At 59.5% G+C, this 57,671-nt stretch carries 50 protein-coding genes, 2 rRNA genes and 3 pseudogenes (1 of these 55 running past the window's edge); 40 read left to right on the forward strand and 15 right to left on the reverse strand.

The window, feature by feature from the left end; genetic code table 11:
• The first annotated feature begins 139 nt into the window (after window positions 1-139).
• Both rrf (BW43_RS22870) and rrf (BW43_RS22865) read left to right on the forward strand, forming a co-directional pair.
• A 5S ribosomal RNA gene (gene rrf, locus BW43_RS22870) occupies window positions 140-255 on the forward strand.
• 108 nt (window positions 256-363) lie between these two features.
• A 5S ribosomal RNA gene (gene rrf, locus BW43_RS22865) occupies window positions 364-479 on the forward strand.
• Window positions 480-562: 83 nt separating this feature from the next.
• Here the strand turns inward: rrf (BW43_RS22865) and BW43_RS29430 are convergent.
• The 5 genes and pseudogenes from BW43_RS29430 to BW43_RS0127215 form a co-directional block, all read right to left on the reverse strand.
• Window positions 563-1,038, reverse strand: a pseudogene (locus BW43_RS29430) (hypothetical protein); the annotation flags it as partial.
• Between the two features lie 54 nt (window positions 1,039-1,092).
• Window positions 1,093-1,276: pseudogene (locus BW43_RS29490) on the reverse strand (TonB-dependent receptor plug domain-containing protein); the annotation flags it as partial.
• Window positions 1,277-1,286: 10 nt separating this feature from the next.
• Window positions 1,287-1,535: a hypothetical protein gene (locus BW43_RS29435; RefSeq protein WP_155989938.1), complete on the reverse strand. Its 249-nt coding sequence runs from the start codon at window positions 1,533-1,535 to the stop codon at window positions 1,287-1,289.
• A 93-nt stretch (window positions 1,536-1,628) separates the two neighbouring features.
• Window positions 1,629-2,603 (reverse strand): FecR domain-containing protein, encoded by a 975-nt coding sequence (locus BW43_RS22855; RefSeq protein ID WP_032884794.1) that lies wholly within the window; start codon window positions 2,601-2,603, stop codon window positions 1,629-1,631.
• A pseudogene (locus BW43_RS0127215) lies at window positions 2,596-3,011 on the reverse strand (sigma-70 family RNA polymerase sigma factor). The gene BW43_RS22855 and the pseudogene BW43_RS0127215 overlap by 8 nt, the downstream one beginning before the upstream one ends.
• Before the next feature lie 375 nt (window positions 3,012-3,386).
• Here BW43_RS0127215 and BW43_RS22850 point away from each other — a divergent pair.
• Window positions 3,387-5,267, forward strand: coding sequence for a methyl-accepting chemotaxis protein (locus tag BW43_RS22850; RefSeq protein ID WP_032884796.1), 1,881 nt, complete (start codon window positions 3,387-3,389; stop codon window positions 5,265-5,267).
• Window positions 5,268-5,301: 34 nt separating this feature from the next.
• Here the strand turns inward: BW43_RS22850 and BW43_RS22845 are convergent, their stop codons facing one another.
• The 5 genes from BW43_RS22845 to BW43_RS22825 form a co-directional block, all read right to left on the reverse strand.
• Entirely contained in the window at window positions 5,302-5,766 is a 465-nt protein-coding gene (locus tag BW43_RS22845; protein WP_032884798.1) for an SRPBCC family protein, read from the reverse strand.
• Between the two features lie 19 nt (window positions 5,767-5,785).
• On the reverse strand, window positions 5,786-9,163 hold the full coding sequence (locus BW43_RS22840) for an amino acid adenylation domain-containing protein (protein WP_032884802.1): 3,378 nt from the start codon (window positions 9,161-9,163) through the stop codon (window positions 5,786-5,788).
• Entirely contained in the window at window positions 9,160-10,098 is a 939-nt protein-coding gene (locus tag BW43_RS22835) for a diiron oxygenase (protein WP_032884804.1), read from the reverse strand. The genes BW43_RS22840 and BW43_RS22835 overlap by 4 nt, the downstream gene beginning before the upstream one ends.
• A complete protein-coding gene (locus BW43_RS22830; RefSeq protein WP_032884805.1) occupies window positions 10,095-10,853 on the reverse strand; it encodes a DUF3050 domain-containing protein in 759 nt (252 codons plus the stop codon). Before BW43_RS22830 ends, BW43_RS22835 begins: the two co-directional genes overlap by 4 nt.
• 340 nt (window positions 10,854-11,193) lie before the next feature.
• Window positions 11,194-11,901 carry a GntR family transcriptional regulator gene (locus BW43_RS22825; protein WP_032884807.1) on the reverse strand — a complete coding sequence of 236 codons (708 nt, stop codon included), beginning with the start codon at window positions 11,899-11,901 and terminating at the stop codon, window positions 11,194-11,196.
• A 266-nt stretch (window positions 11,902-12,167) separates the two neighbouring features.
• Here BW43_RS22825 and BW43_RS22820 point away from each other — a divergent pair, with 266 nt between their 5' ends.
• From BW43_RS22820 to BW43_RS22775, 10 genes are all read left to right on the forward strand, one after another.
• A complete protein-coding gene (locus tag BW43_RS22820; protein ID WP_032884809.1) occupies window positions 12,168-13,061 on the forward strand; it encodes a TauD/TfdA family dioxygenase in 894 nt (297 codons plus the stop codon).
• Between the two features lie 14 nt (window positions 13,062-13,075).
• On the forward strand, window positions 13,076-14,101 hold the full coding sequence (locus tag BW43_RS22815; protein ID WP_032884811.1) for an ABC transporter substrate-binding protein: 1,026 nt from the start codon (window positions 13,076-13,078) through the stop codon (window positions 14,099-14,101).
• A gap of 1 nt (window position 14,102) precedes the next feature.
• Complete coding sequence (locus tag BW43_RS22810; RefSeq protein ID WP_032884813.1) at window positions 14,103-14,954, forward strand: ABC transporter ATP-binding protein; 852 nt, start codon at window positions 14,103-14,105, stop codon at window positions 14,952-14,954.
• Window positions 14,955-14,965: 11 nt separating this feature from the next.
• Window positions 14,966-15,814, forward strand: a complete 849-nt coding sequence (locus BW43_RS22805) for an ABC transporter permease (protein WP_032884815.1) — start codon at window positions 14,966-14,968, stop codon at window positions 15,812-15,814.
• 99 nt (window positions 15,815-15,913) lie between these two features.
• Window positions 15,914-16,540: an energy transducer TonB gene (locus BW43_RS22800; RefSeq protein ID WP_032884817.1), complete on the forward strand. Its 627-nt coding sequence runs from the start codon at window positions 15,914-15,916 to the stop codon at window positions 16,538-16,540.
• A gap of 52 nt (window positions 16,541-16,592) precedes the next feature.
• Complete coding sequence (locus tag BW43_RS22795) at window positions 16,593-17,513, forward strand: LysR family transcriptional regulator (RefSeq protein WP_032884818.1); 921 nt, start codon at window positions 16,593-16,595, stop codon at window positions 17,511-17,513.
• Window positions 17,514-17,745: 232 nt separating this feature from the next.
• Window positions 17,746-19,281: an MFS transporter gene (locus BW43_RS22790; protein WP_032884820.1), complete on the forward strand. Its 1,536-nt coding sequence runs from the start codon at window positions 17,746-17,748 to the stop codon at window positions 19,279-19,281.
• 15 nt (window positions 19,282-19,296) lie between these two features.
• On the forward strand, window positions 19,297-20,355 hold the full coding sequence (locus BW43_RS22785) for an HlyD family secretion protein (protein WP_032884821.1): 1,059 nt from the start codon (window positions 19,297-19,299) through the stop codon (window positions 20,353-20,355).
• Window positions 20,352-21,797 carry an efflux transporter outer membrane subunit gene (locus BW43_RS22780; RefSeq protein ID WP_032884822.1) on the forward strand — a complete coding sequence of 482 codons (1,446 nt, stop codon included), beginning with the start codon at window positions 20,352-20,354 and terminating at the stop codon, window positions 21,795-21,797. The genes BW43_RS22785 and BW43_RS22780 overlap by 4 nt, the downstream gene beginning before the upstream one ends.
• A 103-nt stretch (window positions 21,798-21,900) precedes the next feature.
• Entirely contained in the window at window positions 21,901-22,467 is a 567-nt protein-coding gene (locus BW43_RS22775; RefSeq protein WP_032884823.1) for a hypothetical protein, read from the forward strand.
• 86 nt (window positions 22,468-22,553) lie between these two features.
• Here the strand turns inward: BW43_RS22775 and BW43_RS22770 are convergent, their stop codons facing one another.
• Both BW43_RS22770 and BW43_RS22765 read right to left on the reverse strand, forming a co-directional pair.
• Window positions 22,554-23,258, reverse strand: coding sequence for a DUF3142 domain-containing protein (locus BW43_RS22770; RefSeq protein WP_032884824.1), 705 nt, complete (start codon window positions 23,256-23,258; stop codon window positions 22,554-22,556).
• A complete protein-coding gene (locus BW43_RS22765; protein WP_032884826.1) occupies window positions 23,255-25,414 on the reverse strand; it encodes a hypothetical protein in 2,160 nt (719 codons plus the stop codon). The genes BW43_RS22770 and BW43_RS22765 overlap by 4 nt, the downstream gene beginning before the upstream one ends.
• A 180-nt stretch (window positions 25,415-25,594) precedes the next feature.
• Between BW43_RS22765 and BW43_RS22760 the strand changes: the two genes are divergently transcribed.
• The 20 genes from BW43_RS22760 to BW43_RS22670 all read left to right on the forward strand — a co-directional run bounded on the left by BW43_RS22760 (window position 25,595) and on the right by BW43_RS22670 (window position 48,590).
• Window positions 25,595-27,181, forward strand: a complete 1,587-nt coding sequence (locus BW43_RS22760) for a glycosyltransferase family 39 protein (RefSeq protein ID WP_032884992.1) — start codon at window positions 25,595-25,597, stop codon at window positions 27,179-27,181.
• Between the two features lie 33 nt (window positions 27,182-27,214).
• On the forward strand, window positions 27,215-27,457 hold the full coding sequence (locus BW43_RS22755; protein WP_032884828.1) for a DUF2789 domain-containing protein: 243 nt from the start codon (window positions 27,215-27,217) through the stop codon (window positions 27,455-27,457).
• A 93-nt stretch (window positions 27,458-27,550) separates the two neighbouring features.
• Window positions 27,551-28,204 carry a hypothetical protein gene (locus tag BW43_RS27915; protein WP_050442798.1) on the forward strand — a complete coding sequence of 218 codons (654 nt, stop codon included), beginning with the start codon at window positions 27,551-27,553 and terminating at the stop codon, window positions 28,202-28,204.
• The gene (locus BW43_RS22750; RefSeq protein WP_032884829.1) at window positions 28,201-28,617 is read left to right on the forward strand and encodes a hypothetical protein; all 417 of its coding nucleotides are present in this window, start codon (window positions 28,201-28,203) and stop codon (window positions 28,615-28,617) included. Before BW43_RS27915 ends, BW43_RS22750 begins: the two co-directional genes overlap by 4 nt.
• A gap of 191 nt (window positions 28,618-28,808) precedes the next feature.
• Window positions 28,809-29,219, forward strand: coding sequence for a MarR family winged helix-turn-helix transcriptional regulator (locus BW43_RS22745; protein WP_032884831.1), 411 nt, complete (start codon window positions 28,809-28,811; stop codon window positions 29,217-29,219).
• On the forward strand, window positions 29,216-31,294 hold the full coding sequence (locus tag BW43_RS22740; RefSeq protein WP_032884832.1) for an FUSC family protein: 2,079 nt from the start codon (window positions 29,216-29,218) through the stop codon (window positions 31,292-31,294). Before BW43_RS22745 ends, BW43_RS22740 begins: the two co-directional genes overlap by 4 nt.
• The gene (locus tag BW43_RS22735; protein WP_003187469.1) at window positions 31,291-31,500 is read left to right on the forward strand and encodes a DUF1656 domain-containing protein; all 210 of its coding nucleotides are present in this window, start codon (window positions 31,291-31,293) and stop codon (window positions 31,498-31,500) included. Before BW43_RS22740 ends, BW43_RS22735 begins: the two co-directional genes overlap by 4 nt.
• The gene (locus BW43_RS22730; RefSeq protein ID WP_032884833.1) at window positions 31,497-32,387 is read left to right on the forward strand and encodes an HlyD family secretion protein; all 891 of its coding nucleotides are present in this window, start codon (window positions 31,497-31,499) and stop codon (window positions 32,385-32,387) included. The genes BW43_RS22735 and BW43_RS22730 overlap by 4 nt, the downstream gene beginning before the upstream one ends.
• Window positions 32,384-33,826 carry an efflux transporter outer membrane subunit gene (locus tag BW43_RS22725; RefSeq protein WP_032884834.1) on the forward strand — a complete coding sequence of 481 codons (1,443 nt, stop codon included), beginning with the start codon at window positions 32,384-32,386 and terminating at the stop codon, window positions 33,824-33,826. Before BW43_RS22730 ends, BW43_RS22725 begins: the two co-directional genes overlap by 4 nt.
• Before the next feature lie 81 nt (window positions 33,827-33,907).
• A complete protein-coding gene (locus BW43_RS22720) occupies window positions 33,908-34,540 on the forward strand; it encodes a hypothetical protein (protein ID WP_032884836.1) in 633 nt (210 codons plus the stop codon).
• Window positions 34,541-34,687: 147 nt separating this feature from the next.
• On the forward strand, window positions 34,688-36,184 hold the full coding sequence (locus BW43_RS22715; protein WP_032884838.1) for a YdgA family protein: 1,497 nt from the start codon (window positions 34,688-34,690) through the stop codon (window positions 36,182-36,184).
• Between the two features lie 318 nt (window positions 36,185-36,502).
• A complete protein-coding gene (pgaA, locus tag BW43_RS22710; protein WP_032884840.1) occupies window positions 36,503-38,983 on the forward strand; it encodes a poly-beta-1,6 N-acetyl-D-glucosamine export porin PgaA in 2,481 nt (826 codons plus the stop codon).
• Window positions 38,984-38,995: 12 nt separating this feature from the next.
• A complete protein-coding gene (pgaB, locus tag BW43_RS22705) occupies window positions 38,996-40,993 on the forward strand; it encodes a poly-beta-1,6-N-acetyl-D-glucosamine N-deacetylase PgaB (protein WP_032884841.1) in 1,998 nt (665 codons plus the stop codon).
• A 2-nt stretch (window positions 40,994-40,995) separates the two neighbouring features.
• Window positions 40,996-42,336: a poly-beta-1,6-N-acetyl-D-glucosamine synthase gene (gene pgaC / locus BW43_RS22700; protein WP_032884842.1), complete on the forward strand. Its 1,341-nt coding sequence runs from the start codon at window positions 40,996-40,998 to the stop codon at window positions 42,334-42,336.
• 2 nt (window positions 42,337-42,338) lie between these two features.
• Window positions 42,339-42,821, forward strand: coding sequence for a poly-beta-1,6-N-acetyl-D-glucosamine biosynthesis protein PgaD (pgaD, locus tag BW43_RS22695; RefSeq protein WP_032884843.1), 483 nt, complete (start codon window positions 42,339-42,341; stop codon window positions 42,819-42,821).
• A 698-nt stretch (window positions 42,822-43,519) separates the two neighbouring features.
• On the forward strand, window positions 43,520-43,999 hold the full coding sequence (locus tag BW43_RS22690; RefSeq protein ID WP_032884845.1) for a hypothetical protein: 480 nt from the start codon (window positions 43,520-43,522) through the stop codon (window positions 43,997-43,999).
• 54 nt (window positions 44,000-44,053) lie between these two features.
• Window positions 44,054-44,272, forward strand: a complete 219-nt coding sequence (locus BW43_RS22685) for a hypothetical protein (protein WP_032884847.1) — start codon at window positions 44,054-44,056, stop codon at window positions 44,270-44,272.
• A 174-nt stretch (window positions 44,273-44,446) separates the two neighbouring features.
• A complete protein-coding gene (locus tag BW43_RS22680) occupies window positions 44,447-44,872 on the forward strand; it encodes a hypothetical protein (protein WP_050442799.1) in 426 nt (141 codons plus the stop codon).
• A 25-nt stretch (window positions 44,873-44,897) separates the two neighbouring features.
• Window positions 44,898-45,479, forward strand: a complete 582-nt coding sequence (locus BW43_RS22675) for a hypothetical protein (RefSeq protein ID WP_050442800.1) — start codon at window positions 44,898-44,900, stop codon at window positions 45,477-45,479.
• A 525-nt stretch (window positions 45,480-46,004) separates the two neighbouring features.
• The gene (locus BW43_RS22670; RefSeq protein ID WP_032884849.1) at window positions 46,005-48,590 is read left to right on the forward strand and encodes an autotransporter outer membrane beta-barrel domain-containing protein; all 2,586 of its coding nucleotides are present in this window, start codon (window positions 46,005-46,007) and stop codon (window positions 48,588-48,590) included.
• A 1,132-nt stretch (window positions 48,591-49,722) separates the two neighbouring features.
• Here the strand turns inward: BW43_RS22670 and BW43_RS22665 are convergent.
• Together BW43_RS22665 and BW43_RS22660 are read right to left on the reverse strand one after the other, a co-directional pair.
• Window positions 49,723-50,310: a lipoprotein gene (locus BW43_RS22665; RefSeq protein ID WP_032884850.1), complete on the reverse strand. Its 588-nt coding sequence runs from the start codon at window positions 50,308-50,310 to the stop codon at window positions 49,723-49,725.
• 16 nt (window positions 50,311-50,326) lie between these two features.
• Complete coding sequence (locus BW43_RS22660) at window positions 50,327-50,938, reverse strand: hypothetical protein (RefSeq protein WP_032884852.1); 612 nt, start codon at window positions 50,936-50,938, stop codon at window positions 50,327-50,329.
• A gap of 173 nt (window positions 50,939-51,111) precedes the next feature.
• Here BW43_RS22660 and BW43_RS22655 point away from each other — a divergent pair, with 173 nt between their 5' ends.
• From BW43_RS22655 to BW43_RS22625, 7 genes are all read left to right on the forward strand, one after another.
• Complete coding sequence (locus BW43_RS22655; RefSeq protein WP_032884853.1) at window positions 51,112-51,693, forward strand: hypothetical protein; 582 nt, start codon at window positions 51,112-51,114, stop codon at window positions 51,691-51,693.
• Window positions 51,694-51,731: 38 nt separating this feature from the next.
• Window positions 51,732-52,412, forward strand: coding sequence for a CsgG/HfaB family protein (locus tag BW43_RS22650; protein ID WP_032884854.1), 681 nt, complete (start codon window positions 51,732-51,734; stop codon window positions 52,410-52,412).
• 29 nt (window positions 52,413-52,441) lie between these two features.
• Window positions 52,442-52,804, forward strand: a complete 363-nt coding sequence (locus tag BW43_RS22645; protein WP_032884856.1) for a DUF4810 domain-containing protein — start codon at window positions 52,442-52,444, stop codon at window positions 52,802-52,804.
• Window positions 52,801-53,451 carry a DUF799 domain-containing protein gene (locus BW43_RS22640; protein WP_032884857.1) on the forward strand — a complete coding sequence of 217 codons (651 nt, stop codon included), beginning with the start codon at window positions 52,801-52,803 and terminating at the stop codon, window positions 53,449-53,451. The genes BW43_RS22645 and BW43_RS22640 overlap by 4 nt, the downstream gene beginning before the upstream one ends.
• A 215-nt stretch (window positions 53,452-53,666) precedes the next feature.
• The gene (locus tag BW43_RS22635) at window positions 53,667-55,289 is read left to right on the forward strand and encodes a VWA domain-containing protein (protein WP_032884858.1); all 1,623 of its coding nucleotides are present in this window, start codon (window positions 53,667-53,669) and stop codon (window positions 55,287-55,289) included.
• Window positions 55,290-55,442: 153 nt separating this feature from the next.
• Window positions 55,443-56,015 (forward strand): RNA polymerase sigma factor, encoded by a 573-nt coding sequence (locus tag BW43_RS22630; protein ID WP_032884859.1) that lies wholly within the window; start codon window positions 55,443-55,445, stop codon window positions 56,013-56,015.
• The gene (locus tag BW43_RS22625; RefSeq protein ID WP_032884860.1) at window positions 56,012-56,611 is read left to right on the forward strand and encodes a hypothetical protein; all 600 of its coding nucleotides are present in this window, start codon (window positions 56,012-56,014) and stop codon (window positions 56,609-56,611) included. Before BW43_RS22630 ends, BW43_RS22625 begins: the two co-directional genes overlap by 4 nt.
• A gap of 475 nt (window positions 56,612-57,086) precedes the next feature.
• Here BW43_RS22625 and BW43_RS22620 read toward each other — a convergent pair whose 3' ends face one another.
• Window positions 57,087-57,671, reverse strand: partial view of a hypothetical protein gene (locus tag BW43_RS22620; RefSeq protein WP_050442801.1) — the 3' portion only. 3 nt of this gene lie beyond the right edge of the window; 585 of the gene's 588 nt are visible here — the last part of the coding sequence; its start codon lies off the right edge, out of view; its stop codon occupies window positions 57,087-57,089.

Below are 57,671 nucleotides of genomic sequence, written 5' to 3' on the forward strand. Positions count from 1 at the left end.
TTCCCCATGTGAGAGTAGGTCATCGTCAAGATTAAATTCCGAAACCCCATTTGCGAAAGCAGATTGGGTTTTGTTTTATGTAGAAACTCATGAATCTCATCGGCGCGATGCGAATGCAACGATCCGATACACAGAATTTCTTGACGACCATAGAGCATTGGAACCACCTGATCCCATCCCGAACTCAGTAGTGAAACGATGCATCGCCGATGGTAGTGTGGGGTTTCCCCATGTGAGAGTAGGTCATCGTCAAGATTAAATTCCGAAACCCCATTTGCGAAAGCAGATGGGGTTTTGTTTTATGTAGAAACTCATGAATCTCATCGGCGCGATGCGAATGCAACGATCCGATACACAGAATTTCTTGACGACCATAGAGCATTGGAACCACCTGATCCCATCCCGAACTCAGTAGTGAAACGATGCATCGCCGATGGTAGTGTGGGGTTTCCCCATGTGAGAGTAGGTCATCGTCAAGATTAAATTCCAAAACCCCTGTCTGTTATACAGACAGGGGTTTTGTCGTTTAGAGGCGCTGGTGGGTGGGGGCCGCACTAGTGGCTCAGAACTGGTAACTTACCGCCGCGCTTACGCTGCGCTCTTCACCCAGATAGCAGAAGTTCAGACTGGCATAGGACGCTACATAAGTTTCATTGGTCAGATTCTTAGCATTCAGCCTCACATCCACGCCCTTCAAGTCGACGTTACCTTAAAGGTATAGCTGCTCAGGAACTTAGCTCCATATGTGCTTCCAATTCCAGCCCCAGCGAACGTACAGCGCCGACAGCACGATAAAAGCTTTCCTGCGTTAGCTTGGTTGCCAGATTTTCCTGATCAATTCGATCAGGTCTTGCAGATAAAACCCGGTCTGCTCCACCCGGCGCAAGTAGCTGGTAGGGCTGTAATAGCGGATAGCAGAGTTACCATAGGCTGGGTTAAACGCATTGATTGGCTCAAGCGACCCACTTGTCCAATCCACCACTGTTTACGCCCTTGATAGCCCGCACCTATCAGCATGGTTTGCTTGGTCGCCCTAGTGGAGATAGGCCTGTAACGTCAGTGAAGTGTCATCGGTAAAGTCGATGCTCAGACGGGACATCTGCGCCCATAGAGTAGTGAGGAAGGACCCTTGAGAATGTCCACGCGCTCCAGGAAGTACGGATGCAACTTGCATCGTGCTATAGGTGCCTCTGTCCCTCATGGACTTCAAGCCATCAAGGTAAATGTTATCCACCGAGCGATCATTTAAGCAGCGCATCGCACTGTAACCCCACCGAGTGCCGGTCCTAAGTTTGCGCTGGCATGCTGGACATAGTGACGCCTATCGGTCGTGAGAACTGATTGAGTACCTGGCTCAGTGGGCCTGCGGCTATCTTGTAGGGTTGATTGACCTGCTCGGCGCGGGCTTCTGCCGCTGAGACACTGATGAGTACCGTACCGCTACCCAGCGCCGTCAACAGCAATGCTGCGCGTATGGCTTGACCCAATAGCGTGTAGGAAGAGTCGAACGTGTTGCGGGGAAAACACGCTGGCATGTTCAGCATCCGTAGATGCCTGGTGAGGGCAGATTGACTGGCTCACTGTCTAAGCTGGACTCACGGAAAAAAGCCGCCAAAAAAAGTGAAAAATTACACCCTTCGCTCCAGGCTCACCCACCAACGCGTGCGATAGCGCACGTGTACCGGCAGTATGCGTGGCAGTATCGCTAGCAACTTATCGGTGTCCTCCAGTCGGAATGCACCCGACAGCCGTAGATCTGCAATATCCATTGAGCAGCCCAGATAACCAGGGCGATAACGCCCAACTTCTGCAAGGAAGTCGATCAACCGCATATTTCGGGTCAGGAGCAGCCCATCTGACCAAGCAGCAACGTCCATATCTGGCGGCGGAGCAAGCATGGCTTCGGTCTGACGCACGATGTAACTCTCACCTGCGGGAACGCGCGTCGAAAGTCCATCCGGCCTGTGCGGTGAGTGAATCGCTACAGTACCGCTGACCACATTCAAGCGCGTGCAGTCACTGTACTGACGAACTGTAAAACGCCCTTCGATGCCTTCCAGCAAGCCGTGTTGAGCTTGAACCAACAATGGGACAGAGGAAGCAGCACTGCAGGTCACCAGTATTTCCCCACGCACCAATGTGATCAGACGCTGCTGCGCATTGAAGTCCAGGTCTACCGCGCTGTCTGTGTTGAGTTGCAGGCGAGTGCCATCGGGCAATTGCATGCTGCGGCGCTCGCCGGGGGCTGTTGCTAGGTCAGAAGTCCAGCGCTGCAAACCGGTCAGGTCCCGGCTTAGCCATACTGTTGAGCCCACCAGCAGTGCGCCGGCCAATAACTTCAGTGCCTGCCGCCGTCCCAGACCTTGTGTACTGTTTTCCAGTGTTTTATGTACCCCGGGGATCACGGTCAGATGGCTATTGAGCTCCTGTTGTAGCGCCAGTACCCGTTGCCAGGCCAGTTCGTGATCATGATGATCTTCGCGCCATTGCTCACATTGCAGGCGCAGCCGTGTATTGGCGGGGTTGTGACGTAAGCGCAGCATCCAACTGATGGCCTGCTTGACCACCCTCGAGTCTGGCCCGGAGCGTGTGGTGTTATTCATTGGCGCCGTAACGCAGGACGGAGCAGTAGTAAAGCGCCTCGGCGACATAACGCTCAACTGACCTCAGTGATATACCCATCTGTTTTGTGATCAGCTTGTACGTTAGCCAATCACACTGAACCATCAGAAATACCTTACGCACCTCGGGTTTTAACCCTTCCAAAAGCCGGGCGATGTCCTCCAGTAACTCCAATACCAACGCCCGCGCCTCAGCGCTTCGGACAGATGGGCGATTGACTCGATATAGGCTCGTTCGAGCTCCTCGCGGCGCCAGTGATCAACGACCACCCCTCGTGCACTTGTGCGCAACAATGCCCGTAGCGCCTTGAGTTCAAAACGTTCGATTCCCAACAGCAGTCGCATGAAGGCGTTTTGAGGCAGTTCTGCTGCATCTGCGACATTGGCCATACGGCCGCGCAGCCACGTGTTAAGCCAGTTGTGGTGGGTGCAGTAAAGCGTCTGCACAACGCTATCTTCACGCGAGGTGTATTCAGAAAGAGGCCTGTAGACGAGCTCGTCCAGACGTCACAGATGTCAATGTGTCTCAGTGCTTGGCAGGCGGAAAAATTTTTTACTTCGCTCCTTGTACGACAACCTTTTGTCGGTTTCCTACCTAAAAAGAAGATCTTTCCCACAAATCACTAAGTTTTACTTCGGTGTGGCCGAAAGCCTGATAAGCCATGTGTGCACCGAAATAGAGCGGCCCGAGACGCTGCCTAGACCGTACATGGAATGCTCCATTCGGCCCGCTCACCCCCCCTTTGGCAAAAAGAAGTCGATGAAATGAATCTCAAGTTCAGTCATAAAATTTTGTTGGCCGCGTCAGGCGTCGTGGTTCTAGCCTTCGCGTTATTTACTCTTTACAACGACTACCTGCAGCGCAGCACCATCAAGCAGAACCTGGAGTCGTCTATCCAGCAGTCGGGTGAGCTCACCGCCAGCAGTGTGCAGAACTGGCTCAGCGGTCGGATATTGGTGCTCGAAAGTCTGACGCAAAACGTTGCCCACCAAGGCAGTGCGGCTGACCTCCCGGGGTTGGTCGATCAACCGGCGTTCACCTCGAACTTCCAGTTCACCTACGTTGGTCAAACCAACGGCGTGTTCACCCAGCGTCCCGACGCAAAGATGCCTGACGGCTACGACCCTCGCCAGCGTCCCTGGTACAAGCAAGCGGTGGCTGCCGATAAGCCCATGCTGACGCCGCCCTATATGGCCGCAGTGGGTGGGCAGATCGTAACGATCGCCATGCCGGTGAAAAAGAACGGCGAGTTGCTCGGTGTGGTCGGCGGTGACCTGAGCCTGCAAACCCTGGTGAAGATCATCAACTCGGTGGACTTCGGCGGTATCGGCCATGCGTTCCTGGTCAGCGGCGACGGCCAAGTCATCGTCAGCCCTGACGAAGACCAAGTGATGAAAAACCTCAAGGACATCTATCCAGGTACCAGCGTCCGGATTGAGAAAGTTAACCAGGAGGTCGTCCTCAAAGGTCAGGACCGCATCCTGTCGTTCACGCCTATCAGCGGTTTGCCCGGTGCTGATTGGTATATCGGTCTGTCGATCGATAAAGACAAAGCCTATGCACCGCTGGGCAAATTCCGCACGTCCGCGTTGATCGCCATGCTGATCGCTGTCGTCGCGATTGCCGTGCTCTTGAGCCTGCTTATTCAAGTATTGCTGCGCCCTCTGACCACCATGGGCATTGCTATGCAGGACATCGCCCAGGGTGAGGGTGACCTGACCCGCCGTTTGACGGTTACTAGCAAAGACGAGTTCGGTGAAGTGGGCAGTGCGTTCAACCGGTTCGTAGAACGTATCCACGCCTCGATCTCCGAAGTGTCTTCAGCAACGCGCCAGGTGCATGACCTGTCCCAGCGTGTGATGGCGTCATCCAACGCTTCGATCATAGGCTCTGACGAGCAGAGCGCACGTACCAACAGCGTCGCCGCAGCAATCAACGAGCTGGGCGCCGCTACTCAGGAAATCGCCCGTAACGCCGCTGACGCCTCACAGCACGCCAGTGGTGCCAGCGAGCAGGCCGACGATGGGCGCAAAGTGGTTGAGCAAACCATCCTGGCAATGTCGGAACTGTCGCAAAAGATCAGCCTGTCCTGCACCCAGATCGAAACGCTGAACGCCAGCACCGACAACATCGGCCACATCCTTGATGTGATCAAAGGCATCTCCCAGCAAACCAACTTGCTGGCATTGAACGCGGCAATCGAAGCAGCACGTGCTGGTGAAGCCGGACGCGGGTTCGCCGTGGTCGCCGATGAGGTGCGTAACCTGGCTCACCGTACCCAGGAGTCGGCTGAAGAGATTCATAAGATGATCACTTCGCTGCAAGTGGGCTCGCGTGAGGCGGTGACCACCATGAATGCCAGCCAGACCTCCAGCGAAGAAAGCGTTCAGGTGGCCAACCAGGCCGGTGAGCGCCTGGTCAGCGTAACGCAGCGAATCGTCGAGATCGACGGCATGAACCAGTCCGTGGCCGCCGCTACTGAGGAACAGACTGCCGTGGTGGAAACCCTCAACGTCGACATCAACCAGATCAACCTGCTGAACCAGCAAGGTGTGACCAACCTCAACGAAACCCTGAAAGACTGCGATGCGCTGTCTCAACAGGCCAATCGATTGAAGCAGTTGGTCGATAGCTTCAAAATTTGATCTGCTGAGTGTGTAGGGGCGAGCGATCTCGCTCCTATCGCTTACCCAGCAAGCGGCGAACATTCTCCAGGGCGCCATCGGCGAACCCCTGCACAAACTGCTCAAATCCCACCTGTGCTGCGTCTAAGGGCTCGGCAATGATGGTCCAGGTTACCCTGGAGCAGTGCTCTCCAAGAGCGTCTACTTTGATTGCCGCCCACAGCCTGGCCACGCCCAGGGTGTTGTAGATCGTGGTCCAGGTCATGTGCATCGCGTGCTCATCCCAGCTATTTAGCTGTTCCACAACTCGGTTGCCATCGCGGAAAAATTTCGTGCGTAAGGCGCCCACACCGGTGCCGGTCATTTCGATATGCGTCAGGGCCGGTATGAAGGTATCGAAGCCTGCAAACCGTCCCACCGTGTTCCATAGGCGGGTGGCATGGCAGTCGATCACCACAGAGGCCACGATCGGCCGGCCGTTTGGGTTATGAATTAACGTATCGGGTTGCAGCGGTTTCATGAAGTTGTCCTGAAGCGGTTCAGAGAAAGCCGATGGTCTTAAGGTAATTGCAGCCTCTACTCAGCAGCACCGCGTTCTTTTCGGGGTACTGCTCGCCCATCTGCTGGACGCCGTGTTGTGCGTTGTCATGACGGATCATCAACGTGTCGCCAATGTCTTCATCCAGTCGATCCAGGTAAAACCCGATTACGCCAAACAACGCATTGTCCTGGCCCGCTGTTCGCAGCGCCTGCTGCCAACGCGCAGTACTCACCCGTTCGAACCGATGGCCCGCCCGGCTGAACGCATCCAGGTAGTGATCCCAGCTCAATGGCTGTGGGTTGTGCAGGTTGAATACGCTTCTGTCCGCTTCAAAGCGCGTGCAGTGGTAAGCAATGAATCGAGCCAGGAAGTCCACGGGCATTAGGTCGAAATTCAGATCTAGCCGAGGCAACATTCCCAACTGCAGAGACCCCTTAAGCATCAGCATCAGGCGATTCTTCTGCGGCTGGCAGACACCGTTGCGACTGTTGAAGCTGATATTTCCAGGGCGATGGATATTTACCCAGGCACCTTGCGCGACCGCACGCCCCAACACTCGCTCGGCTGCCCACTTGGATAGGTTGTAGCCATTGCGGATATACAGCGGCAGGGTGGTCGCAGCCGGTGCTTCTAGCACATACCCTTGCGGGTCGATGCTGCTGGACGCCGACAACGTTGAGACAAAGTTGAAGACCTTCTTGCAGCGGGTCTCGCACAGGCGCAGGCATTCGAATATGGGTTCAACGTTGTCTCTGGCCAGTGACGCGTAGTCCATCACGTGGTTGACCTGCGCCGCGTTATGCACCAGCACGCCAAAGTCTGCGGCGAGCGTGTCATACACCTCGCAGGTCAAACCCAATCGCGGCAGGCTGATGTCGGCGGCGACTACCCGTACCCGGCTCAAGTCCAGGTGTTCCAGGTGGTATTCGCGCAGCGACTGGGTAAAGCGTGCCATTGCAGGCTTCCCCGGCATCTCACGTACCAGGCATGCCACCTCGGTTACACCAGAGGCCAGCAATGCTTCGACAATATGGACGCCGACGAAACTGTTGGCCCCCGTCACAATCACCTTGTGCGGATCACCAGCGCAATTCCTATGCAAGGGAGTGATCACCCAATCCCGTTGGGCATCCAAGACTGCCTGGCCAGAGGATGCGTCGGGTGGTTCTCCGTCCTCCATCAGCGTTGCGAGCGTACGAATCGTCGGAACTTCAATGAAGTGGCTCAACGCGAAACTACGCCCAAATTGCTCGCGAACACGCAGCAAGAGAGTCGACAGCAAAATTGAATGGCCGCCCAACGCGAAGAAGCTTTCGTCGATGGACAACTGATGGCTGGGCACACCCAGCAGCTCGCTCCACACCTCGCTCAATCGTGCTTGAAGCGGTGTGTGTGCAGCCCGGTGCGCAGCGCTGAAAATCGGTTGGAAGGGGAGCGCCAGCAGCGTCTTCCGGTCGACCTTGCCGTTGTTGGTGTACGGCATGCCTGGCAGCTCCACCCAGAAACCGGGTTGCATATAGTCCGGTAACCGTTGGCGCGCATGCTGCTGTAGGGCCACCGGCGTGGCGCCGGGTGCGGGCTGGGCGACAAAGACGCAGATCCTGCTTTCATGGTCGATCACTACCGCCAGTTCGCGATACAGCCGGCTATTGCGTAGGCATTGTTCAATCTCTCGGGGTTCGACCCGGAAACCGCGGATCTTCACCTGATCGTCGCGACGCCCACCCAGCACAATCCCTTGGGCCGTCCACTGTGCCAAGTCGCCGCTGCGGTAGGCCCGCAGCGGTTGGCCGCTCGGCATCAGCAGTTCGACGAATGGGCTGTCAGCCTGATGCGGCGCATTCACATAGCCCAGACTTAATCCGGGGCCGACGATGTACAACTCGCCCATCACCTGTTCATCCACAGGTTGCAGATCGTCATCGAGTATCAGCACCTGGCTATTGGCGATGGGGTGGCCAACGTTGCGATTATTGTCATCGGGTGCGAGCGTCCGGTGCGTAATCAGCACTGTGGTTTCGGTGGGGCCATAGAGGTTGTGAAGCTGACACTGCGCTGCCAGTCGCTCGATGACATGGGGTTCGCAGGCATCGCCACCGGTGAGCAGGTGCGTCACACCCAAGGGTTGATCCAGCGGCAGGATATTGAGCAGCGCGGGCGGTAGGAAGGCATGGGTAACGCACTGTCGACGGAGCAGTTCCACCAGTTGCTCAGGGTCGCGTCGTTGTTCTTCACTGGGCACGATCAACTGCGCACCTGCAATCAGCGCAGGGAAAATGTCGATCAATGACGAGTCGAAACCCAGGGGCGAAAACTGTAGAACGCGGCTCCATTCATCTGGCTTCATGCAGGACCCAAGCCAAGCAGTGAAGTGCGCCAGGTTACCTTGACTGAGGAGCACCCCCTTGGGCTGCCCCGTGCTGCCAGAGGTATAGAGCACCATGCACGGCATATCCGAGCAGGGGCGATTGTGCTTTAACGGATGAGCAAATTTGAGGGTGTGTGGCTTAACGGTGCTGACATCGAGTGAAGTGAAATGCGCCCGTAACGGGTGCTGGCCGGTATCCAGCAACACTTGAGCCCCGGCGCTTTCGAGCATGGTCTGATGCCGTTTGAGAGGCTGCTCAGATTCCAGTGGCAGGTACACCGCGCCACAGCCGAGCAGCGCAAGAATGCTGGCATACAGTTCGATGGACTTTTCCATGCACACGCCAACTATCCACGGTGTTTCAACAGCGTCCAGCAAGGGCTGTAATCGTTGCTGGATTGCTATGGCTTGAAGGTGCAACTCGCGGTAGGTCACCGTGTGCCCGGCGATATTCAGAGCCGTCCGGTCAGCGAAGGCATAAAGGCTGGACTGGAGCTGTTCGATCACAGGCACCTGGGCTTTCTGGATCAGGTTGGGGTCTGCCGTACGATTGAATCGGTGCATAAAGGCCAGCGTCTCCAGCCCCCGCAAGCTCTGCTCGGGCCAGTCAGTGGCAATCGCGCTCGTAGAGAGAGCCCCGGGATCACGTGAAAAACCACTGACGAGCAGCGCGACCCAGTCCACCACTGTGTCTGTGACCTGCCGACGCAGTCGCTGGCCGTTACCACTGGGTTCTTCGGCGATGTCCAGCACGGCAGACAAACGTCGCTCACGGTCATAGGCGCGCAATTGCAACAGGGGCAACCCGCAATCGGTTACCGGACCGACCCCAAGGCGCAGACTTATACAGGAGGCTTTGCCCACGTCATCCGGCAACGGCAGGCTACCGTCTTCAATCCACAAGTCGATGTTCTTATCGCCCGACACATGCCCGTATTGCTCCAATACGGGCCTGATGGCGCCAAGTGCCTTGCTTGTTCCGAGCCAGCCGATTGTCAGGCACCTCATGGCGACACCGGCAGGTAGTCGTTCAGCGCCTGCGCCACACTTGGCGTTTGCAGCAAGCCGCTGTGTTGCAGGAAACCCATGATATTGCCCATCAATGGGTGCTGGCGGGTGATGGGAAACGCCAGCGCTGCGACTTCATCGCGCAGCTTCCCGCGTACGCGGTCGCTGATGTCGAGGTGCTCGATCAGTTGCAGGTCGAAGTTTTTCTGCAGGTCGTTGGTCAGGTAATGCGCCAGGAATGTGGGCAGTACCTGAGCGATGCTGTCACGGTCGTCCGGGCTCGCGGTTTGCCAGTAAATACGCACCAGCCGGGTCCAGAACTGCGCGTGGCGGCCTTCGTCAAACAGGTGGTCGGCCATCAAGCCACGAACGGAAGCTTTGACACTGCTGTCCTTAGAGAACGCTGCGACATCGTGGGTTACGGTGTTTTCGGCGATAGCCACGCCAATCAGTTCCACAGCATCGCTCAAATGAGCGGGGGCCTGCGCCTGTGCCGCCGGCAGCGCACGGCTCAGTTCGATATGCTCCGGCAGGTCGAGCGGTTGTATGCCGGTCATTTCCACTGTCTGTTGCAGGAAATCCAGCGCTACCAGGGCGTGGTAGTCCTCATCCACCACCACCGTCATCGCATCAACGCGACAGGCTAGGGGGAAGGGTAGCGAGAAGCGATTCTTGGCAATATTGCGCGCAGTTTTTTCGACGATTTCGGTTTCAAAAATGACCACGTCGTTGATGAATTTGTAGAAGCTTTGCACCAGCACGAAGTCGCGCCATTGTGCGCAGTGTTCAACAAAGGTCTTGCTGAGTACCAAGGGTTGGCGGCACATCGGATAGATCAGATTGTCATCGTTTTCCAGCAAGCGGCGAGGGCGTGTACGGATGGTCGCGCGGCGTTCCCAGTCGTCGGCGATGGGGGTGTAGCCCGCGGTATTCATGGGCGCACCTCTTGCAGCGCGGCCCGCACCTCGTCCCAGAACGTGATACGGCTTTCTACGGCGGCGAGGGCTGCTTCGTCGGCTTGTTGCGGGTAACTCGGAGCCACTGCCAGCAAGCGTTCGAGCAACTGCTCAGCTGCCGGCCCATGATGCTCAGCGTCTAACTCAATGTGGCGCTCGAAGTAGCCGCGCAAGGTGGGTGCTTGGCGATGGATAAACGTATCAGTCTGAAGGATGCGTTCGAACATGCGTGGGACGACACACTCACGGCCATGAAGGAATACGGCGGCTACACAATGGGTGGGTGCGTTCAGTGCCATGTGCAATGTGTCGCTGACGAAGCGTGCAGCACCAGCAGGAGCGTTCGACATGCTCAGGGCAGTATTTGCATCAACGCCTTGGTGTTGCAGTGCAATGAAACGGTTTATCGACGAGGTGCTGGCGCCGACTTCGACCATGGCTTCCAAGTACAACTCGAAGTGGCTGCAATAGCCTTGCCTGGGGTGTGAGTCTGACTCTTCGCCCAGCACTATCTCATTGATCAGGCGTGCAGCGTTCGGGTCGGCCGGTGGCAGCCAAGGCAGGCGAGTGCATGTCAGGTCCTGTTGCAGGCGTTTGGTGAGTGTCATGAAGTCCCAAACTGCAAACACATGGTGCTCCATGAATAGTTGTAATTTTTGCAGTGAGGTTATTTCCAGAAATAACGGATGGTTGCACAACTTCAGTTTTCTTTTTTCAAGTAATGGTGGGTACATGGTTGATGCCTATGAGTTGTTGCGTCTGCTGTTTAAGCAGTATTGGGTTGTTGTGAGTGGCAAGGAGATAAAGAGATATAAGCCAGACTTGGCGCGCACAAACGCTCGCGCGATTGGGGCTGCGCCGTCGAGTTAAGTGTCTGGTTTAGTGGCGGTGGATAATAAGCGGGTTAAACAAGTTGGTAAGCATATGAATGCATTAGATGTTTTGCTAAATAATATTAGCTGTCGGCAACTTGCATTATAAGAGTGAGAAGTTTCTTCGGCGCGGGGTGTGCTACCTGATCAGGTAGGAAGCCCCGCAGCTCTTGAGCGTCAAGACGAGAGACCTGGCGCTTTGTTATGGGGTGTTTTTTACAGTGGTATTCGGGCTGTTGAGATAGGCTGTGATCACTTCCATTCCGCGCATCAAGTGATTACGCAGTGTCAGGATGCTTTCGTCGGTTTTCCTCTGCGCCACAAGGTTTAGCAGTTCACGGTGATCTTCCTGGGATGTCTCACCCAGCCCCATCGCTTCTAGGTTGAAACGCAGGAAGCGCTCTTCCTCATTTAACCCGTGCTCTACCAATTTGAGCAGCCGTTGGTTAGGCGCCTTGCTGTAAAGGGTCATGTGAAACAGGCGGTTGAGACGACCGATCTCGGTGTAGTCCTTTTCCTGTTCGAGGGCACAAATGAAATTCTCTGCATCGGCCAGATCTGCTTCGGTCAGCAAGGGAATCGACAAGCGTAGCGCTTCAGACTCCAGCAACAGTCGCAGCTCATAGGTCTCAGCTGAGTTGTCTTCGATCAACGGTGCCACGACGGCGCCCTTGTGGGTGACCACATGCAGCAGTGACTGCGCCTCTAACTGGCGCAAGGCTTCACGCACCGGCATGCGGCTGACCCCGAACAGGCTGGCGAGCTCCTGCTGGCGCATGGCGGTACCGCAGGGCAACCGGCCATCAAGGATGGCATTGCGCAATGTTTCTTCAATCACGGAGCGAGCGAGATGGGCGGGAATAGGACCGCTGATCTTGATGCTGTTCAAAGGGTTCGGCTTCTGCGTCACGGCTACGCTATCCTCCTTATTCAAAGAGTGGTGGCTAATTGGATCCAATGCACACTAGTGGCTGCCAATAAGCTTGTCAAACGGCCACGGTTTCGGCTTGTAAGCGTTTCAACGCGGGGCTCCGGCGGCCCACATCCGAGCTTTCCGGGGTCTTACACGCTGCTGCCATGTTGCGACATTCCCGCATATCGATATTCATTAACGGTATTTAAAATGCCGTTCTTATATCTATAAAGTCACTCTCCTGTCTGACCGGGAGTGAACTCATGTCTGCCACCTCTACTGTTCCAACAGCGATCTTTTCCGCCCAGGATTTCGAGGTTCGCCCGCTGCCCGGCAGCGTCGGTGCGGAGATTATCGGTCTGGACCTGTCCCGGCCAGTCAATGACCAGGATTTCGCGCGTATTCATCGCGCGCACCTGGATCACCATGTGGTGGTCTTTCGCGACCAGCGCATCACCCCCGAACAACAGATTGCCTTCAGTCGCCGTTTTGGCGTGCTGCAGATCCACGTACTCAAACAGTTTCTGCTGGCCAACCACCCGGAAATCCTGATCGTTTCCAACATTATCGAAAACGGCCAATCCATCGGCCTGGGCGACGCGGGTAAATTCTGGCATTCGGACCTGTCCTATAAAGAACTGCCGAGCCTTGGCTCGATGCTCCATGCGCAGGAGTTGCCCTCTGAAGGGGGCGACACTTTGTTCGCCGACATGCACAAAGCCTGGGACCAACTGCCCGAGCACCTGCGCAAAGCTGTCGAAGGCCGCAGCGCCGCCCATTCCTACACCGCGCGCTACAGCGAGACCAAGTTCGAAGGCAATTGGCGCCCCACGCTTACTCCCGAGCAGTTGGCGCAAGTCGCAGAAGTGGTACACCCGATTGTGCGCACCCACCCGGAAAACGGCCGCAAAGCGTTGTTCGTCAGTGAAGGGTTCACCACCCGCATCGTCGGCCTGCCGGAAGACGAAAGCCGCGATCTGCTGGCTCAGCTGTACGCCCACAGCGTGCTGCCGCACAACATCTATCGCCACCAATGGCAGCCCCACGACCTGGTGTTCTGGGACAACCGTTCGCTGATCCACTTGGCCGCCGGTTGCCCGAGCCATCTGCGCCGCAAGCTGTTTCGCACCACCATCCAGGGCGACGCGCCTTTCTGATTCGGAGCATGACCATGTCCAGGAATATTCCATTTGCACGATTGGCCGCCACAGTTGGATTGGGTATCAGTCTGTTGGCGGGCAGCCTCGTCGCTCCAGCAGCGGCCCAGGCCGAAGGCGAGATCCGCATCGCCGAACAATTCGGCATCGTCTACCTGCTGCTCAACGTGGTGCGCGACCAGAACCTCATCGAGAAATACGGCAAGCAGGAAGGCATCGACATCAAGGTCGACTGGACCCAACTTTCCGGTGGCGCGGCAGTCAACGATGCGCTGCTGTCCGGCTCCATCGATATCGCCGGTGCCGGTGTCGGTCCACTGCTGACCATCTGGGATCGCACCCACGGTAAGCAGAACGTCAAGGCCGTAGCGTCCCTGGGTAACTTCCCGTACTACCTGGTCAGCAACAATCCCAAGGTCAAGACCATTGCCGACTTCACCGACCAGGACCGTATCGCCGTGCCTGCGGTGGGCGTTTCGGTACAGTCGCGCTTCCTGCAATACGCCGCTGCCAAGCAGTGGGGTGATAAGGAATTCAATCGCCTCGACAAGTACACCGTCGCCGTCCCGCACCCTGACGCCACCGCCGCATTGATCGCAGGCGGTACTGAACTGACCGGGCACTTTTCCAACCCGCCATTCCAGGACCAGGCCCTGGCCAACCCCAATGTGCATGTGGTGCTGAACACCTATGAGCTGCTGGGGCCGAACTCACCGACGGTGTTGTTCGCCACCGAAAAATTTCGCAACGACAACCCGAAAACCTACAAGGCCTTTGTGGACGCGTTGACCGAAGCCGCACAATTCGCCCAGAACGATAAGGGCGCCGCAGCCGACACTTACATCCGCGTGACCAAGGCCAAGATCGACCGCGCCGAGCTGCTCAAGATCATCGACAACCCGCAGTTCGAGTTCAGCGTCACGCCGAAAAACACCTACCCGCTGGCGGAATTCCTCTACCGCGTCGGCGCCATCAAAAACAAGCCTGAATCGTGGAAGGACTACTTCTTCCAGGACGCCAAGCCCCTGCAAGGAAGCTGAGATGAACGCGCCCTTGCAAGGCCACACGGCCAGCAACCTGCACACCGCCGAGCCGTTGCTGGCGGTGGATAGCGTCAGCCTCGAATACCGTACTCCCGAGCGCGTGGTACGGGCCACGCACCAAGTCAGTTTCGAGATCGATCCGGCTGACCGTTACGTGCTGCTGGGCCCTTCGGGTTGCGGCAAATCCACGTTGCTCAAGTCCATCGCCGGGTTTATCAAACCGTGCGAAGGCGAGATTCGTTTGCTGGGGCAAAAGGTCGAACAACCCGGCCCGGACCGCATTGTGGTGTTCCAGGAATTCGACCAACTGCCACCGTGGAAAACCGTCAAACAGAACGTGATGTTCCCACTGTTGGCGTCCAAGACCCTCAAGCGCCGTGAGGCCGAAGAACGCGCGCTGCACTACCTGGACAAGGTGGGCCTGAGTGCCTTCGCCGACGCTTACCCCCACACGCTTTCCGGCGGCATGAAAGCCCGTGTGGCCATCGCCCGCGCGCTGGCCATGCAGCCGAAAATCCTGCTGATGGACGAACCCTTCGCCGCCCTCGATGCCCTGACCCGGCGCAAGATGCAGGAAGAATTGCTGCTGCTCTGGGAGGAGGTGCGCTTCACCTTGTTGTTCGTCACCCACTCCATCGAAGAAGCACTCGTGGTGGGCAATCGCATTCTGTTGCTGTCCCCCCATCCGGGGCGCGTACGTGCAGAAATCCACAGCCATCAATACGACCTGCACAGCTTGGGCGGTGTGGACTTCCAGGCGTCGGCGCGGCGTATTCATCGCTTGTTGTTCGATGAAACCAGCGCAGCGGAACCCGAGTTGGGTTTTGCCGACATCCGCATCGCTTACTAAGGGGGCAACCCATGCGCCAGGAATATGAAGTCACCCTCGAACCGCTGCTCAGTGTCCCCGTGGAGCGCGAGTTGCCCCTGCGCCAACGCCTTTGGCAACAAGGCTGGCTGCGCAAGGGCCTGATCCTGATCGTGCTTGCGATCCTCTGGGAAGTCGTGGCGCGCTATCAGAACAACGACCTGCTGCTGCCGAGCTTTCTGCAGACTTTTAATGCGCTGTCCGACGGCCTGCTCAGCGGTGAACTGCTGAGCAAGGTGAGTATCTCGCTGGTGGTGCTGATCAAGGGTTACCTGATCGGCATAGTGCTCGCCTTTGCCCTGACCACCTTGGCCGTGTCGACCCAATTGGGCCGCGACCTGCTGAGCACCCTGACCTCGATGTTCAATCCACTGCCGGCCATTGCGTTGCTGCCGCTGGCGCTGCTGTGGTTCGGCCTGGGCCAGAACAGCCTGATTTTCGTGCTGGTGCATTCGGTGTTGTGGGCGCTGGCGCTCAACACCTATTCGGGGTTCCTCGGTGTGTCCGAGACGCTGCGCATGGCGGGTCGCAACTATGGTCTGAAGGGCATGCGCTTTGTGCTGTTTATCCTGATCCCGGCTGCACTGCCGTCGATCCTCGCCGGCCTGAAAATCGGCTGGGCGTTTGCCTGGCGCACGCTGATCGCCGCCGAGTTGGTGTTCGGCGCCACCAGCGGCAAGGGCGGGCTGGGTTGGTACATCTTCCAGAACCGCAATGAGCTATATACCGACAAGGTGTTTGCCGGGTTGGCGGTGGTGATCCTGATCGGCCTACTGGTGGAAAACCTCGTGTTTGACACCTTCGAGCGGCTCACCGTGAAGCGTTGGGGCATGCAGCGCTAAACAGGAATGATTGCTCTTTGTCCGACGTGAACCTGATAATGCCGGCCGAATTCGACGCTGCTCCGGCGTCGGATAGGCTTGGTAAAAGGATTTACGACGATGCGTTTTTTTGTCTTGGCCGCGGCCTTGTTGCTGTCGACCTCTGCGTTGGCCGAGTTCATACCCGAAACGGTATCGATGCCCAAGCCGGTCTACCCTGGCAACCTTACTAACACCCAAGGGCATGCGCGCATCAGCCTGAACATTCACAGCGACGGCACCGTCAGTGACGTCAAAGCACTCAGCGCCACCAAGCCGGAGTTCGGTGAGGCGGCCGTGGCGGCAGCCTCAAAATGGCGCTTCAAACCCTGGGCGGTGAATGCCGATCGGCCAGAGGTAATCGATGCTCAGAACGACATGATTTTCTCGCCCGTACCGACGAGTGAAGAAAGTACGCGACTGACCTTTACGCAAACCACCTATCAATCCTGCAGCGCGTTGAACGAGGAAGTCAGCCAGTTCCGGCGCGATCATCCCTCCCGGCCACTGATCGCCATGAAGAGCTTTGCCATTACCCGTGTGGCAGTGATGTTCCCGGCGTTAAGCGGTAAAAGCGACTACAACGAAGGCCTGTCCAAGGCCGACGAGCTTGAAAGCGCTCTGCCGGACATCGTGCGCAAATGCCAGACCAATCCCAAACGAACCTACGCCGACTACCTGCCACGCAACCTCAAGCGCTACCTGTAAAGCCTGCTACGATTGCGCCCAGTTCACTCCCTTCTGATCACGAGTGCTTGGCATGCAACTACCGGACATGAACCTGCTGGTCGCCCTCGACGCCTTACTCGACGAGGGCAGTGTGGTCGGCGCCGCCCGGCGGATGAACCTCAGTCCGGCAGCCATGAGCCGTACCCTCACGCGTATCCGCGAAGCGGTGGGCGACCCGATTCTGGTGCGGGCCGGTCGGGGCCTGGTGCCAACGCCCAAGGCCCTGCAACTGCAAGGTCAGGTGCGCAACGTGGTGGAACAGGCGGCGCTGCTGTTTCGGTCGGCGGATCAAGTGGACCTGACCACCCTGCGCCGCCGCTTCAGCGTGCGCGCTAATGACTTTTTTATTGGCGTGTATGGCGGTCGTCTCTTCGACACCATGGAGCGTATGGCACCGCTGTGTGAGCTGTGTTTCGTGCCAGAAGGCGACACCGACGACGAAGCGTTGCGCGAAGGACGCTTGGATTTGCGCGTGAGCAACACCCAGCCGGCAAGCCCCGAGGTCAAGGTGCAGAACCTGTTCTCCACCACCTTCGTCGGCCTGGCGCGGCAGGATCACCCGTTATTCGACGAGGAGATCACCGCCGCACGTTTCGCCAGTTACTCCCACATCAGCATCTCGCGACGCGGCATCGCCCGGGGGCCGATCGATACCGCGCTGAATGCCCAGGGTTTGGAGCGCCGTGTGGCGATGATCGCCCCAGGGTTTCACGGTGCGATGTTCATGCTGCCTGACTCCGACTTGATCCTGCCGGTGCCCAAGGAGGCGCTCTACAGCGCTAATCGCCTGAAGCTGCCCCTGCGGGCCTTCCCGCTGCCGATCTCTTTGCCGACCCTTGTCCTGGCCCAATCCTGGCACCCTCGCTTCGATAAAGACCCCGCTCACAAATGGCTGCGCGAAACCATGCGCGAGAGCTGCCACGCCACGTGGCTGGAAGCCCAGCCGACCTGAACATCAAGCGTACACAGGGCAAATGTGAGAGGGCGCTTGCCCCGATCGCGGTGGATCAGACAGAGAATCTGAGCCTGCCACACGGCAATCGGGGCAAGCCCCCTCCCACGAGAGATCTGTGGCGGATTCAGGATTGCGTCTGACGCACTTATACCCTGCCAACATGTAACTTTTTGTCATGTGTGTGCCTGATTAAACTGCTCGGGTATTTCTAATCCTGAGTTACCCGTTCATGACTTCCCTCGCTGCCCCCACCCTCGCGGCCGCAGCCAAATCCACCGCCATCACCCCGCCCGTATTCGGCCCGCGCATCATCATCGGCCTGGTCGGCGTGTTGTTGGCGGTGCTGGTGTCCGGTCTCAACGAGATGGTCACTAAGGTGGCCCTCGCCGATATCCGTGGTGCGCTTTACATCGGCTTTGACGAAGGCACTTGGCTTGTCGCGGCCTACACCGCCACCTCGGTCGCGGCCATGGCCTTTGCCCCCTGGTGCTCGGTGACGTTCTCCCTACGCCGCTTCACTCTGTGCGCCATAGCCCTGTTCACCGTACTCGGGATCCTGTGCCCCTTCGCGCCGAACTACGAAAGCCTGTTGCTGCTGCGCACCGTGCAAGGCCTGGCCGGTGGCGCGTTGCCGCCAATGCTAATGACCGTGGCGCTGCGCTTCCTGCCGGCCAACGTCAAGCTGTATGGCCTGGCCGGCTACGCGCTCACCGCTACCTTCGGCCCGAGCCTTGGCACACCACTGGCGGCGCTGTGGACCGAATACGTCGGCTGGCAGTGGGCGTTCTGGCAGATCGTCGCGCCGTGCCTGCTGGCGATGGCCGCCGTGGCCTATGGCTTGCCCCAAGACCCGCTGCGCTTGGAGCGCTTCAAGCAGTTCAATTGGCGCGGTCTGCTGCTGGGCTTCCCGGCGATCTGCATGCTGGTGATCGGCATCCTGCAAGGCAATCGGCTGGACTGGTTCGAGTCGGGCCTGATCACGTTTTTGCTGAGTGGCGGCTCGCTGCTGCTGGTGCTGTTTATGCTCAATGAATGGTCGCACCCGATGCCGTTTTTCAAGTTGCAGATGCTCGGCCTGCGTAACCTCTCGTTTGCTTTGATCGTGCTGGCGGGCGTGCTGATGGTGCTGACCTCAGTGATCATCATCCCGTCGAGTTTCCTCGCCCAAGTCCAAGGCTATCGACCGCTGCAAACCGCGCCAGTGATGCTGCTGATGGCGTTGCCGCAGTTGATCGCGCTGCCGCTGGTGGCCGCGTTGTGCAACCTGCGCTGGGTCGATTGCCGCTGGGTGCTGGGGATCGGCTTGAGCATGTTGGTGCTGTGCTGCATCGGCAGCGCGCACCTCACTTCGGCGTGGATCCGCGACGATTTTTACGGCCTGTACGTGCTGCAAATCTTTGGGCAGCCCATGGCTGTGTTACCGCTGTTGATGCTGTCCACCGGCAGCATTCAGCCACAGGACGGCCCGTTCGCTTCGGCCTGGTTCAACACCGTCAAAGGCCTGGCCGCCGTGGTCGCCACCGGCGTGCTGGACGCGCTGACCACCCAGCGCCTGCACTTTCACTCGACCATGTTGGTGGATCGCTTGGGCAATTCGCCCCTGGCCGACGGCGACACGCCGGGCCTCGCCCATCGGCTGCACGAGCAGGCGGTGGTGCTCACTTCTTCGGATCTTTATTACGTCATGGGCGGTGTCGCCGTGGCGTTGATTCTGCTGATTTTCTGGATGCCCACGCGGATCTTCCCGCCTCGCGCACCGACCTAGCCACAAGGACTTTCCATGAAACGCAAAGACAAAATTGCCGTCTCCGTCATCACCGTATTTGCCGTCGGTGTGCTGTTCTATCTGGTCGCGCCAGGCTTGCTGGGCAGCAAACATCAGAGCACTAACGACGCGTTTGTTGCGGCAGACTTCACCCTGGTTGCCCCGCGAGTGGCGGGTTTTATCAAGGAAGTGCTGGTGGAGGACAACCAGCGAGTTAAGGCCGGACAGTTACTGGCGCTGATCGACGACCGTGATTTTCGCGCCGCCGCCCAGGCCGCTGATGCGGACACATTGGTTGCCCAGGCCCAGCTGAAAAACGCCACCGCGACCCTGGAACGCCAAAGCTCGGTGATCGCCCAAGCCCAAGCCACCGTCGCGGCGGATCGCGCCGAAATGGCCTTCGCCGAGCACGAACTGAATCGCTACAACCACCTCGCCGGTGTGGGCGCCGGTACTGTGCAAAACGCCCAGCAAGCCAAGACCCGCATCGACCAGGCCACCGCACGCCTGGCCAATGCTACGGCGGTGCTGGCGGCCGAACGTAAGCAGGTGGAGATTCTCACCGCCCAGCGCGATGCGGCCGAAGGCGGGCTCAAGCGCGCCCAGGCAGCGTTGGAGATGGCCAGCTATCAGCTGTCCTACACGCGAATCGTTGCGCCGGTGGATGGCATGGTCGGCGAGCGCGCCGTGCGGGTCGGCGCCTATGTGACGCCGGGCAGCAAGATCCTCGCCGTGGTGCCGTTGGCGCAGGCGTACGTGGTGGCTAACTTTCAAGAGACCCAACTCTCTCACATGCGAGCCGGCCAAGCCGTTCAGGTGCGTGTCGACAGCCTCGACGGCGAGTTGCTCAACGGCCATCTGGAGAGCCTCGCACCCGCGACTGGGGTGACCTTCGCCGCGGTCAAACCGGACAACGCCACGGGTAACTTCACCAAGGTGGTGCAGCGCATTCCGGTCAAAATTGTGCTGGAGCCCAACCAGCCGCTGACCGAGCGCCTGCGCGTCGGTATGTCGGTGGAGGCCAGCGTCGACACTCAGCCGGTCGCACGTCAGTCTGAGGTGGCCCAGCAATGAAACGAGTTGCCTGGCTCACCCTCAGTTTGATCAGCCTGAGTGCATGCACCGTCGGCCCGGATTTTCAGCGCCCGCAGAACGCTCAAGTGACGCAATGGAGCGCACCTCAAGGCCGCCAAGCCGACAGCCGCGCCGTCAGCGACCCGCTCCAGGAGCGTTGGTGGGACGTATTCCACGATGCACAACTCTCGGCCCTGACGCGCCGCGCCCTCACCGATAACCTCGACTTGAAACTGGCCAGCAGCCGTCTGGAACAAAGCCGCGCCGTGCGCCAGGTGACCACTGCCGAGCGTTACCCCAAGGTTGATGCCACGGGGGCTTACCAGCGCAAACGCAATAGCGGCAAAGGCTTGAGCGACCCGTCCGGCGAGAATGGCCGCGCGGCGTTCAGCCAATTGGATTCGGGTTTCTCCGCCTCCTGGGAGCTGGATTTCTGGGGCCGGGTCAAACGCGAAACTGAAGCCGCCGATGCCACCTTGCAAGTCGCCGAAAACGACCGTCGTGCCGTGCTGCTGTCGGTGCTGGCCGAGACCGCCCAGGACTACATCCAACTGCGCGGCGTGCAAAATACCCGCGCGGTGACCGAGCAAAACCTCGACGTCGCACGCCATAGCCTCAAGCTCTCGCAACTGCGCCTGGCTGATGGCGTCGCCACCGACCTGGACGTGGCCGAAGCCGCCGCCCAAGTCGCCGCCATCGAAGCGCGCCTGCCGGATTTGCAGCAACGCCAGGACCAGTTGATCAACGCCCTGAGCCTGCTGATGGGCGAGCCACCCCAAGCCCTGCACGCGCAGTTGTCCAAGGACGCCGCGGTACCGCAGACCCAGCGCCAAGTTGCTATCGGCCTACCGTCGGAGCTTGCCGAACGCCGTCCGGATATCCGCCAGGCTGAAGCTCGCTTGCATGCCGCCACCGCCAACATCGGCGTGGCCAAGGGCGATTTCTATCCGCGTATCACCCTGTCCGGCAGCCTCGGTTCACAGGCCATGCAACTGTCGGATTTCGGCTCCTGGGGCTCACGCGCCTTTGCCTTCGGTCCACAGTTCAGCCTGCCGCTGTTCAACGGCGGGCGCCTGCAAGGCATGGTGAATCTGCGCGAAGCCCAGCAACAGGAAGCGGCGCTGGCCTATCAGCAAACCGTGCTGCGCGCCTGGCATGAAATCGACGACCAACTGACCCGCTACAACGCCAGCCAACTGCGCCGCGACAGCCTGGCCGAAGCCGTGCGTCAGAACCAGATCGCCCTGACCACCGCGCAACATCAGTACGTGGAAGGTGTGGCAGATTTCGTCAATGTCCTCACCGTGCAAAGCGCGTTGCTGGCGACGCAAGAGCAGTGGGTGGAAAGCTCGACCGGCGTGTCGTTGGCGATGGTGGGGTTGTACAAGGCGTTGGGGGGAGGATGGGAGTCGGTGTATCCGCTGCAAGCTGTTAACCGATGAACTCACGAAGTCGAGAGTAGGAAGGCTCTCTATTTTGGCGCGGGCCAAAAAATCGGGAACGCGAGCAGTACTGTGGCGGGCTATTCCTTAAAGAGCCCTCGCTATGTCCATTGCTGAAAACCCTTACGCACCGCCGCAAGCCGATCTCACCCTCGCAGCGGCCCGGCCCGCTGCCTTTTTTGTGGTGGCCCACCGCAAGCTGCTGGTGATGATGCTGTTGTCCTACGGCCTTTATGGCTTTTACTGGTTGTATAAGCACTGGGATGCCTATCGCAGCGCTACCGGTGCCAGAGTGCTGCCTGTGGTTCGGGCATTTTTTTCAATTTTTTTTGCTTATTCGCTCGTCCTGAAAATCAAGCTGGCGCTTGATTTGAAAGATGCGTCCTATCGATGGTGGCCTCGTTGCTTCGCCCTGGGCTGGATAGGCTGCGCCTTTTTACCCTATACCTACATCTGGTTTGTATCGCCTTTGACGGTAGTAAAAGTGGGTGTCTGCTTCACCATTGTTCAGGTTGCCCTGATGGTGCAGATTCAGCTTGCGGTGAACCACCTTGAGGATGATCCAAAAGGCACAGCCAACAGCCGTTTTACATGGGCCAACGGAATTTGGATCGTCATAGGCGTGAGTTTGTGGGCGCTGGGAATAGCGTCTGCGTTCCTTACCGCTTAGTAGACGTGAGCTTGCTCGCGAAGGGCCAGCAGTCGCCGCGTGCATGCAGAATGCACGCGTATTTGTTGATGTTTTTCTAGCGTTCATCAGCGGTTCTGCAAAAACACTACATACCCCCGAAACCACTCACTCCCCTTCAAATACTTCGGCTCCTCCCACGCCCCGCCCTGGATCAAACCAATCTTGAACGCCAGCCCCAACCGATTCATACGCGGTAAATACGCCGCGTAATCCGGGATGCTGTGGCGGCCTTGATACGTTTGCACCACCACCTCATCCACCACGCCCTTGAGTTGGGCGATGGCGGCCGGGTCGGCGTTGCTGCTCCAGTCCATCAGGCCGGTGATGCTCAGGCGCAGGTCGGCGGGCAGGCGGTGGCGCAGGTCGCGCAGGAAGTCGGCGTATTCGTGCAGGTATTGGGTGCGGGCGTCGAAGTCGATCTGGATACCGACCACCGGGTTGCCCGCGTCGCGCCAGCGTTGCACCTGGCCGAGCAGTTGGGTGTAGACCCGTTCCGGCCAATGCAGGGTGTGGGCGCGGTAGACCACCCAGACTTCACCTTGAGTGATGCGCGGCACGCTGGTGCCCTGGGCGATAAATTGCACGCCGCGTTGGGGCGCGCGGCGCGTTGAGTTGATCTGGCCCTGGAGGATGTACAGGGTTTTCGCCTGTTTGAGTACCGGCTGGGGCGTGACGCCGCTCCACAGCCAGAAGGCGTCATAGTCGCGAGCGTCGACGGCGGCGAAGGCCGGGCTTGCCAGCAACAGCAAGCCCAGCCACAGCTTTTTCACCAGTAGTACTGCAGGGATTTGCCCCACTGGGTGTCGCCAAACCCGGTCTTGAGTTGGCGGAACCAGGCTTTGCGCACAGCCGGTTCCACGTCCTGGCCGCCGCAGCTGTTATAGCCGGCCGGCGCGTAGCAGTTGATGGCGCGGAACAGCGCGTAAGCCTTGTCGTTCTTCGGCGCTTTGGCATTGGCGATGACCTGCTTGTAACCGTCGAGGCGCGAGAAGGTTTCTCCTTTGAAGTCCGACGCGGTGCTGCCCAGGCTACCGGCGGCGCGGGCCTGCTCCAGGGGCATGCCGTCCAAGTTGTTGCGCAGGATGAACTCGCCGAAGCAGTTCAGGGCTTGCGGGTTTTTCGCGTCAGCCTGCAACGCCGCTGCGGTTTGCGCGATGCTCGGGCAGGCGTAGCCGGATTCGGCTTTGTCACCGCTCCACTGGAACAACTTCAGGGTCTGGTTGCCGCTGTAGACATAACCCAGGCTGGTGCCCAATTTGTCCTCAGTGGGCGAGGCGGGCAGTTGCTTGAGATCTTCGGCGAAGGTGGCGTACTGGCCGCGCAGCAGGTCTTTATAAAGCAGGACGAATTGCGCGGTCTGGCGCTCCAGCGGATCGCTGGCCTGGGCGATCTGCTGGCGCAGTAACTCAGGCCCGGCGACGTTGCGCAGCAGAATGTAGCGCACCTGCTTGGCACTGATGGGCGAGTCGCTGGCAAACACCTTGGCTAATTGGCCGCTGCGTTCGTAGTTCATGGCCAGGGCCAGTTCCAGTTGGTCACGTTGCAATGGCAACTTGGCCTGAGCGAGCAGTTTCAGCCACAGTGCTTCGGCGCTTTTCCAGTCCTTTTTTTCTTCAAGCGCCAATGCACGCAGGGTCTGTTGGCTGAAGGCGAAGTAATCCAGGTTCGACGGCATATCCTGGGGTAGGTGCTTCAAGGCGGCGTCGGGCTGATGCTCGACGTACAGCGCAAAGGCCGCCTGCAGGTAGTCGTACAGTGCTGGCGTGTTGGCAAACGTGGCTTTCTGCTGGGCGAGGGCTTCGCGGGTCAGGCGTGGCGGAGTGTTGGCGCGCATCAGCATCAGATCGGTGACGGTTTGCAGCAGCGGCTCTTTGAGGTTGGCGCTGTTGACCATCAGCAGCTTGAGGTCGGCTTCTTCCACCAGTTCGTCCACCGACACATTGCGTTGGGCGTCGGTGGCTTGGGTCAACTGCCAGGCGAAGTCTTCAGCCAGTTTGTCGTTGTCGTCCGCCAACCAGTGCACGCGGCGCAGCAGGCCGTGGGCGGACGTCGCGTAAACACCTTGTGGATAAGTGTTCAGGTAGCCCAGAAACCCAGCTTCCGCCTGGCCCAGTGCAGACTTATCCACACGCTCAAGCTGCGGCATGCCGTACTCATCGAAGGCCTCAGCTTGGGCCTGGTTGAGTGAGTTGCGCGCGGTCATGTACAGCGCGGTCTCCTTCAGCCAAGGGATCGTCGACAGGTTAGCGGCGGCGAATCCGCGTTCGGCGTCACTGAAGCGGCCGCTGTAGAAGTCAGCGGCGGCTTGCAGGTAGGTGCGAAAGAGCAGGCCGTGGGCGGACTCGATAGGATCGGTCACCACCTGGCCATCCCAGTCGCAGGTGGTGAGCAATTGCAGGCGAGCCTTCACCAGCGTCGTGCGCTCGGTACTCGGCATGTCGGCGTTGATGACCTGGCTGATAAACGCGGTGGCGCTGTCATCGTCATTGCTGCGGCAGCGGCTGCCTTCGCCGTCGACGAAGGCTTCGCCAGCGGTCTTGTACTCTTCGCGCTTGATCCCCAGACCGGTCAACAAGGTGTCCAGCTCGGCGGTGGGCGATTGGTCGGAGTCGGGCTGCGTCTCTGCGCTTGAGGCGGGTATCAGGCGATACACCGGAAACGGCACCGGGCCAAAGCCCTGGGACAGATCATCTTCACTCAGCGCGTTGGGCGTCAGCGCCGCGCTCTTTTTGTCGGCCAGCAATAGGCGCAGGTTGGCCCGGCTGTCATTGCCAGGGCTCAGAAACGGTAGGTTGTTGCAGGGATCGAGGCTGTCACGTGACACCCGCCAGTCCGGGTAGCACGAATCGTCGGAACTGGCCTGGGCCGGCAGGGAAACACTGGCCAGCAGGGCCAATGCCAGGGGTGACAGAAAACCGATGCGCATGACGTGTCCTTGATCCTGAGTCCTTGGAGGGAGGCAATCATAGCCTGATCCGACGCGTGCTTCGTTGAAGCCCTACACAAATTGCCGATTTGTCCGATTCCAGCAGCGACTCAGGGGCTTTTGTCCTAGAGTGGCGGGAGTTTGCACATGAGCAATCAAGGCAGTGGCAGGGGAATCGGGGTGCGTCGGTCTGTGGTAGAGCAAAATGAAAAGGTCGGGGCGTTGCCCGCAATCAACCGTCTCACGTGGGAGGGGGCTGCTTGGCTGAGCCGTCTTTGGTGGGTGCCGATCCTGGCGTTGGCCATGGCCCTGCGGTTTTATCACCTCACGTCGGCGGCGATCTGGGGAGATGAAGGTTCCAGCCTGCTGCTCAGTGAGTACGCCCTTGGCGACTTGTGGTTTCACGCCGCCCATGATGTGCACCCGCCGCTGTATTTCTTCCTGCTGCGCGGCTGGATCGAGCTGTTTGGCGACAGCATCTGGTCAATTCGCGGCATGAGCGCCATTCCCGGTGTCATTGCGGTGGGGCTGGGCATCTGGCTGACGCGGAAACTGTCCACCCGTCGCGCTGCAGTGCTGGCGGGCGTGCTGCTGGCCCTGCTGCCGACCGCCGTGCGCTACAGCCAGGAAGTGCGCATGTATTCACTGCTCGGTGTGTGGCTGCTGGGTGCCACGCTGGCGTTGGTGTACTGGGTGCGCCAACCTGAGCGCACGCGCTACCTGGCGGTGTATGTACTGCTGATGAGTGCCGGGTTTTATACCCACTACTTCACGGCACTGTGCGTGCTGGTGCATTGGGCGTACCTGGGGCTGTTGAGTGCCGCCCCCGGTCAGCGTTTGATCAAGCGCCCGGCGTGGTGGGGCGCCAATGTCGTGATTGTGTTGCTGTACCTGCCCTGGTTGCCGAACTTGCTGGACCTGGTGCAACACGTCGACCAGCTCAAAGTGGGCGGTGACATTGGCTGGGAAGAACCGGTCAACCTGCTGTCCCTGCCGTCGATGATCTGGCAGTTCGTGCTGCAGGATGAAGGTGTTGGTTTCTGGCCGCCGCTGTTCTGGCTGTTTCCGTTGCTGCTGGTCGCGGTCGTCGTGGTGACCGCCTGGCGCGACCGCGAGCGCTATCGACCGGCGAGCCTGCTGGCGTTGTTCTTTCTGCTGCCGCTGCTGCTGGTCTACGCCGTGTCGTTTATTTCACCGGTGTTTATCGAGCGGTATCTCACGGTGTACGCCCTGGCTTTGCCGATCCTGCTGGCGCTGGCCATCGACCGTTTGTCGTGGCTTGGTGCGGCGGTGTTTGTACTGTTTGTGGGCGTGGAGCTGGTGGGGCTGAAGAACAACTTCGCTGTGGATGAACACGACCAGTTCAACGTGCCCGTGGAATTCGTGAACCGTAACTACCAGGAAGACGACCGCATCGTGCTCAGCGACATGATGTGGTACCTCAGCTACGTGTATTACGACCAGACCGATGCCCAGTTGCAGCTCTACACCCCGCCAAAACCCGATGGCACGCCGACCCGTCCCAACGCCTACGGCTTCGGCACCCTGGTGGACCAGGACGGTGGTCGTATATACCTCGACCACTTGTCGGCATTGCCCGAAGGCACCCGCCGCGTTTGGCTGATCAGCAGCAACGAAGCCCCGGACGATTTCGCCCCACTGCCTGCGGGCTGGCGCGAACTCAGCCGCCAGGACGGTGGTGGCGCCAGGGCGCGGTTGTTCGTGCTGTGCAACGCGCCATCGGCGCAACCCGAGGGCTGCCGCTAGACTCGTTTCAACCGCCTTTATCAGGAGTTCATCATGGAATCGCCTGTCCATAGCTTGTCGTCATTGTTCAAACAGCTGGGCCTGCCGGATGACCCGGTGAGCATCGAAAAGTTTGTGTCCGTTCACTCGCCACTCAAGTCTGAGCTGCATCTGGCGGACGCGTTTTTCTGGACGGGCAGTCAACGGGCGTTTTTGCGTGAGGAGATTCTGGAGGATGCGGATTGGGCTGAAGTTGTGGATGAGTTGAACTTGATGTTGAGGGGTGGGCGAGGCTAGGAAGAATCCTATCGACTAAGCGGAAGTGGACGATAGTGGCCAGAGGGAGCGCCCCGTTACTAATAGGCGCTGACTCTCTCCTCTGGACGCTATATGAAACGTCTGATCCCTCACGACGAAATTGAGAAATATGATCTCGGAAAAATCGAAAGTCCCTATTTTGCGCGAATAAGTATCAGGGAATTTTTTCGCGTTCCTTATACGTTGCCTGGACTGAGCGAATTGCTTAGGCAGTGCAATATCTCTTCTGCCTGCTGCTCCGCAGAAAAAGACCAACGGCGCGTTTTGGAGAAGCTGGCCGCCGGTGATTGGTTATTTGTGATGGACCGTCCTTTTCTCCCTTTAAGCAGGGAGTGTCGCGTCAAGTACGGACACTTAATGGGGCGTCGACTGTATGTCGGGCCCGGCAAGTGGGAGAAGGTAAGCGTCGATTACGACGGCATCAAAAATACCGCTATCCTCACCGCCAATCGCTTAATTTCCGCAGGTGATGAAGGGCGGGTATTTTTATCGGATGGGAAAGATCTCGCAAACACCACACGAGTTATGACCCAGCGATGGGTAAGGCTGGACAGTGGGGATGATCAGCTTGGCCACCAATCAGTTGAACGTAGATATGGAGAACTACGGCATATAAAACAACGTTATCTGGAGGGAGACGACAACTGGCAGGTCGGTGGTAAGTCGTGGTATTGGCAGCCTGTCACGCCGGATGTGGCCTATGAATACAAGGAAGAAGAAACGTGATGCGCAAGCGTGTTTTTTGGTTTTGGGGAGCCATGGATGCTTTTCTTTTGATTCGATATGCAGTCACCAGTGTAATGGGAGGAAGAATTCCTTATTTAAGCGATATTGAGAATGCGTCATGGCTGCTGCGTGAGCACAGTGTGGTGCAGTTCTACATGTTCGTTTTTGCCATGCTGTTGCAAGTTTCCATTGTCATCTCCTGCGTATTGTTTTTTCTTGGCCGTGAGAGCGTTAAGTGGGTTGTCTACGTTCAAACTCCCTTCCGATTGGCTTTTATTGTGCCTTCCGTTTCGCTGTTGCTTGTAGGCGCTCAACTTTTTCGCGATTACAACCTGGTGTTGATGGCCGTGTTAGTGGTCGTTTCCGAAGGAGTGAAGGTCTGGAGTGTCTGGCGATGGGGCAAAAAATCTTGAAGGGCGGTGTGGCAGATATCGCGTTCGTGCGGATGGCCAGCCAAAAATCCGCTTTACTCATCCCATACCCTTCCACACATCCGCAAAATTGTTTCAAAACTTGACGCATCCTCCTCCTTCCACCATATTGATAGTTAGCAAACTAACTGTATGCGAACTATCCAGTGCCCCAATCCCTCGAACAACTCCAGATGAACCTCAGCAGCAGCATGGTGGTGGGCGCCCGTAATTGGCGCAAAATCTGCCAGACCACGCTGGTGAGCTATGGCATCTCCGAAGCCTGCGCCGTGCCGCTGTTGATGATCGGCCGCTTGGGCGACGGTGTGCACCAGGTCAAAGTTGCCCAGGCATCCGGTATGGAGAGCCCATCCCTGGTGCGCCTGCTCGATCGCCTGTGCAGTGACGGCTACGTATGCCGCACCGAAGATGTCCACGACCGTCGCGCCAAGGCCTTGAGCCTCACCGAGCGTGGCCGTGAGCTGGTGCAAGCGGTGGAAGTCCAATTGGTGCGCCTGCGCCGTGAAGTGCTGGCGGACATCGACTCCACCGATATGGAAGCCGCGCTGCGTGTGCTGCGGGCCTTTGAGGCAGCGACGCTTTGAACGGATTCTTTACCGGTTTTCCGCCGGCCCGCGACTGGTTCTACGGCGTGCGTACTTTCGCCGCGTCGATGATCGCGCTCTATATCGCCATGCTGATGCAAATGCCGCGTCCGTACTGGGCGATGGCCACGGTGTACATCGTCTCCAGCCCGTTTGTCGGCCCCACCAGTTCCAAGGCCCTGTACCGCGCCATCGGCACCTTGATGGGCGCGGCGGCGGCGGTGTTTTTTGTGCCGATGTTCGTGCAGTCGCCGTACATTTTGGTGGTGGTGATCGCACTGTGGACGGGCACTTTGCTGTTCCTGTCGATGCACCTGCGCACCGCCAACAACTATGCCTTGATGCTCGCTGGCTACACCTTGCCGCTGATCGCCCTGCCGGTGGTGGATAACCCGTTGGCGGTATGGGATGTGGCCGAGGCGCGAACCGAAGAAATCTTCCTCGGTATTGCGGTCGCCGCCGTAGTGGGGGCGATGTTCTGGCCGCGCCGCCTGATGCCCGTGTTCGATGGCTCGGTGGCCAAGTGGTTTGCCGATGCTCAGGTCTACAGCCAACGCTTTCTGACGCGCAATGTGCAGCGTGAAGAAGTCAGCACTTTGCGCAGCGGCATGGTCGCCACCTTCAACACCCTCGAATTGATGATCGGCCAGTTGCCTCACGAAGGCGCGCGGCCGCAAACGGTGCGCAACACCAAGGAACTGCGCGGGCGCATGATCCACCTGCTGCCGGTGGTGGATGCCCTCGACGATGCGCTCTACGCCATCGAACATCGGGCGCCGGAATTTCTCGACCGCATCCAGCCGATTCTGGAAGCCACAAGCCAGTGGCTGGAAAACACTCAACAAAGTGCACCGTTGGAAAGCTGGCGCGCCCTGCGTGACCAGGTCGACGCCCTGCAACCCCAAGGCGAGGCGCTGGACGACCGCCACACCCTGCTGTTTTCCAACGCGCTGTATCGCCTGGGCGAATGGATCGACCTGTGGCAAGACTGCCGCAGCCTGCAAGCGGCCATCCAGTGTGAAAGCCAGGACAGCTGGCGCGCCGTGTATCGTCACTGGCGCCTGGGGCGGCTCACGCCATTCCTTGACCGTGGTCTGATGTTCTATTCGGCGTTTTCTACCGTCACCGCGATCATCGTCGCCTCGGTGCTGTGGATTCTGCTGGGCTGGACCGACGGCGGCAGCGCGGTGATTCTGGCCGCCGTGGCGTGCAGCTTCTTCGCCTCGATGGACGATCCGGCGCCACAGATCTATCGGTTCTTTTTCTGGACCGCCATGTCGGTGCTGTTCGCCAGCCTGTACCTGTTTCTGGTGCTGCCCAACCTGCACGATTTCCCGATGCTGGTGCTGGCGTTTGCGGTGCCGTTCATCTGCATCGGTACCCTTACTGTGCAGCCGCGCTTCTACCTGGGCATGTTGCTGACGTTGGTGAACACCTCGTCGTTCATCAGCATCCAGGGTGCCTACGACGCGGACTTTCTCAACTTCGCCAACGTCAACCTCGCCGGCCCCGTGGGCCTGCTGTTTGCGTTTGTGTGGACATTGGTTGCGCGGCCTTTCGGCGCCGAATTCGCCGCCAAGCGCCTGACCCGTTTCAGCTGGCGTGACATCGTCGGCCTCACCGAGCCCGCAACCCTGGCCGAACACCGACACCTCGCCGTGCAGATGCTCGATCGCCTCATGCAGCACCTGCCGCGCCTGGCACTCACCGGCCAGGACACCGGCATCGCCCTGCGCGATTTGCGCGTGGCGCTGAACCTGCTCGACCTGCTGGCGTACTCGCCGCGCATCCTTGGAGTGCCACGGGTGTTGCTCAACCAGGTCGTCGAAGGGGTGGGCGCTTACTTCAAGGCCTGCCTCAAGGCGGGTGAACGCTTGCCCGCGCCCAGCGGTCTGCTGATGACCCTCGACCGCACACGCCGCGCCCTCAACGGCCAGGGTCTGCAAGACGAGGACGATACTCGCCTGCACCTGTTGCACGCCCTGGCCGGCCTGCGACTGGCGTTGTTGCCTGGCGTCGAATTTATTGGCGGCACCGAGATGGAGGCGCCGCTGCCTGATGGAGCGCCTTTATGATCGGTGATCTGGATATCAGCGGGGTGTTCCTGCCCACGCTGCTGGTGCTGATGGGCATTACGTACGTGTTGTTTCTGGTGGTGCACGGGCTGTTGACGCGCATGCACTTCTATCGCCTGGTCTGGCACCGGGCGTTGTTCAATGTGGGGCTCTACGCGCTGTTGCTGGGCGCGGTGGACTCACTCAGTCGATACCTGATGACATGAAAAAACCTTTTTTGACCATCGGCCGTGTAGTCCTGACGCTGCTGATCGTGAGCTTCGCGGTCGTCGTTGTGTGGCGCATGGTCATGTACTACATGTTTGCGCCCTGGACCCGCGACGGGCACATCCGTGCCGACATCGTGCAGATCGCCCCGGACGTGTCCGGGCTGATCCAGCGCGTGGACGTGCGCGACAACCAGTTGGTGACCAAGGGCCAGGTGCTGTTTGCCGTCGACCAGGACCGCTTCAAGCTGGCCCTGCGCCAAGCCCAGGCCGCCGTGGCCGACCGCCAGGAAACCCTGGCCCAGGCCCAGCGCGAGTACAAGCGTAACCGTGGCCTCGGCAACCTGGTGCCCAGCGAGCAACTGGAAGAAAGCCAGTCCCGCGTGGCCCGTGCCCAGTCGGCCCTGGCTGAAGCGCAAGTGACGGTGGATTCGGCCCAACTGAACCTGGATCGCTCAGTAATCCGCAGCCCGGTGGACGGCTACGTCAACGACCGGGCGCCGCGTAACCAGGAATTCGTCACCGCCGGCCGGCCGGTCCTGTCAGTGGTGGACAGCAATTCCTTCCATATCGACGGCTATTTCGAAGAGACCAAACTCGACGGCATCCACGTCGGCATGGCGGTGGATATCCGCGTGATCGGCGATAACGCTCGCTTGCGCGGCCACGTGCAGAGCATCGTCGCCGGTATCGAAGATCGCGACCGCAGCAGCGGCTCCAACCTGTTGCCCAACGTCAACCCGGCGTTTAGCTGGGTGCGCCTGGCCCAGCGCATTCCGGTACGCATCGCCTTTGACGACGTGCCGGCGGACTTCCGCATGATCGCCGGGCGTACGGCCACGGTGTCGATCATTGGCGACAAGCCCGATGACGGAGCCACGCCATGAAGCAACTGTTGGCAACCGCCGCGTTGGGTTTGCTGCTGTCGGCCTGCCAAGTGGTAGGCCCGGACTACCAGTTGCCGGACAAGGCCGCGGTCAACCGTGGCGACCTGCAAGGGCAACTCGCTGGCGAGGGCGCCAACGTGGTGTCAGCACCGGTGCCGACCGACTGGTGGAAACTGTACAAAGACCCGCGCCTGGATGAGCTGGTGCGCCAGGCCATGGCGTCCAACACCGACTTGCGCGTGGCCGCTGCCAATTTGCAGCGCGCGCGGTTCCAGACCCAACAGGCTGAATCCGCCGGCGGCTGGAGCCTCGGCGCCAAGGCTGAGGCGCAGCGCCTGCAGGAGTCCGGCGAAGCATTTTTGCTGGCCGACAAAGTGCCGGTGGGTAACATCGGCAGCGTCGGCACTACCACCTCGTATCAATTCGATCTGTTCGGCACCTTGCAACGGGGCATCGAAAGCGCCCAGGCCAGCGCCGATGCCGCTCAGGCCGCTGCCGATATCGCGCGCATCACCCTAGTGGCCGATGTGGTGCGTTCCTACACCCAGGTGTGTGCGGCCAACGAAGAGCTGGCGATTGCCAACGAGTCCCTGGACTTGCAAGCCCAGAGCACCAAGCTGACCCAACGCCTGCGTGACGCCGGCCGTGGCGATGAAACCCAGGTCACCCGCTCGCAAACCCAGTACAAATCCCTTCGCGCCGACATGCCGCGCTACGAAGCTGCGCGCCAGGCCGGGCTGTTCCGTCTGTCGATGCTGCTGGCCAAGCCGTTGGACCAACTGCCGGCGGGCACCGGCAACTGCGCCGAGCTGCCGCACATTGCCCAGTTGTTGCCAGTGGGTGACGGCGCGGCGCTGCTCAAGCGGCGTCCCGATGTGCGCCAGGCCGAACGCCAATTGGCCGCTGCCACCGCACGTATCGGCGTGGCCACCGGCGCCCTGTACCCAGACATCGCCATCGGCGCCACCGTAGGCACCGTCGGCTTGCTCGACAACCTCGGCACGCCTGCGACCAACCGCTGGGGTTTTGGCCCGATGATCAGCTGGACCGTGCCGACCAACGGCGCCCGGGCCCGCGTCCACGAAGCCGAAGCCGCCACCCAGGGCGCCCTGGCGCATTTCGATGGGGTGGTGCTCAACGCCATTCGCGAAACCCAGACCGGTCTGGCGCAATACACCGCGCAACTGCAACGCCGTGATGCGTTGGCCGAAGCCGGCGAGTCGGCCAAGGAAGCGGCGGGGCAGACCCATCGCTTCTTCCAGGCCGGCCGCGCGTCGTTCCTGGCCGACCTGCAAGCCACCCGCACTTACACCGATGTGCGTGCGCAATTGGCGGCGGCAAATACCCAGGTCGCCATGAGCCAGATCGATCTGTTCCTGGCCCTGGGCGGCGGTTGGGAAAGCGGACGAACGCAAGCGTCACAGCCCGGCAAACCCTGAGCGGGTAGCTATGCTTTGTCAGGTGGGCCGCCGTGATGGCCTACCTGACACTGCTCGCGTTTGCTCATGGGGATTCCAATAATGAAAAACCCTTATGCTCCCGCTTTCTGGTGCGTGCTCCTCGCACTGGTGCTGTTATCGGCCGCGTATTTCTACGGCGTCATGCTCGCCCACCAGCTCGACAAGGCCATGGTCTTTCTCGACAGCGCCTGCCTGGTGATCGGCACCTTGTCCATCGGCGTGGTGGCCTGGGCCTCCTACCAAAATCAACGGATCAAGAAAAAACTTCTCGAACAAGGCAAGACCCGCGTGGCGATCTGGGACACCAAGGTCGCGCTGCGGCGTGTGGAAACCGTGTTCGATCGTTATTTCTGGGGCAGCTACTGGCAGCCGGGTCGCACCTTCCAGGAAGTCATGGGCGACCTCACCGGCACCCCCCTGGAAAAAAGCCTCGAAGTCCTGAAAAAACAGTGCGTGGCCCTCGATCAGCAGGTCGCCGATGGTAGGCATTGGCTTAACAATGCGCGTGAATTGTCTGACGTCGCGACGCAGATGGCCCGCGAACGCTACCAACTGGACTTCTGCGACCCCAAGGCCGATACCCCCGGCAACGCGGTGATACACCGCGAATTTGAGGTGTTGGTGTACACCTGGACGGCGCGGCTGAAGAGTTTCGATCACCAACTCGACGAGATCGAACTGGAATACTCGTGAACCAACTGCTCGCCTGAACCTCTGAGAAATCTGGGCCCTTCGCGGCCGCCAGTGCTAATCTTCCCCCGTTTTCGGCGGGCTTGAGCCAACCCCATCGGGGTTCAAGGAAGACAGCCCACTTCTCACAGGATTTGATCAGGTCACTTCATGAATAAGCCAGCAGTCGTTCTTTTGGGTTTTGTTGTCGCCGTAGGCGTCGTCAGTGCAGGCGGCGCCTGGTACACCGGTAAACAACTGGAGCCAGTGCTGCAAACCGCGATCCAGAACGCCAACAAGGAACTGCAGACCTCCATGGCCGGCGTCGATGGCACTGTGGCCCTGGAGCTGGTCTCCCTGGACCGTGGCGTGTTCAGCAGCACCGCCCATTACCGCTTGAAAGGCCAGGGTTCGGTCTTCGGCGAAGAAAACCCTAATCCGGAACTGCTGTTCGTCGACCATATCGAACACGGCCCGCTGCCGTTCTCGCGCCTGGTGACACTCAAGTGGCTGCCGGTCATGGCCACCAGTCACTACGAGCTGGAAAAGAACGCCACCACCGAGAAGTGGTTCGCCGCCGCCAAAGACGTATCTCCACTCAAAGGCGTGGCCAACATTGGTTACACCCGTTCGGTCAACGGCAATATCGAATTGCTGCCCCTGGAGTTCAAGGACGATACGTCTTCGGTGAGCTTCTCCGGCGCAAACATGAATTTCGACAGCACTGCCGAAGGCCAGAAGGTCAAGGCCGACGGCTTCATGAACAGCGTCAAGGTCGCCGCGGTAGACGCCAAGGGCGAACACTTCGAAGCTGAGCTGTCTGGGTTGACCATCGCCAGCAACCTGGAAAAATCCACCTTCGGCTTCTACACCGGGCAAAACACCGTTGAGCTGACCGACAGCAAGTTCACCTTCGGCCCGCAGAAAGCCGTGCTGACCGTCAAAGGCTTCGAGCAGAAAGACTCCAGCGAAACCAAGGACAACAACCTGGCCGGCCGTGTCGACTACAAGATCGACGAGATCGGCTACCAGGGTAAACCTGTAGGTTCGGCGGCCTTGGCCGTGAGCATGAAGAATGTCGACATCCCGGCCATGCTGGTGCTGACCAAGCTGTACCAGGACAAGATGCAACCCGTGCAAGCCGCCGCCGCCGCCAACCAGCCTGCCCCCGAGCTGCAACTGACTGAAGCCGAGCAAGCCCTGGCTGAAGCCAACGTCAATCAGGTCCTGGCTGCCAAGCCGCAAGTGGCTGTGGAAAACCTGTCGCTGAAAACCACCCACGGTGAAAGCAAGTTCAGCCTGCTGGTAGACCTGGCTAAACCGGTGTCCATGGAACTGCCGCCAGTTGAGCTGGGCAAGCAGATGATTGCGCTGCTGGATGCCAATCTGACCCTTTCCAAGCCGATGATCGCTGACGTTTCCGCACTGCAAGCCCAACTCGGTGGCGTGACCGACCCTAAAGCCATCGAGCAGCAATCCCAGATGGCCGCCGAGATGGTCAGCGGCATGGCGGTTGGCACGCAGTTGGCAACTTTGGTCGGTAGCGACGTGGTCTCCAAGCTGCACTACGCCAACAATGAAGTGACGTTCAACGGCCAGAAGATGACCGTCGAGCAATTCATTGGTTTTGTAATGGCCAAAGTCGGTGCGGTCAGCGGCGCACAGTAACGCCTCAACACCCGGCCTCTTCGTGAGGCTGCTTGAAATGCAGTCAAAATGTGGGAGCGGGCTTGCCCGCGAATGCAGTGGATCAGTCACCACTGCGTATTCGCGAGCAAGCCCGCTCCCACATTTGTTTTGTGCAGGCCCGACTCAGCGGCTACCCATCAATTCTGAACAATTGTTCTGAATTGGTCTTCTCCCTACTTTCCTAAGAGATAGTTCACACAGGAAAGCTAGGCCGGGTCATTAGACGCCGGCACCCTGTAGCATGTCGCTCAGGATCACCTATCGTTACAGCTTTCCGTGTGTAAGGAAGCTCACGATATGTTGCGAAACCTACCACTCAGTGCATCAGGCCGGTTGCGACTGCTCATCGGGGCAGCTTTATGCAGCCAGCTGTTGATGCCCACTTTCGCCATGGCCGATCCGGCCTATGACGCGCTGATTATCCAGGCGCGCAACGGCAACTTCACACCCGCCCTTACGCAATTGCGTCAGCTGTCTGCCGAGCGCCAGACGCCAGGCCAGGTCAGCGATCATGTGGTGATCGCCGGTTGGGCCGGGCAGGACGCCGAAGTGCTGAAGGTGTACGAAGCTGAGGGTAAACATCGCAACCTCAGTACCCAGGCGCTCGCCACCGTGGCGCGCACCTATCGCAATCAAAAGCAGTGGCCCCAGGCTGAGGCGACCTATCGCCAGGCGCTGCTGCGTGAACCAAATAACGTCGACCTGCAACTGGGCCTGGCCCTGACCCAGGCTGACGGCGGCAAAGCCAATGAAGCCGTGCAACGCACCCGCGCGCTGGTGGCCGCCAAGCCAGACGACCCCAACCGGCGCATGGCCCTGGGGTATGCGCTGACCCGCGCCGGCTTGAACTACGACGCGCTGTTTGAATTCGATCAGGCGTTTATCCGTGCTGGCGACAAGCCTGAAGTCGCCCGCGAATACATCGTCGCCCTGCAAAAGGCTCGCTTGCCGGAAGCCGCTTTGCGCCTGTCGGCCCAGCGTCCGGGCCTGCTGGACCCGGTGACCCAGCGCCGCCTCGAAGGTGACCTCGCCGCCGAACGGGTGCGCATGGCCGAGTTCGCCACGCGCAGCGAAAAAGAACGCTATGTGATTGCCGACCGCGCCCTGGCGGACTACGACAAACTGCTCGCTCGCTGGACCCCGGACGCCACCGCCCATGACGATGTGGTGCGCTGGCGCATCGACCGCCTGGGTGCACTCAAGGCGCGTGCACGTACCGCCGAGGTGATTCGCGAGTACGAAACGCTTAAGGCCGAAGGTGTGCAACTGCCTACCTACGCCGTGCGTTGGGTGGCCGCGTCCTACCTCGACCAGCGCCAGCCGGAAAAAGCCGAGCCGCTGTATCGCCAGGCGCTGAGCGCCACCGACGCGGAGCCCGAAGATCGGGTCGAAGACACCACCGCGCTGTTCTACGCGTTGCAGGAAAGCGACAAAGGCGAGGATGCCAACGAGGTCGCCAAAGGACTCGCCAACAGCCAGAACCCTCGGGTCGAACTCAAGGGCTTGCCCATCGGCAACCCCAACGACGCGTGGATGGACGCCCAGCAACTGTCGGCCCAGGCCGGCGTCTACGGTGGCGACCTGCCGGGCAGCGAAGCCGGTTTGGAAGCGCTGGTAGCAAAAGCACCGGGCAACGTCGGCCTGCGTCTGGCCCAGGCTGACATGTACCGCGCCCGCGATCTGCCCCGGCGCGCCGAAGGCATTCTCAAGGAAACCGAAGCCCAGGCCCCGCGCGACATCGGCCTGGAAGTGAGCCAGGCCTACACCGCCATGGACCTGCAGGAGTGGCGCCAGCTCGACGTGCTCACCGACGACGTGGTTGCGCGCAACCCGGATAACCGTCAGGTGCAGCGCCTCAGCCGCCTGCGCGATGTGCATGACATGGCCGAGCTGCGCGTCGAGGCCTACACGGGTAAAAGCTTCGGCGGCGGTAACGACAGCGAAGCGGGTGCGGTGTCGGGGAGCCGTGACTGGGGCATCGAAAGCCGTCTCTACACGCCGCCTATCGACGAAGACTGGCGCCTGTTTGCCGGTGCCGGCTATGCCCGCGCAGATTTCGAAGAGGGTACCGGCCAGCATCGTTGGCAGGTTGTCGGCGTGGAGCGGCGCACCCGTGACATGACCATCGAAGCCGAGGTATCCAACCATTCCTACGGCGATGGCTCCAAACAAGGCGCCGCGATCTCGATTGCCCGCGACATCAACGACAACTGGCAATACGGCGGCAGCCTCGGCTACCTGCTGAGCACCACGCCGTTGCGCGCGCTGAATGATGGCATCACCGCCAACGGCGGCAGCGGTTTTATTCGCTGGCGCGCCAACGAAAGCCGCGAGTGGAAACTGACCCTCAGCCCGTCCCACTTCAGCGACGGCAACGACCGCTTCGAAGCCTTGCTCAGCGGCCGCGAAGGCCTCTACAGCTCGCCGCGAGTGCAAGTGGACCTGGGCCTGGAAGTCGGCGCCAGCCGCAACAGCAAGGAAGACACGGTGTACTTCAATCCGAAGTCGGATTTGACCGTGCTGCCCGTCATCAACATCAACCATGTGCTCTATCACCGCTACGAGACCCAGTGGAGTCAGCAGTTCCAGGTCGGTGCGGGTACCTATAGCCAGCGCGATTACTCCACCGGCGGCATGGCGTTGATCGGCTACGGCCAACGCTATCGCTGGAACGATGTACTCGACGCTGGCGCCAACCTGAGCCTGATCAGCCGACCTTACGACGGTGATCGCGAACGCGATCTGCGCCTGCTCGTCGACCTCACTTACCGTTTCTAAAAGAGCCTGACCATGACCTTCCTCAGCCGTTGCTTGTTGGTTCTGGGCGTATTGCTGGCCAGTGCCTGCGCCCAGCAACCCGCACCTTTCACTCCACCCGCCGAGCGGCCGACACCGCTCAACGAACAGGCGTGGCCGAAAAACCACTTCCTGGGCATTGCCTACCACGATGTGTCGGATCGTGATCCTGACCAGGCCGTGGTGGCGGTGCGTACCGAGCGTTTGATCGAGCAGTTGGCTTGGTTGCGCGAGAACGGCTACCAGGCAGTCAGCGTTGATCAGATCCTGGCCGCCCGCCGTGGCGGCCCGGCATTGCCGCCCAAAGCAATCATGCTCAGCTTCGACGACGGCTATTCGAGCTTCTACACCCGCGTGCTGCCTATTCTGCGCGCCTACCACTGGCCGGCGTTGCTGGCGCCGGTGGGCAGCTGGATCGACACACCGCTCAACCAGCCGGTGGATTTTGCCGGTTCACCCCGGCCGCGTGGTGAGTTCCTGACCTGGCAGCAGATTCGCGAAGTGTCCCAGTCCGGCCTGGTGGAAATCGCCGCGCACACCGATGCCAATCACAAAGGCATCCTGGCCAACCCCCAGGGCAACCTGGAGCCAGCTGCGACTTCCCTGCGTTATGACCCGGCCACCGGTCGTTATGAAAGCCAGGCCCAGTTCGATGCGCGGTTGCGTGCGGATGTGGTCGCGATCTCCAACAAGATCCAAACCGTGACCGGCAAGAAACCACGGGTCTGGGTATGGCCGTACGGCGCCGCCAAAGGCACCTCGCTGGCCATCGTTGGCGAGCAGGGCTACCAAATGGCCCTGACCTTGGAAGACGGCCTCGACAGCTCCGATGACCTGATGAACAGCCCGCGCTTTCTGGTGGCCTCCGACCCGGACGGCGAGCATTTCGCCAACAGCATCGTCGCTGTGCAAACCCCGGCACCGCTGCGGGTGTTGCATGTGGACCTGGATAACGTCTACGACCCGGACCCGGCCCAACAGGCGCGCAACCTCGACCAGTTGGTGCAGCGCGTGGTGGACATGGGCGCCGGCACGGTGTTCCTGCAAGCCTTCGCCGACCCCAAGGGTGACGGCCTGGTCCGCTCGCTGTACTTCCCCAACCGCCACCTGCCAGTGCGCGCCGACCTGTTCAACCGCGTCGCCTGGCAACTGCACACCCGTGCCCATGCCAGCGTGTATGCCTGGATGCCAGTGCTGAGTTTCGCCCTTGATCCCAAGCTGCCGCGTGTGACGCGCTGGGACCCGGAAACCGGCAAAGTGGGCATCGACCCGGATCAATACAAACGCCTGTCGCCGTTCGACCCGCAAGTGCGCAAAATCATTGGCGAGATCTATGAAGACCTGGCGCGCAACAGTGCCATCGACGGTGTGCTGTACCACGACGATGCGGTGTTCTCGGACTTCGAAGACGCCAGCCCCGCCGCGCTCAAGGCCTATGCTGCCAACGGCCTGCCGGGCAGCATCGAGGCCCTGCGCGCCGACCCTGCGGTGATGCAGCGCTGGACGCGCTTCAAGAGCCGCTACCTGATCGACTTCACCAAGGAGCTGACCGCCAAGGTCCGCGCTATCTCTGGGCCGCAGGTGCTGACCGCGCGCAACATCTTCGCGCAGCCGATGCTCAACCCAGAAAGCGAAGCCTGGTTCGCGCAGAACCTCGACGATTTCCTCCAGACCTACGACTGGACCGCGCCCATGGCCATGCCGCTGATGGAAGGGGAGACGCTGAAGAACTCCAACGCCTGGCTGGAGAAACTGGTGGCGACGGTCAAAGCCCGCCCCGGTGCGATGCAGCGAACGGTATTCGAACTGCAAGCCAAAGACTGGCGCACCCCGGCAGCCCCCGACCTGTCCGCCGAGCAAATGGCTGAATGGATGGGTGTACTCAAGCGCCAGGGTGTCACGAGTTTTGGCTACTACCCGGACAATTTCCTGGAAAACTCCCCGGACCTGAAGACTGTGCGTCCGGCCCTTTCCAACCAATGGAACCCTTGACCATGTTCGACAGAATCCTGGCTTTATTCGTGCTGGCACTGGTATTAGGCGTGCCCCTGGGACTGATCTTCCTGGTCACCGGGCAGTTCCTGATGGACTTCGTGTTTTTCTACCCGCTGTTCATGTCGGCGCTGTGGATCTCCGGCGGCTTGTACTTCTGGCTGCACTGGGAGCGCCACTGGCCCTGGGAAGAAGACACCCCGGCGCCGACCCTGGCCGGCAACCCGCTGATCTCGATCATCATCCCTTGCTACAACGAGGGTGATAACGCCGCCGACACCATTCATGCGGCCCTCGGTCAGATGTACCCGAACATCGAAGTGATCGCGGTCAACGACGGTTCCAAAGACAACACCGCCGCAGTGCTCGACGCCCTGGCGCTGGAGCATCCACGCCTGCGGGTGCTGCACCTGGCGCAGAACCAGGGCAAGGCCGTGGCCTTGCGCATGGGCGCCGTGGCGGCGCGCAGTGAATACCTGGTGTGCATCGACGGTGATGCATTGCTCGATAAAAACGCGGCGGCTTATATGGTCGCGCCGATGCTCGACAACCCGCGCTTGGGTGCCGTGACCGGCAACCCTCGTATCCGCACACGCTCGACCTTGATCGGCCGCGTGCAGGTGGGCGAGTTCTCGTCGATCATTGGCTTGATCAAGCGCACGCAACGAGTGTTTGGTCGGATCTTCACCGTGTCGGGTGTGGTGGTGGCGTTTCGTAAAAAGGCGCTGGACCGCATCGACTACTGGTCCACCGACATGATCACCGAGGACATCGACGTCAGTTGGAAGCTGCAACTCGACCACTGGAGCATCTTCTACGAGCCCCGCGCGCTGTGCTGGATTCTGATGCCCGAAACCGTCGGCGGCCTCTGGAAACAACGGCTGCGCTGGGCCCAGGGTGGCGCCGAAGTACTGTTCAAAAACATCCGTGGCATCTGGCAATGGCGTCACCGCTACCTGTGGCCGCTGTTGTTCGAATACTGCCTGTCCACCGGTTGGGCGTTCACTTTCATGCTGTCGGTCATCTTTTGGGGCGTGGGCAAATTCACGCCGCTGCCCCAGGCGATCGCGGTGGACTCACTGATGCCGCCCGCGTTTACCGGCCTGGTGTTGGCGATGGTATGCCTGCTGCAATTTGCCGTGAGCATCCTGATCGACCGCCGCTACGAGAAAGACCTGTGGAAAACCCTGTTCTGGACCGTGTGGTACCCGATGGTGTTCTGGCTGGTCAGTCTGTTCACCACCCTGGTCAGTTTCCCCAAGGTGCTGTTCAACCAGCACCAGAAGCGCGCGCGCTGGGTCAGCCCGGACCGTGGCATCAAACCTGTTGAAGAGGAGGCGTGATCATGAAACTGGTCAGAACTCGCCAAAGTACCGTCATGTGGATCATCGACGTGGTGTTGACCCTGATGGCCTGGGCCGGATTGGTTTGGCTGCTGGCGCGAGGGATTACCTCGATGCTGGATACCCACGGCGGCCCGCGCATTGACGCGCCGATTTTTGCGGCGCTCAACACCTTGCAGATCTACCTCTGGATCGCGTTGTTCAACGCCGTGATCCTAGTCAGTTGGGCACGCTACCAGCAGCGCAAGGGGCGCAAGTTCGCCCAGCGTCGCGCCCAGGCCAAGGCCCTCAGCGATAAGAGCCTGAGCGAAAGCTTCAGCCTGGCAGAAGGCGACCTGGAGCAACTGCGCCGGCCAGGCGTGCTGGTGATTCATAACGACGAAGAGGGCGGCGTGTCAGAAGTGAAATCCCATGTCTCTCGTGACGTGGAGAAACCTGGATTGACCTTGGTACCTGGCGCTGTCCAGAACAAAGACGCCAGCTAGTGCGCTAAACAACGCCTAAAGGCCGACCCATAACTCTGAAGTGAACGGACTTGCCCCGCGCTGGGCTGCGAAGCCGCCCTAAAACCTGCCACCGCCGTTTTACTGAGTAAACGCGCCGGTCTTAATGGGGCTGCTTCGCAACCCAGCGCGGGGCAAGCCCGCTCACCACAGAGTCGTGTGGCAGCCTTTAATATTTGCGTCTATATCCATGCACCGGTAGCGGTGGGTCAGTTATAGAATTATTAGCTGAAACTCCCTCATCGGCGGCTGTTTCAGCCTGCCAATAGTGATTATTGCGATCCAATTCCCAGGCCCACCCCGCGAACTTTTCTGCATTTCCCATTACTAATTTACTGCGCAATAACTTGGCGGCCAACTAGTGGCAGCTTCTAAGTTCTCCGACGAATCGATATCAAAACAGCTGCCGCCTGTCGGATTAATAGATTCGGTCTCCGGTCGCCAAACTTTTTGATGATTATTTATTGTTATCAATTAATGTGTTGGGGCTTCAAGTAGCGCGAATGTCCAACTAGCTCGGATTCTTTGGTTGGTCAAAGTTTGATGTTAGTTTCCCTGTCCTTGAAATAGGGGTCAGACCACGGTTACATTAATAGTGGTCTGATCCCTGTGGTTTTCCCATTGCCCTGCTAGTTGACAGGGAACCACGAATTTATCAAATAAATCAGGAAGTCACGGTGATGATCCAATGGCCTCGCTTGCTTAGATTCAAACAGGATGATGTCCTTGATATACCCGAGGGCTCCCGTTCACTCATTGATGAGGGTGTCTACAGCATTTCAGACACTCAATACTGTCTGGCCGATGTGATTAATGAGAACGGACAGGACACGCTGAGGGTGCTCTCGTTTTACTGGGCTGCCAGTCAGGGTGCGTTTCGGCGAGCCTGTTTCAGAGAAGTTGAAAGTGATGATATGGCTCTCGGTTATCCACCAGAAGTGCTAATACCTGAGCGGGCAGGGGCGACCTATAGTCAAATAAAACAAGCATTGACGGCGATGGGTGACGTCATGGAGCATGCTTCTTATCGAATAATGTCTGATGGCGCCTTTATTCATAAAAGCTTGGAGAGCGCGTCAGTGGTGTATCATTTTCGGTCGCTAGACTCGCTGGATGATGAGTTGCCTTATGCAATTGTATGGAAGTGTCGTCGTACTTAGCGTCTCTGCATAAAGTTGAAAGGAGACAGCGTATTTACATAGCAAGGAGTGGCCATGAGAAAAAATGAACCCTGGTGGGTAGCCGTTTATCTGCCTTGCGCCTCGGCGTTAGCGCTAGTGTCTATGTGTGCATTTTTTCAGATAGCGGGTTATTGGCTGAGTGGTGGTGAGGATATTATTAGCCTCTTGGAGGCGCATGTATTTTTCTATCTGCAAATGGCCGTGGCTGGATTTGCTTTAGGTTTCGTGCTTTGGTTTTTTAATGTCCGTTAGTGTTCCTGTAATAGAAGAGACCTCTTGGTTAGGGTGTAACTCTGATCGGTGAGCTATTAAGTGAAACTGCTTTTTTAATTTAAACTAGTGTGTCGCTATAATGTGCAGGACGACTGGCCTCGACAACCCGGATAATCGGCGCGCTGAGTTATTTTCTCTCTTCAAGGATGATCAATGAATCCCCGTATTCCGACACCACTGGCGCGCACGTTGAGTATCGGCTGTCGAGTCGCGCAGGGGTTGTGCCTGCTGGTAATGGCCGTCAGTGCCACTGCGTTCATGCTGGTCTGGGTCTACTTCGATAGGCGTGCGTCAATGTTGGGCTCGGCGGCGGCCGGTGTTTTGTGGTGCGCCATCGGGCTGTTGTTCGCGTTTGTGTTTGAGCAGCCTCGCACGCCGCGGGCAACGCTGCGATTTATGGTCAGTCGGATTGCTGGGGTGGTGGTGCTCGCAGCAGCGGCCGCCTATTTGGTCGGCACGCTTTGGATTGAGCCTGAGCGCGCATTGCTGGACGCTAATACCATCATGATCCAACCCGGCAATCTGGCCCAGGTGCGCAGCCTCGCGGACCGTTTTGATGGCGGTAAATCCTGTGGCTGACAATCAACAAACAAGGACATTTCAGATGCTGTACAGAGCTTTTATCCTCCTTTGCCTGACGGCGCTCGCGGGCTGCCAGGGCCTGCCTTACCGGGGTGCGGAAGATCAGGCGCGGATCCGGGCCGACCTGGCGCTGGAGGCGACGCCCGCTGAGTTCACAAGGTTGCGCTGGGCTTATACGAACTACGGCGTTCAGGAGGGCGGCCAGACAAAGGATGCAATCGCCGTGGTGCAACCTGGGCTGGTGACGCTGGTGGGGTATGAGAGTGGGCGTTATGTTCGCCAGGCCAGTTTTTCCGCTGCCGTTGTGGACTGTGCCTACATCTTCGAAAGCCAGACCAGTGATCGGCCGGTCTGGCTGTTGCAGAAAGACCGCATCGTGTTTCTGACTGTCAGCGACTTTCGTGGCAACGGCGATGTGCTCAAGCGCACGCAACTGGTCAAGGCGTTGGCCGCCAGCGGTTTCAGTCTGCACAGTGATGCTCAGGGACCTGCCTACCGACCGACGGGGAAGTCGGAACGCCTGTTGGTGCTGAACTCAATCGTCGGCAAGCATATGGAAGAGGTCGCCGAGAACCGGGCCTACAACGTGTGCCGTGGGCAATGATGGGATGGGCGGCACCACGGCCGCCTGATTTAACTCAGGCCGGGTTGGCATTGAGCCTGGACTGATCGCATCCAGCCGATCAAAGCCGTTGCGCAGCAGAATCGCCAGCAGATGAGCGGTTCACTCAATCGTCGCCAAACCCGGTGGCCATGTGGACGACGGCCGGACGATAAGCCCCCGCCCAGTGGAATCCCGCTCCCCGCAAACACCGCCGCATTGTGATCGACTACACAACTTTCCGACACAATCCTGAACCTTTTCGTACATTTGAAGGTCTTTACCGCGCCCACCGGCACGCGGTCGGGCTGCATGGACTGCAGCGTTTTCAAAAACATTAAGGATTGATGTGAGCCTTTTTCCCCCTATTCCCTTCTTCGCCACTGCCTTGTGCGGTGCGAATGGCCGCGCGCGCGTATTACGCAAACGCGCCGAGGGCATGCCTCTGGATCCGTTGATCCCTCACTCGATACACCTACTGCCGCCGGGCCTGTTGGCGGCTTTGACCTGTAGTTCATGGAGTTTGAAATGAAGCGTAAGCAGTTCCAGAAAAGCCTGTTGGCAATCATGGTCGGCGCCATCAGCACGCAGGTGCTCGCGGTGGAAGTGGACCTTGGCGCGGGCAAGACCCAGTTTGTCAGCGAGACCTACAACGAGTCGCTGATCCTCACCGGGCAAACCACCCAAGTGACCACACCGACCAGTGCGCCCCCAGCCGGGCTGGGTGTCGCCGATACCCATATCCAGGGTTCGTTGATCAACCGCGCTGACATCACGCTGAATGCCGACGGCTACACCGTGCGGGGCTTTGCTCTGGACCCGATGTACTGGACTGGCCCGCCCAACCTCAACCCGGGCTCTGTCACCGGTGACGTGGTGCAGGCCGGTAACATCCTGATGAACAACGGTGGCGACGAAGGCCTGGAAATCGGCAAGACCAACATTGGCGGCAGCGTGATCAACTCCGGCACGATCATTTCGACGGCACCGTCGGCGCCTGCACCGCCGCCGTTCTATATCGGTGGGGGCGAGGGCATTTACCTGCACGGCACCACCATCGGCGGCGATGTGTCCAACACTGGTCTGATCGACATGGCCGGCGAAGGCGCGATCGGCATCGTGCTGGATCGCGACAACTTCACCCCCACCACCATCGGCGGCAAGATCCTCAACTCCGGCACTATCAAGGCCACGGGTGAAGGCGCTTGGGGCATCGAAGTGGAAACGGATACCAGCCCGCTGCGTATCGAAAACAGCGGTTTGATTTCTGCCAACGGCAATGACGCCAAAGGCATATTTTTTTATAACGGCACCATCGATTACATCCTCAACACCGGCACGCTTGAGGCCAAGGGCACCAATGCCAATGCCTTTGAGTTCCTGGAGGCCACCTTCGCCCAGAACAGCGCGAGCGGTTCGCGCGGCATCGTCAACCGTGGCACGGTCATCGCCGATGGCACGGCGATTCTGGTCGGCCCCGATCAAACGTCATCGTTCGAGATCAACCAGCAAGCCGGCGAAATCCGCAGCAACGCCGGCACGGCCATCGATGCGCGCAACCTGGCAACCCTGAACTGGACCGGTGGCGACATCATTGGCGATGTACTCAACCTGAGCGCGGTGAATATCGACGGCCAGGCGGGGTTCACCGGCAACCGCATCATCGCACCGGTGTCGGTCAACTCAGGGTCGCTGAACCTGTCGGCGCCCGGCACCGCCATCACCGGCAACCTCAACGTCGCCAGCGGCGCGGGCATCGATATGCATCTGTCCGACAGCGTCGTGCCGACCACGCCGTACCTGACCGTCAACGGTGCCGCCAATTTCGCCCAGGCGTCGAAGCTGACTGTGAGCGCTAACCCTGGCGACTTCGCCAGCACCAACGACGGCACGCAATACACCCTGTTGCAAGCCACCAGCGTGCAAGACAACGGCCTGTCCGTGGGCAGCTCTTCTGCGTTGCTGAATGTGCTCAGCTACTCGTCCGATGCGCAGACGGTCAAGGCCGTGGTGGCGGTCAAGGCTGACCAGCAAGTTGAGACAGACCTCTCTGGCGTGGGCGCGAGCCGTGCGTCGGCAACGGCGGTCAATACCTTCAAGAACGGTGTCCTGAGCCGTCTCAGCGCAGACGATGCAGTCTTCCAGGCGCTGGCCAACGCCGGCACCGCCGACCAACTGGCACGGGTTGGTGACCAGCTCGCGCCGGACGTCAACCGTGGCGCGTTGGACATCGCCTTGTCCGGGCAGACCGTGGTCAACGGCGCGATCTTCAACCGCCTCACCGAGCAGCGTGAAGCCAAAAAAGCCGGAGGTGTGTGGGTGCAGGGCCTAAGCAGCAACATGGATCAGGACGGTCGCGGCGGCAACAACGGCTACTCGGCCAACAGCAGCGGCATGGCGGTGGGTGTGGACAGTCGTGTGAGCGACACCACGACCCTGGGCGTGGCTTACAGCTACCTCAATTCGAATATCCATTCGGACCTGGGCAACAAGACCGACGTCGAGGGGCACGCACTGTCGCTGTATGGCAACTGGTCGCTGCAAGACTGGTTTGTCGATGGCAGCCTCAGCTACGGCCACAACGAAAACGACAGCAAGCGCCACATCGCCGGTACCACGGCCAAGGGCAGCTACGACAGCAATGTGTTGTCGGCCAGTGTGATCGGTGGCTACAGCTTCAAGCCGTCGCAAGCGGTGGTGGTCGAGCCACGGGTGGCTGCGCGTTATTCCAACGTGCGCATGGATGGCTACGACGAGAAAGGCTCCTCGGCCGCACTGAGCACGCGTTCGCAGCGTTATGAAGTGGGTGAGTTGGGCGCCGGTGTGCGTCTGGCGGGCAACCTGCCGATGGGCGCTGGCAGCCTGCAACCGGAAGCGACCTTGATGGCCTATCACGACCTGATGGGTGATCGCGTGGCGCAAACCTCCAGCTTCGTGGCCGGTGGTTCAGCGTTTACCGTGACCGGTGCGTCGGTGGCGCGTGACAGCTATGAGGCCAGTGTTGGCGTTAACTATCAGGTGTCGGACTTCAGCGTGGGCGCCAGCTATACGCGCCAGGCGCGCAGTGGTTTTGATGCTGACGGCGTAATGCTCAAAGCACGCTACGCGTTCTAAGCAACCGTCTGGCCGTAATACTGATTTGTGGTGAGGCTGTTCACCACAGATCAGCCCTGCTTTGGTTGTGATCAGAGCAACTTGCGCTGCACCGGTTAGCAGGTTGCAAGACCTATCCGTGGTGAGCGGGCTTGCCCCGCGCTGGGCTGCGCAGCGGCCCCAAGGCCAGGCAATGCGTTCTGTCTGAAAGGACGCGGTGTTTGTAACAGGGGCTGCTTCGCAGCCCAGCGCGGGGCAAGCCCGCTCACCACAAAAATGCCCCTGTTCACCACAAGAAAGCTTCTGTTCATCACATAACAAGCCCCACTGGGCCTGCCTCAGTGGTGTGAGGTCAGAGCAACTTGCGCTGCACCGGTTAGCAGGCTGCAACACCGATCTGTGGTGAGCGGGCTTGCCCCGCGCTGGGCTGCGCAGCGGCCCCAATGCCAGACAATGCGTTCTGTCTGAAAGGATGCGGTGTTTTTACCAGGGGCTGCTTCGCAGCCCAGCGCGGGACAAGCCCGCTCACCACAAAAATGCCCCAGCTCACTACAAAAAAGCACCTGTTCACCACAAAAAAGCTTCTGTTCATCGCATAACAAGCCCCACTGGGCCTGCTTCAGTGGGGTGAGGTCAGAGCAACTTGCGCTGCACGGGTTAGCAGGTTGCAACACCGATCTGTGGTGAGCGGGCTTGCCCCGCGCTGGGCTGCGAAGCGGCCCCAAGGCCAGACAATGCGTTCTGTCTGAAAAGGTGCAGTGTTTGTACCAGGGGCTGCTTCGCAGCCCAGCGCGGGGCAAGCCCGCTCACCACAAAAATGCCCCTGCTCACCAGAAAAAAGCTTCTGTTCATCACATAACAAGTCCCACTGGGCCTGTTTCAGTGTGGTGAGGTTAGAGGAACTTGCGCTGCACCGGTTAGCAGGCTGTAACACCGATCTGTGGTGAGCGGGCTTGCCCCGCGCTGGGCTGCGCAGCGGCCCCACGGCCAGACAATGCGTTCTGTCTGAAAGGACGCAGTGTTTGTACCAGGGGCTGCTTCGCAGCCCAGCGCGGGGCAAGCCCGCTCACCACAAAAATGCCCCTGTTCACCACAAAAAAGCTTCTGTTCATCACATAACAAGCCCCACTGGGCCTGCTTCAGTGGTGTGAGGTCAGAGCAACTTGCGCTGCACCGCTTCATCCAGCGTACTGCGCGTCAGCGCTTCCACGACTTCGCGTGTATCGGCCTGGAATGGGATGCCTACGATCAGCACCAGATGCATCCAGGTGCGCACCGATTCGCTCTTTTTGACCCGACCCAGTTCCTTGCCATCCTTGTCTTTGAACACCGTCTCCAAGGTGAAAATATTCTTCGCCGTGGACGGAATGATGAAGAACGTGAAGCCGGTGATGAACGCCGACACCGGGCTGTACTCTTCGTTGTTATGCAGCGTGGCATCCACGTAGATATCCGAGTCGACCTTGTCGGTGCTCACCCGCGTAAAACGGTTGGACTCGCGAAAGGAATCGGCCACGGCCTTTTCCCACAGCACCACCGGGGCGCCGACCGCAGCGTTGCCCGGGCCGCCGTTGACGTGGTTTTGCGCTGTGGTGTGCACGTACGCCGTGGGTTTTTGCGCCGGGGTGTTAGCGGTTGGCGGCCAGGGTTGCACGGCTGGCAGTTCGTGCTGTGAATACGACACGCAACCGGTCAACAACACGGCGGCCAGTACCAGGCTGTGTTTCATCAATCCTTTCATGCTTCGCTCCTTGAAATTATGGCTTGGCCAAGTTGGCAGTGGCGGTATCGAGCAGTTGCCCGACCAGTTTGGTCAGCTGTTGGCCGCCCATCGAAGGTGCCCAATATTGGCCGCTGTAAAGCCCGACGTTATGTTCGAATTTGATCGAATCCTTGGCCTTGGCCAGCTCTTTACCGTTGCGGTCGACGATCACCAGGTCGCCGGCCACCTCGAAGCTGTCGACGTAGATCGGGCCGTTGACCCAGATCCAGATGGTCAGCGTCAGCAGCGCGCCGGGTACGTACGCCGGGTGCGGGCTGCGATGGCCTTTGAGAGAAGTCATGTTGAATTTGAGCGTTACGTCTTGCTCTCCCAGGCGTACCGGATACTCGGTGACCTGCTTGAAGTAACCCGCAGTGCGCACGTACTGACTGATCTGGGCCGTCAGGGAACTGCTGATGGCAGCCTTGTTGGCCTCGTTAACGTCGGCAGCACTCACCGTCACATCAGCGATTTGCGCGCTGCGTGGACTGCTGACAGCTACCGGGTGGAGCGGGGCGGCGATAGGGCCGGTGACGGTGTAGGAAACGCAGCCGGTCATCGACAGCGTCGCGATCAGGGCCGTAGCCCGAAGGAAAACTTTAAACACGCAATATCCCTATTAATAAACAAACACAAAACAGTGTCTCGACAGGATGTTACACAACTTGAGGAATGTGCGGCGGCGCACGCAGGCGACCAAAAGCACTTGAGAAGCCCTCTCAACCCCGTAAAATGCCGCGATTGTTTAAAGCACGATACTTTTCAGGGAAGAAGTCATACATGCGCGTGTTCGCCATTTTCATTGCTGCCTGCCTGATGGCGGGCTGCGCCTCCAAGCCGGAGTACTACATCTCCCCGGCGCCGGTCACCATTCCCAAGAACGCCACTTACTGGCTCGACACGTTTGATGTTGAGGTCGTGGGCAAGAACGAGCGTTTTTTGCCGGATGACAAGGTTCGCCAACAACTCGGCGTCGATCTGGTCGACCGTCTGCTCAGCGCCAAGCGTTATGCGCCGAGCAAAGAAAAGGCCGATTACCTGCTGGATGTCAGCATTGTCTATACGCGCCATATCCCGGACTCAAAAGGCGGCCTCTCGACGTTGATCGTTGATGACAACACCATTCTGGCCGCTGTCGATTTCAGCTATCAGGTCAAGGTCAAGAAGGGCGCTGGCGAGGTGCTGCATTTTGCCAAGACGCGTAACAACCTTGTGCCTGCTGGCGTAATGGGCGAGGCGCAAAAATGGAGAACCATGGGCGGCATTATCACCAACTCCGGTAACTCCAGCGTCGAGCGTTTTTATACCGGCGTTTTGAGTCGCGACATCGTCGATGACCTGCGCGCCATTCCTTCTCGCTAACGCTATCTACCCCCGATTTATCACCTCAGGAGCACTACGTGAAAGCACTCTCCAAAATCCTGCTGTCAGGCCTCACCGCCGCAGCGCTGCTGACCGTGGCCGGTTGCGCCACCGAAAGCAACCGAGCCCTGCCGGTGGAGCAAGTCGCCAGTGCAAACGTCGCCTATTCCGGCGTGCGCGTGCCGATTGCTGTAGGTAAGTTCGACAACCGCTCCAGCTACATGCGCGGCATCTTCTCCGATGGCGTCGACCGCCTCGGCGGTCAGGCCAAGACCATCCTTATCACTCACCTGCAGCAAACCAATCGCTTCAGCGTGCTGGACCGCGACAACATGGGCGAAATCTCCCAGGAAGCTGCGATCAAAGGCACCGCGCAGAAGCTCAAGGGTGCTGACTATGTTGTAACGGGCGACGTGACCGAGTTCGGTCGTAAAGAAACCGGCGACCGCCAGTTGTTCGGCATCCTCGGCCGTGGCAAGACCCAAGTGGCTTACGCCAAAGTCGCGTTGAATATCGTCAACATCAACACGTCCGAAGTGGTGTATTCCACCCAGGGCGCCGGTGAATACGCGCTGTCCAACCGTGAAGTGGTCGGCTTCGGCGGCACCGCCAGCTACGACTCCACCCTCAATGGCAAGGTTCTGGACCTGGCCATGCGCGAAGCGATCAACCGCCTCGTCGACGGCATCAACGCCGGCGCCTGGAACCCGCGCAACTGATCAGCAAAACCTCAAGGAGCAGTACACGGATGAGCAAGGCAGTGAAGTTGGCGCTGATGCTGACAGCAATCGCGGCGGTCGCCGGGTGCCACACGGCGCCCCAACCCCTGTATCAATGGGAAAGCTACCAGCCGCAGGTTTACGAGTACTTCAAGGGCGAGCCCAAGGAAGCGCAGGTCGAGGCACTGGAGCGCGATCTGCAAAAGATCAACGCCAGTGGTCGCAAGGCACCGCCGGGTTACCACGCGCACCTGGGCATGCTGTACCTGAGCATGGGCAAGGATGACCAGATGGTGCAGGAGTTCCGCACCGAGAAGGCACTGTTCCCCGAGTCCGCTGCTTACATGGACTTTCTGCTGAAAAACGCCAAGACCGGAGTGGCCACCAAATGAGCCTGTTGAAACTCACTGGCGCCCTGCTGGCCTTGGCTTTGCTCGGCGGTTGCGCGACGCCAAAGACCGTGGATTACACGGCGTATAAACAGGCTCGGCCGAAATCGATCCTGGTGCTGCCACCGATCAACGAATCGCCGGAAGTGCAGGCTTCGTACAGCTTGGTCTCGCAAGTGACCTACCCGCTGGCCGAAGCTGGTTACTACGTGTTGCCGATCGCTTTGGTGGACGAAACCTTCCGCCAGAACGGCCTGACCACCGCCAACGATATCCAAGGCCTGGCGCCGACCAAGCTGCATGACATCTTCGGCGCGGACGCGGCGCTGTACATCACCGTCAGCGAGTACGGCACCAAGTACATGCTGATCACCAGCGACACTGCCGTGACCGCCTCGGCCAAACTGGTGGACCTGCGCACCGGCACCACCCTGTGGACCGGCACCGCACGTGCGTCCAGCGAGGAAGGCAACAACAACGGTGGCGGCCTGGTGGGCATGTTGATTACGGCAGCGGTCAAGCAGGTGATCAACAGCTCCACCGATGCGGCGCACCCGATTGCCGGCATCACCAGTGCGCGATTGCTGTCGCCGGGTCAACGCGCCGGCATCCTGTACGGCCCGCGTAACCCGAAGTACGGCACGGACTGACCTCGATTCTGAACGCGCCTCAGATCAATGTGGGAGGGGGCTTGCCCCCGATGGCTTAGTGTCAATCACTGCATCGGGTGACTGACCCATCCCCATCGGGGGCAAGCCCCCACCCACACTTGAACTGCAGTGTTTTCTGAATCAGGTTTAACCCGAACCACCCGCACCTTGCGTCTGACCTTGTGAACGGATTATTCACTCACGAGGCTCAGCCCATGTCCTACCCTCTGCTCTTCCTGCGTCCTGCTGCCCAAGGCTTTGCGGTTACCGTGCTGGTAGCGCTGGCCGGGTGTGGGCTGTCGTCTTCGCCTGAGCTGGCCCAACCGGCTGCCCCCGTCGCCGAGCTGCAAAGCGCGCCTGTCCAAGGCGCGTTGGTCAAACGCATGGCAATGCCCGCCCCAATGCGCATGCAGGAATCAGCAGCGATGGACTATCGCAGCGAACCCCGCGAGCAATACGCCAACCTGCCGGACAACCCGGTGCACCGTGCGTCCGAAACGCCGGTGTCCACCTTCAGCGTCGATGTCGATACGGGCAGCTACGCCAACGTACGACGCTTCCTCAACCAAGGCAGCCTGCCGCCCGAAGGCGCTGTGCGATTGGAGGAAATGGTCAACTACTTCCCCTACAGCTACGCACTCCCCACCGATGGCTCACCGTTTGGCGTGACCACCGAAGTTGCCGCCACCCCATGGAACCCGCGCACCCAACTGCTGCGCATCGGCATCAAGGCGTCCGACCGTGCAGTGGCGGAGCTCGCACCGGCCAACCTGGTGTTCCTGGTGGACGTGTCCGGCTCCATGGATCGCCGCGAAGGCTTGCCGCTGGTGCAAAGCACACTGAAATTGCTGGTGGACCAGTTGCGTGATCAGGACCGAGTTTCATTGGTGGTGTATGCCGGTGAATCCCGCGTGGTGCTCAAGCCAACATCGGGGCGCGACAAGGCCAAGATCCGCAATGCCATTGATCAACTCACCGCCGGCGGTTCCACGGCAGGCGCATCCGGCATCGAACTGGCCTACCAGATGGCCCGCGAAGGCTTTATCGACAAGGGCATCAACCGCATCCTGCTGGCAACTGACGGTGACTTCAACGTGGGCATCAGCGACTTCGACAGCCTCAAGCAGATGGCCGCCGAGCAGCGAAAAAGCGGTGTCTCACTGACCACCCTCGGTTTCGGAGTGGATAACTACAACGAACACCTGATGGAGCAACTGGCTGATGCGGGCGACGGCAACTACGCCTACATCGACACCCTGCGCGAAGCCCGTAAGGTGCTGGTGGACCAACTCAGTTCAACCCTGGCAGTGGTGGCGCGGGATGTGAAATTGCAGGTGGAATTCAACCCGGCCCAAGTCAGCGAATATCGCCTGCTGGGTTATGAAAACCGCGCCTTGAAGCGTGAGGATTTCAACAACGATAAGGTAGACGCCGGCGAGATCGGCGCAGGACATACCGTGACAGCGCTGTACGAAATTGTGCCGAAGGGCGAGAAGGGCTGGTTGGAGCCGTTGCGTTATGCCAGCGCGCCTGCGGCGGAAGGTAAGTCCAATGAACTGGCGATGGTGCGCGTGCGCTACAAGCCTGCGGCGGGCGGTGATAGCCGCTTGATCGAACGGCCCATCAGCAACGAAACCACTAAGGCCAGCGACGACCTGCGTTTCACGGCGGCGGTGGCCGCCTTCGCCCAACAGCTCAAGGGCGATGGCCGCTACACTGGCAACATGAGCTTGAAGGACACCGCCGCACTCGCCCGCTCGGCGCGAGGCGATGACCCGTTCGGCCTGAGAAATGAATTCGTGCAACTGGTGGAATTGGCCCAAAGCCTAAAACCCTGATCTTAACCACGACACGGATCAAATGTGGGAGGGGGCTTGCCTCCGATGGCGGTAGATCAATCAGTACATTTTTGACTGACCCACAGCTATCGGGGGCAAGCCCCCTCCCACACTTGAACAGCGTTAACTTTACAAAAGGAGTTTGCCCCCTACATGGCTGTTCCCGATGATCCACCCAGCGACGAATCCCTGCTGGCCCGCTACCGCACCGGCGAGGCCGCCGCGTTCGAAGTCTTGTACGCGCGCCACCGCCAGGGCCTCTACCGCTTCCTCGTGTCCCTGAGCAACAAGGCCGAGCTGGCCGAGGAAATCTACCAGGAGACCTGGCTCAGCCTGATCCGCAGCAGCACCCAGCCACAAGGTCGGGCGAGCTTTCGTACATGGCTGTTCCAGATCGCCCGCAACCGCCTGATCGATTACTGGCGCAAGCACGGCATCCATAACCCGTTGCACGACAGCTACGACGAGCAACTGCACGCCCAGCCCGACGACAGCGCCGGTCCTGAGCAACAGCTAAGCCTGAGCCGCGACCAAGCGCGCCTCGACGCCGCCCTGCAAGCCTTGCCCGAAGACCAGCGCGAAGTCTTCCTGCTACGCCTGCACGGCGATTTGGACGTGCCGCAAATCGCCGCGCTCACCCACGCGCCGCTGGAAACCGTAAAAAGCCGCTTGCGCTACGCCCAGCAGAAATTGCGTCGTCTGCTGGCCGAGGAGGTACCTGTATGACTGACTCCCGACACACCCCTGACGACGAGCTGCTCCAGCACTTTCGTCAACACAGCCCCGGCGAACCGCCCGCGTCCCTCGACGCCTTCATCCTCAACACCGCCCGCCGCGAAGCCCCGGCGCCGCAACCGAGCTTGTGGCAACGCTGGCTGCACGCCTGCCAACGCCCGCGCTGGCAAATGGCATTCGCCACCGTGGCCGGCTTGGCGCTGATGATCGGCGTGGTCATGCGCTCACCGGTGCCGCAAGCCGAGATATCCACAGCGACCTTCTCCGCCTTGCACGAAGAAGCCGCTCGCCCTGCGCCGCAAGCGTTGTCCGCCCCTGCACCGATGGCTCGCATCGCCGCCGCGCCCAAGGTTGAAAGTGCACCGGTTCAGGCTGAGATCGCCGGAGCGCTGGCAGATCAGTCCGCGGCAAAGCTGAGCAAGCGCGCGCCTCTCGCGCTGCCGTCATTGGAGGAGGAGTTGCAGGCGATTGTGCGCTTGCGTGAAGCGGGTGAAAGCAAAGCCGCGGATGAAAAACTGCTGGCGCTGCACGCGCGCTTCCCCGAGGAAAACCTGCCGGCACGGCTGGAGGCGTTGTACAAGCGTTGACCCACAAAAAAGCCCCAGGTCTTTCGACCTGGGGCTTTTTATCTGTATCTGGTGCCCGGCGGGATTCGAACCCACGAGCCCCGCTTTCGGAGTCCTAAAAGTCGACTTTTAAAATCAATACGTTAGCGACGGATTAGCTGGGGAATCAATGGGTTGTGGTATCGGAGGTTAGCCGGTTTTCGCCGTGGTTAGCGGAGTGAGTGTGGCAAATTTGTGGCATTCGCACGCTATACCCGCCGCGTGGCCGACTGCAGTAATCACGGCATTGAGTCTGTCGTCTTTTCCTATCGTAGTTAGGCATCTTTCCCAAGTATCGGCCTGAGTGATGCAATAAATCCAAGCGGCCCATGTAAGCGGCCGCAATCGGCCAAAAGGAGCCACTCGCATCAGGTCATTTTCGCACCTAAGCGGACGCTAACGTGGAGCCAACCAGAGCCGCGCGGTCTTATCGCGCAGACTTTGGTTGAGCGTAGAGTTAGGAAGCATTATTAGTACTCAAGGCTCGAAATTGCTTTTGAATTTCCGACCAAGAGTATTCCTCAGAAAGAAATGCCAGCAGGGGAACTGCTTCTTGCTTGACCTCTGGCCATAACGCTTGGCCATTCTCGAAGAGATCAAGAAGTTTCTTTTCGACCACCCATGCTCCAATCGTTGTCTTCTTTGCGGAGAGCAGGGAAAAGACGCCTTCAGTATTGTTATGTCCGCCACCGGAGCCTTGAAGCGCCAAACGACCACGGGAAAATACAAACCACTCTCCCGTGCTTCCAGATTCCAGGACATAGCCAGGGAGGTTGTAGGCAGAGCTCGGACTATCCTCAATGAGCAGGTGAACAATCGGGGCATCAACGTAAGACAGAATTTTTTCTAGGTCGTATACGGCATCAAATGTCTTGAATCTGCGAGCTTTGGCGGTGACTTTCTCGTCCAGCTTTTCGGGAGCTGGTACTTCTTCGACTTCAGGCGGTTTTGGCTCGGGCTCGTTCTTTCCGAAAAAGAATGCATCAGCGCGGTTGCCGAGAACATTTTTGAAAATATCCCAAAGAAATGAAGCGATCGGATC

This window comes from Pseudomonas sp. RIT357 (assembly GCF_000632245.1).
GTDB classification, from domain to species: Bacteria; Pseudomonadota; Gammaproteobacteria; order Pseudomonadales; family Pseudomonadaceae; genus Aquipseudomonas; species Aquipseudomonas sivasensis.

Coding starts and splice junctions, on each gene's coding strand:
- BW43_RS29435 (WP_155989938.1), bottom strand. CDS start 1,535: ATGCCAGCGTGTTTTCCCCGCAACACGTTCGACTCTTCCTACACGCTA.
- BW43_RS22855 (WP_032884794.1), bottom strand. CDS start 2,603: ATGAATAACACCACACGCTCCGGGCCAGACTCGAGGGTGGTCAAGCAG.
- BW43_RS22850 (WP_032884796.1), top strand. CDS start 3,387: ATGAATCTCAAGTTCAGTCATAAAATTTTGTTGGCCGCGTCAGGCGTC.
- BW43_RS22845 (WP_032884798.1), bottom strand. CDS start 5,766: ATGAAACCGCTGCAACCCGATACGTTAATTCATAACCCAAACGGCCGG.
- BW43_RS22840 (WP_032884802.1), bottom strand. CDS start 9,163: ATGAGGTGCCTGACAATCGGCTGGCTCGGAACAAGCAAGGCACTTGGC.
- BW43_RS22835 (WP_032884804.1), bottom strand. CDS start 10,098: ATGAATACCGCGGGCTACACCCCCATCGCCGACGACTGGGAACGCCGC.
- BW43_RS22830 (WP_032884805.1), bottom strand. CDS start 10,853: ATGTACCCACCATTACTTGAAAAAAGAAAACTGAAGTTGTGCAACCAT.
- BW43_RS22820 (WP_032884809.1), top strand. CDS start 12,168: ATGTCTGCCACCTCTACTGTTCCAACAGCGATCTTTTCCGCCCAGGAT.
- BW43_RS22815 (WP_032884811.1), top strand. CDS start 13,076: ATGTCCAGGAATATTCCATTTGCACGATTGGCCGCCACAGTTGGATTG.
- BW43_RS22810 (WP_032884813.1), top strand. CDS start 14,103: ATGAACGCGCCCTTGCAAGGCCACACGGCCAGCAACCTGCACACCGCC.
- BW43_RS22805 (WP_032884815.1), top strand. CDS start 14,966: ATGCGCCAGGAATATGAAGTCACCCTCGAACCGCTGCTCAGTGTCCCC.
- BW43_RS22800 (WP_032884817.1), top strand. CDS start 15,914: ATGCGTTTTTTTGTCTTGGCCGCGGCCTTGTTGCTGTCGACCTCTGCG.
- BW43_RS22795 (WP_032884818.1), top strand. CDS start 16,593: ATGCAACTACCGGACATGAACCTGCTGGTCGCCCTCGACGCCTTACTC.
- BW43_RS22790 (WP_032884820.1), top strand. CDS start 17,746: ATGACTTCCCTCGCTGCCCCCACCCTCGCGGCCGCAGCCAAATCCACC.
- BW43_RS22785 (WP_032884821.1), top strand. CDS start 19,297: ATGAAACGCAAAGACAAAATTGCCGTCTCCGTCATCACCGTATTTGCC.
- BW43_RS22780 (WP_032884822.1), top strand. CDS start 20,352: ATGAAACGAGTTGCCTGGCTCACCCTCAGTTTGATCAGCCTGAGTGCA.
- BW43_RS22775 (WP_032884823.1), top strand. CDS start 21,901: ATGTCCATTGCTGAAAACCCTTACGCACCGCCGCAAGCCGATCTCACC.
- BW43_RS22765 (WP_032884826.1), bottom strand. CDS start 25,414: ATGCGCATCGGTTTTCTGTCACCCCTGGCATTGGCCCTGCTGGCCAGT.
- BW43_RS22755 (WP_032884828.1), top strand. CDS start 27,215: ATGGAATCGCCTGTCCATAGCTTGTCGTCATTGTTCAAACAGCTGGGC.
- BW43_RS27915 (WP_050442798.1), top strand. CDS start 27,551: ATGAAACGTCTGATCCCTCACGACGAAATTGAGAAATATGATCTCGGA.
- BW43_RS22745 (WP_032884831.1), top strand. CDS start 28,809: ATGAACCTCAGCAGCAGCATGGTGGTGGGCGCCCGTAATTGGCGCAAA.
- BW43_RS22735 (WP_003187469.1), top strand. CDS start 31,291: ATGATCGGTGATCTGGATATCAGCGGGGTGTTCCTGCCCACGCTGCTG.
- BW43_RS22730 (WP_032884833.1), top strand. CDS start 31,497: ATGAAAAAACCTTTTTTGACCATCGGCCGTGTAGTCCTGACGCTGCTG.
- BW43_RS22725 (WP_032884834.1), top strand. CDS start 32,384: ATGAAGCAACTGTTGGCAACCGCCGCGTTGGGTTTGCTGCTGTCGGCC.
- BW43_RS22720 (WP_032884836.1), top strand. CDS start 33,908: ATGAAAAACCCTTATGCTCCCGCTTTCTGGTGCGTGCTCCTCGCACTG.
- BW43_RS22715 (WP_032884838.1), top strand. CDS start 34,688: ATGAATAAGCCAGCAGTCGTTCTTTTGGGTTTTGTTGTCGCCGTAGGC.
- pgaA (WP_032884840.1), top strand. CDS start 36,503: ATGTTGCGAAACCTACCACTCAGTGCATCAGGCCGGTTGCGACTGCTC.
- pgaB (WP_032884841.1), top strand. CDS start 38,996: ATGACCTTCCTCAGCCGTTGCTTGTTGGTTCTGGGCGTATTGCTGGCC.
- pgaC (WP_032884842.1), top strand. CDS start 40,996: ATGTTCGACAGAATCCTGGCTTTATTCGTGCTGGCACTGGTATTAGGC.
- pgaD (WP_032884843.1), top strand. CDS start 42,339: ATGAAACTGGTCAGAACTCGCCAAAGTACCGTCATGTGGATCATCGAC.
- BW43_RS22690 (WP_032884845.1), top strand. CDS start 43,520: ATGATCCAATGGCCTCGCTTGCTTAGATTCAAACAGGATGATGTCCTT.
- BW43_RS22685 (WP_032884847.1), top strand. CDS start 44,054: ATGAGAAAAAATGAACCCTGGTGGGTAGCCGTTTATCTGCCTTGCGCC.
- BW43_RS22680 (WP_050442799.1), top strand. CDS start 44,447: ATGAATCCCCGTATTCCGACACCACTGGCGCGCACGTTGAGTATCGGC.
- BW43_RS22675 (WP_050442800.1), top strand. CDS start 44,898: ATGCTGTACAGAGCTTTTATCCTCCTTTGCCTGACGGCGCTCGCGGGC.
- BW43_RS22670 (WP_032884849.1), top strand. CDS start 46,005: ATGAAGCGTAAGCAGTTCCAGAAAAGCCTGTTGGCAATCATGGTCGGC.
- BW43_RS22665 (WP_032884850.1), bottom strand. CDS start 50,310: ATGAAAGGATTGATGAAACACAGCCTGGTACTGGCCGCCGTGTTGTTG.
- BW43_RS22655 (WP_032884853.1), top strand. CDS start 51,112: ATGCGCGTGTTCGCCATTTTCATTGCTGCCTGCCTGATGGCGGGCTGC.
- BW43_RS22645 (WP_032884856.1), top strand. CDS start 52,442: ATGAGCAAGGCAGTGAAGTTGGCGCTGATGCTGACAGCAATCGCGGCG.
- BW43_RS22640 (WP_032884857.1), top strand. CDS start 52,801: ATGAGCCTGTTGAAACTCACTGGCGCCCTGCTGGCCTTGGCTTTGCTC.
- BW43_RS22635 (WP_032884858.1), top strand. CDS start 53,667: ATGTCCTACCCTCTGCTCTTCCTGCGTCCTGCTGCCCAAGGCTTTGCG.
- BW43_RS22630 (WP_032884859.1), top strand. CDS start 55,443: ATGGCTGTTCCCGATGATCCACCCAGCGACGAATCCCTGCTGGCCCGC.
- BW43_RS22625 (WP_032884860.1), top strand. CDS start 56,012: ATGACTGACTCCCGACACACCCCTGACGACGAGCTGCTCCAGCACTTT.